Origin of the sequence: Rouxiella sp. WC2420 (assembly GCF_041200025.1) — a bacterium.
In the GTDB taxonomy this organism is placed as follows: Bacteria; Pseudomonadota; Gammaproteobacteria; order Enterobacterales; family Enterobacteriaceae; genus Rouxiella.
This window is the reverse complement of sequence record NZ_CP165628.1, coordinates 1897385-1955055: the sequence shown is the minus strand read 5'-3', so window position 1 is coordinate 1955055 and position 57671 is coordinate 1897385. Positions and strand designations below refer to the sequence as shown.

The following is a 57671-nucleotide window of genomic DNA, read 5'->3' as shown; positions in this document are numbered from 1 at the left end:
TTTTTAGACCTCACAGGCGTCAGCCATTGCAAAAACCTTGAAGAATTTGGCAGAGAAATCAGGGAAAAAGTCTACAAATGGACAGGGCTAACCATCGGCGTCGGCATTGGCCCAACCAAGACGCTGGCCAAGCTTGCCAATCACGCGGCTAAAAAATGGACTCTCACGCAGGGCGTGGTCGATATTTCATTGCTGGCACGCCAGCGTAAACTCATGGCGCTGGTTGACGTAAGTGAGGTTTGGGGCGTTGGCCGAAGGATCTCGAAAAGGCTAAATGGAATGGGAATTGAGACCGCGCTGGATCTCGCCGATGCGCCGACCGGACTTATCCGTAAGCATTTTAGCGTAGTGCTGGAAAGAACGGTGCGCGAGCTGCGCGGTGAGCCGTGCCTGGCCATGGAGGAATTTATTCCCACCAAACAGCAAATCATTTGTTCGCGATCGTTTGGTGACCGCGTCTCACAGTATGAATTAATGCGCGAAGCTATTTGCAGTCATGCCAACCGCGCGGCAGAAAAACTCCGCAAGGAGCATCAGTACTGCCGCCATATATCCGCGTTTGTCAAAACCAGCCCCTTCACAGCGGGCGAAATTTACTATGGCAATATGGCTTCCACTCGCGTTGAAACCCCAACGCAAGATACGCGAGATATTATCGCCGCTGCCACAAAATGCCTGGATGCCATTTGGCAGGAAGGTCATCGCTTCCAAAAATGTGGCGTTATGCTGGGGGATTTTTACAGTCAGGGTATCTCCCAACCTGGCCTGTTTGATGAGCATCCACCGCGCGCAAAAAGCGAACAGTTGATGGCAGCATTGGATGATATCCATCACAGAGGCATAGGCCGAGTGTGGTTCGCCGGCCAAGGGATTGCCAAAAGCTGGGAGATGAAGCGGGAGATGCTCTCCCCCGCCTATACCACGCGATTTAGTGATTTGATGCAGGTAAAACTGAAATAAGGCCGTGCGGTCATATAATCGGGACATAGTATTGGCAGTTAATGCCGTGATTCTTGATGCTCGACATCATAGGAGTATAGATTTCGATATCTTCGCCTTTGCGACGAATCAGCTTATTTTTTGATAGATATACCGAGTAAATCTTGTAAAGAAAATCCTGCATTCCATCCATGGCACCATCATACTGAAATTTCACATATTTTCCTTTTTCAATGGTAATCAACTCTCCATTGTCAGCAGGCATATTTGCATCTGATGGAACCGTGGCCATCGTATACTGAAACGCATATTCCCGCTTTGAATTGCTTGCAGATATATAGTCAACCAGGCCGATAAGTGAGGCAGGTTTATCCACCAAATGGGGGAAATGGTCATCCCAACTCTTCATTCTGGAGTTGAAATTGAAGTATTCATTATCCCCTACCTCGCTACGAATCTCTTTCTTCTTGCCCACTAGCTGCATTTTTTCAAGTGTCACAATATTAGCTTCGAGTGAAGGCTCGCTGTTATATTTTATCGGCGCACAAAACTGCCTGGTTTCTAATATTTCAGACTTCCTGAAAGCCCTGGGAGTAACGCCAAACTGGTTTTTAAACGCTCGACAAAAGTGCGGCTGAGAGTCAAATCCGTACTCCAGAGCGATATCATAAATATCCCTTTTGGTGATTTTCAAAATAGTAGCGCACTCGGAAAGCCTGCGCCCTCGGGTGTAATCACCTAGAGTGATGCCGGTATGGTCTTTAAAGATTCGCTGAAGATGCCATTTTGAATATCCCGCTTTGCTGGCGACATAGTCGACGGAAAGCGGAAGGTGTAAGTTCTCTTCAATCCAGTCTAAAAGGCTTTTAATGACACTTTCTTGCATTATACGATTCATCGTTTACTTCCATCATTATAAGATTTATTTTTTTGGCCTGACTTACTTTTTACCAAAGTATTTTTTTATATTAGAAATCAGGCCAAAAATAGTCATTGAATATTTTTCACCTTGGTATTCTTTAATCACAGAAACTGTTCCAAGGTAGGGATTAATTCCTCCCTTTTCTACGTAGGTTGAATTAGCATCATTTTTCAGGATGTTAGGATTATTGATACCTTTGCTTTTATCGATTGCCACTATCTGACTCTTTAGATAAGCATGAATCTCCTTTAAAAGAGCATCATCGAGACCTGCTTCTAAATTAAATGCGAAGGGAACTCGTGGTGAAACTGACAGTACTGGGGTCATTTTCTTTTCGTTTATATTGCAAATTATCAATGAGTTATCCTCATAATAGGGATTTTCCAGATAGCATTTGAACGCAGCCAGTCCTTTGCTGCCATTTTCAGAAAGCAGATTAAGGGTTCTGTTTTTACAGCTCGCCGCCCCTTTCTTCTGTAACGCCAAGCCTAACCCCGGCAATGAGGTCAACACGCCTTCCTCTTTCAAAGCATTGGTTAAACGCTGCACCGTCGAGCGCGGTAGCGAAACCTGTTTGGCAATCTGACCCAGCGTTAACGGGTAAGCCGTTGCCTCCAAAAGGTGGATTATTTGCATGGCACGACTTATTGACTGCACAGACGTCCCTGCACTGTCGTCAGTAAGCGAGCTCTCGTTCATAGGCATAAATTATAACCAACCTCTCTGCTTAATTAGCACTAATTGTGATCTTAAGATTCAAAGTTTGTATCACAATGCGGTTAACATTATCATACTGTGGTTGATTAATTCTTTCACAATTGATGCCAGAATTAACAACATAATGATTTATAAAGATTTATTGGAGGCGGCAGTGCATGAGCTAGTTTTTATGGATCTACTATGGAGCCCGTTTACGCGCATGGTTCTCATCGCCATAGTGGCATCATTAATATTGAACAATGTTATTGCCAGGTTGCTTCCTGCTTTTATGAAAAAGCTTGAACCTCTTGTTGGGCTCAGTGCTTTTATATTGGTTATCCTGATTCAAATGACTACGGTATTCGGTAAATGAAAAAAACAATTAACATTCTTATAACACTCATCCTGATTGTTTTCATTGTTTGTGCGGCGACATATATATGGAACAAATATATGTATACCCCTTGGACACGTGATGCCAGAGTTCGTGCAGATGTTATTAATATCGCACCGGACGTCTCAGGCTGGCTCACAGAGCTCAATGCACACAACACTTCACAGGTAAGCAAGGGCCAGGTCCTGTTTACCGTTGATAAGGCACGCTATCAGGTGGCCTACGATCAGGCTGTTGCACAGGAAGCTCAGGCAAAAGTTGCCTGGCAACGCGCTCAAAACATTGCCGATCGCCGTGCGCGTTTGCAAACTGCGGTGAGTAAAGAAGACATTGATAACTCTCGTCTGGATGCGGCATCGGCACTGGCCACGTATCAGGAAACCCAGGCTGAAACGCAGTCTGCGCTGATTGACTTGCAACGCACCACTTACCTATCTCCCGATGACGGAAAGATCACTAACCTGGATGTTTCTAAAGGCGATTACGTCAACAAGGGTGTGACCAAACTGGCGTTAACGGTTAAAGGAAGTTACTACCTGACCGGTTATTTCGAAGAAACCAAGCTGCCAGAAATTCATATTGGTGACAGCGTGGATATTTGGATGATGGCGGGTACTCGTCATCTTACCGGACACGTGACTTCAATCGATGCAGGTATTTCCAACACGAATATTACGGCGGGAAATCAAATGCTACCCGATGTCGAGGCAGGCTATAGCTGGATTAGATTAGCGCAACGTATCCCGGTAAATATCAAGATTGATAATATTCCAGCGGATATGAATATCTCATCCGGTATGTCTGCAAGTGTGCGGGTTGTTAATGCGGACGATAAAGCTAGAACTTCCGGGATGCATTCAATTCTGGCTGATATTGGCGCGGTTCTAGATTAAAACAAGTTTTTCCGGAGTATAAAATGGGACCAGCATCGGACTCTTTTCTGTTAACGAACAAATTTGCCGTGCGTACGGGGATAAAGTTAAGTATCTCCGTATGGGGTGGTTTGATTATCGCGCTCTTAATGAATTTTGAGCACCCTGTGTGGGTCACGATCACCGGAATTATTTCATTCTTTGGTCTTGATCACGCACAGGTTTTAAAGAAATGTATGGCTCAATGCGTAGCAACCATCCTTGGGGGGCTGATTGGCCTCATAATGATGTCTTTCACGCTGCAAAGTCCGTTACTGACTGTGATGTGTGTAGCAATACTTGTTTTTATCTTTTCAGGGATCGGTTATAACACGCGTGATATGAATTTGTCGTTCTGCTGCGCCTTCACCTGTGTAACTATTTGTATTATGGTGATGGTCCCGGTAATTTTGGGGCCGACACCTTATACGCTGATGGAGATATTTCTCGACCGTGTGGGGACTATCATTTTCGGTATTTTCTGGGTAGCCTTTGTTAGTATTTGCTTCTGGCCAATGTATTCAGCTGATATGCTGAAAGGAAGTACAAAACAGCTTATTGATCTACTGTCAGAGGAAATTGATCCAGAGAAAGATCATAAACAATCATTACTGAAAATCACCTCTTTGATAGCGCAAATCGACGATACTGCCAAACACAGTACATTTGAGGGCAATACCTCACGGAATGCCGCACGAATTGCGCGAAAAATAAATGAGATGGCGTTTACAGTCTTTGGTGACAGCGTATTTTTGCTGGAAAATAATGATAAGGTCTCGGGTGATCTGAAAGCTTGTTTCCAGGATTTCCTCTCTTTGCTAAAACTCAAGCATCACGCGTTACATGCCATTGACAAAGAGCATAGCGAATTAATGCTAATGGGCAACGTATTGAGAGAAAAAATAGACCATCTCGCAAATGGGTCCCTGACTCCAATAGAGTTTGTTTTTGTCGATAAACTGCATTCTTGTGTCAAAAGTTTTTGTACGATGAAAGAGTTACAAAATAAATTATTCCACGATCGGAAGTTTTATAACTCCACAATAAAGGTTAAAAAGACTTTTGATTTTAATAATTTCTTGCGCAACGGAACACGTACTGCCACATATTTTGTTATCGCCTATTTCATGTGGTACATTACATCATGGACTTATAGCTTTTTAATATGCGTAGTTCCTATCGTGTTTAGTATTATGTTCAGCAGACTGCCTCATGCGGATATTTTAATCGCCAAGGTTGTCAAAGGAATGCTATTGTCCGTTCCTGTAGGTGTAGTGGTTTATATAATTACCGCTCAGATGCCATCAGCCATTGAGCTATATATAATTATTGCTGGCATACCACTATTTTTTGGTTTAATGGGACTTTCAAGCCTATCTTCCTTTGCTGCTTCGGCAGGTTTTAATATTGGATATTTAGTCACAGTTCTGCCAGAAAACAATTTTGATTATACGCTGGATATATCTTTCGCGGTTGTCCGTACATTGGCAATAGCCTTGGGTGTTTTAGTATTGCAGCGTTTGTTTGTATTAATTCCAATAAATACCCTATTTAACTCATTTGGATCGGGTAAAAAATTGTTCAATAGTGAAATGAATGATGCCCTGGAGATTGACAAAGGGGATCGTTTCAAGACCATCGAGAGAATCAATGCCAGAATAATTGATAAGCTGGCAACCTCCTCGATGCAAGAGGTTGATAAAACACGCAAAGAAGTTGTTTTAGAAGGTAACCGAGCTTTAGAAGTTAATAGGACGATTCGCGCCTTAAGTCGACAAGCTGCACTCATGGAGCTTCCGAATTCATTATTTAAGAATATTTCAGAGTGGAAGAAAGATGTTCTTGCTCAAAAAGACTTTAATGCCGAAGACACGACACAGTTGCATGCAATTGTTAAAGAAAACGCCCAGTCTTCAGAATTAACGTTAATGGCTGATAAAATTCTTTTTATTGAAAATGTTATTCCCGAGTACGACCGTATGATCCGACATAGTTTAAAACAATAATATTCACTCTCAATGACTGTTACACTTGGGACGTAATGTTTTACGTCCCTTTTTTTTTAATCTAAAATGCCGTTTTGTAAAACGCATTAAGTGAACATTATGTCTGGTGAAGATCATGTCTGGTGAAAACAGAGAGAGTGGAATTAAGGTCTTGCACAAGGCTGTTGACGTATTACGACAGTTAAGCAATACCCCTTCAGGTATGTCGCTCAGCGAACTGTCGCAAAGTGTCAATTTCCCTCGCTCTACTGTACAACGCATCGTGGCCACGCTCGAGTCTGAGTTACTTGTCGAACAGACGGGTAAAGGCGGTGGCTACCGAATGGGTCCTGGCTTGGGCCTTCTGCTGCAAAATACTCAATCCGATCTTGTTGCCAGCACGCGTCCCTTCTTGCGTAATTTATCCTCCGAAGTCAGGGAGTCCGTTTCGCTGGCCACACTATATGGCGATAAATTGCATGTTGCCGATTGTATTATCTATGAGCGGGATCTGCGAGTTTCATTCCCCGTTGGTCTTGAAGCCCCCTGCTATGCAACAGCGGCTGGGCAAGTACTAATGTCAACACTGCCAGATGAGTTAATCGAGAAATACATACCGGAGAATATAATTGTTGCTCGCGGCTCAAAGGTCACCCGTGATTCTCTTATCCAACAAATAAAAAAAATTAGAGAGACCGGTATTGGCATTGACGAACAAGATCACATTGAAGGAGTGTGTACTTTTTCAGCAGCACTTAAGACTAATTTTGGAAAATTCTCCATTACCATACTCTCACCGGCCATCAGGGCTAAGTATGATCAAGACTTTTACATTGAGAAATTAACCGCCGCCAAAATTGATATTGAAGATCGGCTTAATTTCTTCTCTTAAGATTTTGAGTAATTATTGATAATTCTGTCGGCGTCTACATTAGGCCTCTGCCTGTTGTAGGCTGTCAACGCGGGACAGCATCCATCATTGCAAGACTCAATGCGGTTTAACCGCGATCCTAATGGAATTCCTTGATTGCAAAGGGTTGTAACAGCAATGTCAGGCCAAAAAAAGCCCCGCTCACTTACCGTGGCGGGGCTTTTTAGACAAATTTCTAATCGATGATTAACGATTAATCATCTGGTCACGTTCTGGACCGACAGAAACCATGCTGACGCGAACGCCCATCAGTTCTTCGATACGCTCAACGTAACGCTGTGCGGCAACCGGGAGGCTCTCGAAAGTACGGCAACCGGTGATATCTTCCTGCCACGATTCCATCTTCTCGTAAACCGGTGCCAGAGCAGCAGTCTGAGGCCAGATTGGGTTCTCGGTATGCTCACCGGCGTAGGCGACACAGATTTTCAGGTCAGCCAGGCCAGACAGACAGTCAATTTTAGTCAGGGCGATTTCAGTCGCAGCCTGCAATTCAACGCCGTTGCGAGTTGCAACCGCATCGAAGTACCCCATGTCACGCGGACGACCGGTGGTAGCACCGAACTCGTTGGCGTTTTCACGGAAGTTGTCCTGCTCTTCCATTGCGGTTACCAGCGTGCCGGTACCTACAGAAGAACTAAACGCTTTGGCTACAGCAATGACGCGCTCGGGGCGCAAAGCTGGCAAACCACTGCCGATACCGGCGTAAGCGGCGGTCACGTTGGACGAGGTAGTCCAAGGATATTCACCGTAAACCAGGTCACGACCTGCGCCAAGCTGCGCTTCGAACAGCAGGTTAGCATCTTGTTTCTGCAACGCTTTCAGTGGCTCGGTCACGTTACAGATGAATTCGCGCCAAGGTGCCGTTACGTCCAGCAGCCATGCAGTCATTTCAGCAGCGGTCTGGTTGAAGTCAAAGCTTGGGTAAAGCGCTTTCAGCTGTGGCAGTTTCCAGTCAAGCATGAACTGGATACGTTCCTGCAATACTTCAGGCTGGTTCAACCAACCAATCAGGATGCCTTTTTTCATAACGCGGTCGCCGTAGGCCGGCGCGATGCCTTGACGGGTAGAGCCGTAGGCTGCATCGCCAAGGCGTTGTTCTTCAAGAGTATCTTCCAATGCGTGCAGCGGCAGGCACAGAGTTGCACGGTCAGAGATGCACAGTTTGACATCAACGCCAGCGGCTTTAACTTCTGCGATTTCCTGAGTCAACGCGGCAGGGCTAATAACCATGCCAGGGCCGAGAACGGCTATACAGCCTTTGTTGAAAATGCCGCTCGGCAATTGGTGTAGTTTAAAGGTACCGAAGTCGTTAACAACGGTGTGACCCGCGTTGTTACCGCCCTGAAAACGGACGCTTGCTGCGGCATCTGCTGCCAGTAAATCTACGATGCGGCCTTTGCCTTCATCGCCCCAGTTTGCACCTACAACCACAATCGACGGCATATTCAACTCTCCTCATTGGTTAAGGAGCTATGCTACGGCGGTAGTTTAAATATGAGAAATTAATTATAATTATCATCTCAATAAGGATTCCATATAGATTCGTCATTACGAGTGTTCAATTTCAAACGTTGAAAATGACGAATAAATTCGAGAGAAATTCTAATAGATGCTAGATATCAACTGGTTAAAAACCTTCGTCACGCTGGCAGAGCTGCAACATTTTGGCAAAGCCGCGGCGGCGCTGCACATGACGCAGCCAAACGTTAGCCTGCAGATCAAGCAGCTCGAGCAAACTACGCGAGTAAAACTGATTGAACGTAACCCATTTCGGCTGACACAGGCCGGTTTTCGCCTGCTGGAAACCAGTCAACGCACCTTAATGGAGTTGCAGGTTTGCCAGGCCGATTTAAACGCCATTAATGACCAGAGCCGAGGCACCCTGACTATCGCCGCCAGCGATATTATTTCGCGTCTGCTGCTTATCAAGCCTTTCCAGCTATTTAAGAAAGAGTTTCCCGGCATCGATTTCACCCTGGTTAATACCACTTCATCGCAGGCGTCCGAACTGGTAAAAAATGCCAAGGCCGACCTGGGTTTTGTGATCGAACAAAAGGAGAGCCAACCGCTGTACTTCACAGAGTTACAGCAAATCAAATGGTGTGCACTGGGCAATAATTTACAGGCCTGGCAGCAGCAATCCGAGGAAACTGTCCATGCCGATCAACCCACGCTGATCCTGCTTGGCCACGATACCCGCACCCGTGATTTGCTGGATCAGGCGTTGCCGCTGTTAAATTTACCTCGTTATAGAGTAATGGAAGTCGGCAGCGTGGACGCGCAAATCGACTGGGCGGAGGCCGGTTTTGGCGTCGCCATCGTCCCCGAGTTTTCCCTGCGTACCAAGAAACACCTCACCACCAAGATTACCCCGTTGCCCGAATTCCCCGCCACGCGGCTGGGTTATATCTTGCGTCAGAACCAAATTCTTTCAAAAGCAGTCAAGCAGCTTATGCAATGGGTGAATGAGGAAATCGTCAACTCTCAGCAGTAAGTGACAATGTCACTAAAATGTTGCTTTATTTAGCACAAATTGAACCCTCACAGGCGAAAAACTTACTTGCAAGTAAGTTTACTACTAAGTAAGATTTTCCAAAGAATGAGCGGGCGATCACACTTTTGATCGCAGCTCAATAAACAGCTAATTATTATTTGAGGGTAAAATTATGTCGTCCAAATGGCCACTTCTGGCATTGGCACTGAGTGCATTCGGGATCGGTACCACCGAATTCGCACCAATGGGCCTGTTGCCAACAATTGCACAGGGTGTTGGAGTGTCGATTCCTACCGCTGGGTTGTTAATTAGCGCCTATGCGATCGGCGTGATGGTCGGTGCCCCGCTGATGACGATAGTGCTCGGTCGCTTTCGTCGTAAAACCGGCCTGCTGGTACTGATGGCCATCTTCATTATCGGCAACCTGTTGTCTGCTATCGCCCCTAACTACACCATGCTGCTGCTGTCTCGTCTGGTTACCAGCTTCTCCCACGGGGCGTTCTTCGGATTTGGCGCGCTGGTAGCAATGAGCCTGGTTCCTGCCCACAAGCGCGGCAGTGCTGTTTCACTGGTGTTTATGGGTTTGACCATTGCCAATATCGGCGGCGTCCCTGTGGCGACCTGGATTGGTCAGACTATCGGCTGGCGCACCACTTTTGCCCTCACAGCCGTTTTGGGCGCTCTCGCCCTGATAGCCCTCGCCCTCACGCTGCCCAAGGGTGAAACTGGCAAAATGCCTCAAGTTAAGAAAGAACTCTCAGTGCTAGTGCGCCCGGTGGTTTTACGTTCGATGGCAACCACCGTGCTCGGTGCCGGTGCGATGTTTACGGTCTACACCTACATCTCACCTATTCTCCAGCAGCTGACTCATGCTTCAGGCGATTTTGTTACCCTGATGCTGATGCTGATTGGCGTTGGTTTTACCCTCGGCAATTTGATCAGCGGCAAGCTGGTTGACCGCTCGGTCAATGGCACTTTAATATTGTTTTTCAGCCTGTTGACTGTCTCGATGTTTGCTTTGCCTTTCTCTGCGACAAGTCACATCGGCGCCGCAGTCTCTATGGTACTGTGGGGCATGATGTCATTTGGACTCATTGGACCACTGCAGATGCGCGTCATGGATGCAGCGCACGAAGCTCCCGGTATGGCTTCATCGGTTAACATCGGGGCATTCAACCTCGGTAACGCATTGGGTGCAGCGCTGGGCGGCGGAGTAATAAGCTCTGGCCTGAACTATGCCTGGATCCCTGCTGCAGGGGCCGTACTCGCACTGTTGGGACTGGTTATGGTAGTTGCCAGCCGCAGTGCCAACCGTGAACTTGCCGCTGAAAGCGCCTAGTTCACGAGATAGCCTTTTTTAATAAATAGTCATAAAGGAATTGTGAAAGTCGTTATGCGTAACAAAACGTCTTCCCCTTCTAACACAGCGGTGCCCGAAAACGGCGCCGCGCTTAGCAAAGGTGAACGCACCCACGCCAATCTTCGTCGCCACGCGGCGGCGGAATTTGCCCGTCTGGGTTATCACAACACTAAAGTCAGCGATATCGTCAAGGCGACTGGCGTGTCACAGCCCACCTTTTACTGCTATTTCGAAAGCAAAGAGATGGCTTACGATGATTTGATGATTGAATTTCGCTCGCGTCTCGAAGCGTTAACGCTGACCTTTTTAATTGAAGGTGACGCCCATGCCGAGCAGGTTTTTAACCGCGTTGCGCTGAGTTTCCAGATGCTGCTTGATTTTCTTGCCGAAGATCCTGACCTTACTCAGATTGGCTTCTTCCAGCCGCCGGGCTGCACCGAAACCAAAGCCGGGCTGGCACAGTGGATAAGCCAGAACATCGCCAAAGAACAACGCAACGGACTGTATCGACAGGACATCAGCGCGGTACAGATGGGGCAATGTTTTGTCGGTATGCTGGATCAAATGGCGCGCTTGCCGGGCGATGCGCACACGCGTAAAGAACTCAGTATCGGCTGTGCCAGACTGCTGTGTGAGGACATTCGCACCGGCTGCCAAAAATCCTGATTTTCCCGCCGCTACGGCCGCCAGTCGCTACAGTGAGTGCGGGGAAGTTGTTCGAAGAAATCCGCGTAACTCGCCCCCTGCACTTCGCTCAACACCTCTTCCAGCGCCTCAAGCGGGCGTTCAGACCAGTCAACACGCACATCAATGTCAGCATAGTCTCGGTCATTCCACACTTTGAGTGCCGCAGATCTCAACCCTCGCCGATCCCCGCCCTGCTTCGCCCCGGCCTGCATCGCTGCCAGCATACGTTGGGGAAAAGGCAATGCCTGATGCAGCACAAAGCTCTCTATCAAGCTGTCCAGTGTTTCCGGTCCGCCAAGAAAATTACCAGCCACAGCCAGATTGTCGTGAATGCGGCTGCCGACCCATTCCTGACAGTGAATGCCGTTACAATGGGCTGTATTTCCTGATTTATCCACTATAATCAATTGCCTCCGTTGACGTTCCGGGTCATCGGCCTGCAGTTTGTCAAGCGTTTGCCGAGCATTAAATCCGCGTTTCAGCAGTGCCAACCCCTGAATGCCGTAAAGCGGGTTGGTCATAGCCTGAGTAGCAATGGCCCCGGTGTGGCTGTGACCGTGAATCACCAAGGCCCCAACGGCAGGGCCTGCGGTCGCGGTAATTGCCCCGAACATACCGGTTTTGGGGTCGCGAGCGACGAGTGAAAAAGTCATCATGGCGCTCCTGTTTTCAAAACTGTGATGACAGTGGATTCAAATTGAAAGCTAATTTATACGCATAAATTATTGCAATCAGATCAATTTATACCCATAAATATAAAAGAACAACTTTTGACCACCGCCTATATCATTGGAGAGGTTGATATGAAAACTGCGCTACAAAAAGGATTTTTCCTGCTGTGGATAGGTGCCTGTAGTCTCACGGCGCCGTCCCTGACTTTTGCTGCTTCCCCGGCCAACGTGCTGCTAATTGGACAAGTTGCCGAACCTCAATCGCTGGACCCGCAGGTGGCAACGGCGGCCAATGACTCGCGCATTTTGGTCAATATTTATGACGGGCTGGTGCGCAACGGGCCCGGCAAGCTGGACATTGAGCCTTCACTGGCCGAACGCTGGGAAATCAGTCCAGATGGGCTGACTTATACCTTCCACCTGCGCCCAAACGTTAAATTCCAGGACGGCAGCGCGGTAGATGCCAACGCGGTAAAATTCACCTTTGAGCGCATGCTCGACAAGCAAAATCCTTATTATTCAACCGGTCCCTTTCCGTTGTCGTTCTTCTTTTCTTCTATCGACCATATAACGACACCCGACGCCGCAACAATTGTCTTTAGTCTTAAAGAGCCGTTTGCCCCTTTCCTGTCTAACCTTGCAACGCCAACCGGACTCATCGTTTCTCCCGAGGCGGTCAAGAAATACGGCAAAGATTTTGGCCATCATCCGGTGGGCAGCGGCGCATTCAGCTTTGTTGAATGGCAGTCAAACCAGCGCGTGGTGTTAAACGCCAACGCCCACTACTGGGAAGGCAAGCCCGAGCTGCAAACGCTGGTTTTCCGACCTATCACCGATGGCAATACCCGAGTGGCAGAAATGCTGTCTGGCGGTATTGATACCATGGTCGAAGTTCCGCCAGACAGCGTAAAACTGTTTGCCAATAACCCTAAATTCCAGCTGCATCAGGCCACCGGCCCGCACGTCTGGTACGTGATGCTCAATACTCAGGTTCCCCCATTCAACGACGTGCGCGTTCGTCAGGCGGTGAATTACGCGATTAACAAACAGTCGATGGTCACAAATATCCTGCAAGGCTCGGCGGCGGTGGCGGATGGCCCGATCCCTTCTGCCTTTGGCTGGGCGCATGACGATGCGGTGAAACCTTACCCTTATGACCCGCAAAAGGCGCGGGAATTGCTTAAAGCTGCCGGAGCCGAGGGAGCCAAACTGACGTTTTACGTAACGGAAGGAGGATCCGGCATGCTGGATCCAATCCCGATGGCCACCGCGATTCAGGCAGATCTCAAGGCGGTCGGGCTGAACGTCGCGATTCAGACTTATGAATGGAATACCTATCTGTCAAAAGTGAACGCGGGTCTGAACAAACAGACCAATATGGCGGAAATGGCGTGGATGACCAACGACCCGGATACCCTGCCGTTCCTGACTTTACGAACTCAGGCGTGGCCAGATAAAGGTGGCTTCAACTCAGGTTATTACAGCAATCCCAAAGTTGATGCTCTGCTCGACAAGGCCAGAGAAAGCACCTCGCAGGATGAGCGCGGCAAACTGTACAAACAGGTTCAGGCGCTGGTGCATCAGGATGCGCCGTGGATTTTCGTTGCCAACTGGAAACAGGACGCCGTGACCTCTTCCCGAGTGGAAAACTTCTCGCTACAGCCAAACTTTACCCTGCTGCTTAATCACGTCAGCAAACAGTAAGCGGGCGCGGTATTTGCCGCGCCAATAACGGAGAGACTTTATGTGGAGCTACGTTATCAAACGCCTGTTGGCCACGGTGCCGATATTTATCGGCCTGTCGCTGATTGTGTTTTTCATTATGTCGATGATCCCGGGTGATCCGGCCCAGGCGCTGCTGGGAGCCTGGGCGACGCCAGAAAACGTCGCGCGCATCAATCAGGAATTAGGGCTTGACAAACCGCTGTGGCAGCAATACCTGATTTGGGTCAACAACATGCTGCACGGCGATTTTGGGCGCTCCTACGTGCTGAACCGCCCGGTAATCGATGAAGTGATGCAGCGGTTTTCCGCTACGCTGATCCTCGGCGGCAGCGCGCTGTTGTTAAGCACCGCGCTCGGCATATTGGCCGGCATTTTCTCGGCGGTCAGGCAATTTGGCTGGGGCGATCGATTAATTACCCTGCTGGTACTGGTCGGCATTTCGTTGCCTTCATTCTGGATTGGCCTGTTGATGATCATGCTGTTTGCCGTGCAGCTTCAGTGGTTTCCGGCATCTGGCATGGTTGAAGCCTGGGGTGGAGGCGGTTGGACCGACATCTTGCACCATTTGGTGATGCCCGCGATTACCCTGTCGATTGTTGCCACCGGCGTAATTGCCCGCCTGACCCGCACCGCCATGCTTGAGGTGCTGCGTCAGGACTTTATCCGCACCGCGCGAGCCAAGGGGCTGAGCGAGCGCAAAGTCATTTATCGTCACGCCTTTCGCATGGCGCTGGTGTCGGTTATACCAGTGGTGGGTATTCAGGCCGGTTTCGTGCTCGGCGGCACGGTATATATCGAGACCGTTTTTCAGTGGCCGGGGCTGGGCGCAATGCTGGTCAAAGCGGTTTCGACCCGCGATATTATGCTGGTTCAGGGCGGCGTGCTGGTTGCTGCCGCGGCTTATGTGCTGATCAATCTTTTCACCGACGTCATGCAGGCGTTGCTCGATCCGAGGCTGAAATCATGACCGACACGCGCAATAGTTCCCCCGCTCGCCATCGCCCCTCGACAGTCGCGCTGCTGTTAAACAATCGTCTGGCGGCAGGCGGCCTGCTGGTACTGCTGATGATTATTGTCGCCGCGCTGCTTGCCCCGTGGCTGCCGCTGGCCAATCCGGACGCGACCGATTTGCTGCAACGCCTGCAGCCGCCGCTCACTGCGGGTCACTGGCTCGGCACTGACGCTCTGGGGCGCGATTTGTTATCGCGCCTGCTGTGGGGCACTCGTGTTTCATTGGTGGTCGGTATCAGCGCCACCGTGCTTGCCGCGCTGCTGGGAACGCTGATTGGCTTAATTGCGGGCTATGCGGGCGGCCGCACCGACAGTCTGCTGATGCGCTTTATCGATATGTTGATGGCCTTTCCTTATATTTTGCTGGCGCTGGCGATTGTCGCCGTGCTTGGCCCCGGCCTGCTTAACGCGCTTTACGCCATCGCTATCGTCAATATTCCGTTTTTTGCCCGCAACATTCGTGGATTAACTCTCGGTTTACGCCAGCGTGATTTTATTCAGGCAGCGCGGCTTTCCGGCAAAAATCACTGGCAGGTGCTGTTTACCGAATTACTGCCCAACGTGTTACCGATTATTGTCGTCACCATGTCAACCACCCTCGGCTGGATGATCCTCGAAACCGCGGGTTTATCGTTTTTAGGCCTTGGCACTCAACCGCCGAATGCCGATTTAGGTTCGATGCTGGGTCAGGGCCGCGAGCAGATGTTCAGCGCGCCGCACGTTACGCTGGTGCCGGGGGTGATGATTTTTCTACTGGTGATTAGCGTCAACTTGCTGGGCGATGGCGTGCGGGATCTGCTGGATCCGCGCTTAAAATCGGGCGTTTTGCAGCGTGCGAAAGCCATCACCGAGGTTGAGCGCCCGTCGATCCCCGCACCACGCTTTCCTGAAGCTTTATTGGAAATCGTCGATTTAAAGGTCAATTTTGGTCGTGGCCCTCACGCCTCGGCCGCGGTCAAAGGCATCAGTTTTCAGGTAGCAAAAGGCGAATGTCTTGGATTGATCGGTGAAAGCGGATCGGGCAAAAGTGTGACCGCGCTGTCAATCATGGGGCTGGTCGCCTCGCCGCCCGCAGTGATTGTCGGCGGTGCGGCTTACGTTTGCGGCGAAGAAATGCTGTCTCTGCCATCACAAAAATTGCAACAGCGGCGTGGCGCTCGCGTGGCCTATATTTTTCAAGACCCGCTAACCACGCTGCACCCGCAGTTCAGCATTGGTTATCAGCTCAGCGAAGCCATTATTGCCCATCAACCGCTGAATAAGCAGCAGGCCAAAGTACAGGCGATTGCTCTGCTCGATAGCGTGGGGATTAACGAAGCCGAACAGCGCTATGCGGCTTATCCACATCAGCTTTCGGGGGGACAGCGTCAGCGTGTCGGTATAGCTATGGCGCTGGCCAACGATCCGCAAATTATTATTGCCGATGAACCCACTACCGCGCTGGATGTCACGGTGCAGGCGCGAGTCCTTGAACTGCTACAGCAACTGCGGCGCGAACGCGGACTCACGCTGCTGTTTATTACTCACGATTTTGGCGTAGTCAGCCAGATTTGCGATCGGGTGGCGGTGATGCAGCACGGAGAAATCGTTGAAACCGGCGAAACGAGTCGCGTATTGAACCATCCTCAGCATCCCTACACCCAGCGGCTGATCGCCTGCGTGCCACATTTGGGTCAGGGCCGTGAGTTTCTTGGGCGTGTAAAATCGCTGTATTCTTCCCGGCAGGAGCAAGCATGAATCAGGTAATTGAAACCAGCAATCTGGTTAAAACCTTTGGTCGCGACAAGCGCTGGTTTTCTCGCGCCGAGCATCAGGTTCAGGCGGTGAAAAACGTCTCATTTAGCCTGCAACAGGGTGAAACGCTGGCGATCGTCGGTGAAAGCGGCTCGGGGAAAAGTACGCTGGCGAGGATGCTGGTCGGGCTCGAACATCCCACCTCCGGCTCGCTTAAATTGATGGGTCAGGATGCGGCACAGTGGCGCAAACGAGGGGCCAGAGCCTTTGGCAAAACCATCCAGTATGTGTTTCAGGACCCGGTTGCCTCACTCAATCCGCGCAAGACTATTGCCGAAACGCTGGCGGTGCCATTGGCACAGCTTTGCGGCTATTCCAGCCTCCAGCAGCGCGAGAAAATGCAGCAGTTAATGCAGGCCGTGAACATGCCACAGGATGCACTGGCCTGCTACCCCCACGAGTTTTCGGGAGGACAGGCTCAGAGGCTGGCGATTGCCCGATCGCTGGCTGCCGAAGCGAAAATTCTGGTGCTCGACGAACCAGTCAGCGCGTTAGATGTCTCAGTACAGGCACAAGTTTTATTACTTTTGGATCAACTAAAACAACAATTTGGCCTATCCTACATATTCATTAGTCACGACCTGGCTGTGGTGGAGTCAGTCGCAGACCGCGTGGCCGTGATGTATTTAGGAGAATGGGTCGAGTGTGCAGATAGCCAGACGCTTTTTGCTCAGGCATCCCATCCTTACACTCAAAGCCTGCTGGCCAGTGCGCCAAGACTGGTTGCCGTAACGGAATAATCTTTACCGACAATCCCTTGTTAATGGAAAGGAACCTATGACCAACGAATCAATGTCGAAAGAAAGTGCCTCTGCCGCCGACCCAGCGCGACGAAAGCGCACCGATGAAATTGTCGATGAGATTAAAAAAACCATCATTAACGATAATCTGGTGCCCGGCGACCGACTGCCGCAGGAGAAAGACCTCACCACCCGTTTTGCAGCTGGCAAAGGCACTGTGCGAGAAGCGCTGAAATCCCTGGAGGTCCAAGGCCTCATTCGCACTCGTACCGGACCGGGCGGCGGCGCGTTTATCGAATCGATGAGCGAAACCCGTGCGATGAGCCTGCTATCGAACTATCTGTTTACCCGACAAATTTCCATCAGCGATATCTATGCCCTGCGTAAAGCCCTGGAGCCGGTGGTCGCAGTCAGCGCCATCGAAAACATCGACAAGGCAGGCTTTGACAAATTACACGAGCTGATCGGCATTTATGACCACGAACCGGCAGATGACCAGGAGCGCTGGGACCAGCGTATGGCCGAACTGGATTTTCATGGTGTGGTAGCCAGCTATTCCGATAACGTGCTGTTGGCGTTCATCTGCCATTTCCTGCAACGTCTGCTGAAAGACCTGGCAGTATGCAAAGATATTTACAAACGCCCAGAACCGGTACAACGCAGTGAAGGCATTGAGTTTCAATATCGATTGATTGATGCAATGCGCCGTAAAGATGCGCAGAAGGTCGAGCAGATTATGACAGAACATATGTGCCATGCGGAGAGGGCGATGGTGGCGTTGCAAGCCACCATCGACGATCGTTTTCTGGAAGAGTAACAACTACTTAAATAAATCGTCCAGCCGGTCATCGTCGATGCCGGCAGGTTCGAGGTGTGCGGTGACGTCGGCGGCGGTGAAAAGCTGCATAACAGCGGCCTCGGCTGCGTCGCCGATATCGTGGCCAACGTCTACCGACAGCATGCCATCTACCTCTAAATGAAATTCGACAAACACCCGATCGCCACCGTTGCGGGTGCGAATATCATGCACGCCCTTCACGCCTTCAACGCCCATGACTGCGGCTCTGACCCGTTTGCGGTCTTCAACATCCAACTCACGGTCCAGCAGTTGCTTTAACGCATCCGCCGCCATGCCCTTGGCGTTCCAAATCATGTAGAAAGAGATAAGCAGCGCGCCGGTGGAGTCGGAACGCGTCCAGCCAAAATAGTGTTCAAGCACCAGCGCCAGCAACACTGCAACATTCACCGCCACATCAGTCACGTAATGCGCGCGGTCGGCGGCAATCGCCGTCGAAGCCGTGCGTTTGACCACGTAAGTCTGCATCATCACCAGACCCACGGCGGCCAGTGAACTGCCAATAATCACCCAGATACCCAGCCCCAGCTGTGCCAAAGGCTGCGGATCCAGCAAACGCCCTACCGATTCAATGCCCAGCACCAGGCCCGCAGCTCCCAGCAACAGTGCCTGGACAAAGGCCGCTACCGCTTCTGCCTTGCCGTGCCCGTAGCGATGACCTTTATCAGCAGGACGACCGGCGTAGCGCACGCCTATCAGCGTCACCAGAGAAGCAAGCACGTCGACCAGGCCATCGGCCGCAGAGGTCAGCAATGCAATGGAACCGGTTGCAACCCAAGCCCAGACTTTGACTCCGACCAAAACCAAAGCCACGATCAGTGACACCATCGAAGCAATTCGAGTCAGACCTTTTAAACTTCGGTCATTGCCCGCAGAAGAAGTCTCTAAATTTGTCACACGGCTATCCTAAAAATTGAACAATTTTAAAAAAGAAATGAGTTCGCAATGCTGAAAGGAAGTAGAAATTAAACCCTAATAAAGGTAATTGAATTATGTGAAGGTTTTCGCAGCAGAGGGGGCTAGTTTGCCACTTTTTGCACTTGCCATAAAGATTTTTCCCTTTTCGCCAAAACAATCGATAAGCAATTGGCTAAAAGGTAAACGTACTGACTTAAATTTACTTGCTTTTACATCAAGATCTTCTAGGGTAAAGCGAGCTTCTTTTAAATACTTATCAAGGCATCCTGCGTGCCCACTCTTCGATGAGCAACACAACCAGCGATCATAACAATATGACTGATAACAAAAAAGAAACCACCCAGCACGCCAACGATGCAACGGACAGCAGCAAATCAGCGATTAACTCCTCACAGGTCAAATCTGGCGAAGGCCATAGTAGCCCTGATGAGAGCACTAACAATCAAAAACAGGACGACAACGACAAGGAAGGCCAAAAGGGCAAAGGCCCTGGTAAAAAACCGCTAATCATTTTGGGCATTGTGGTCGTGATAATCGTGATCGCCGCCTTGATTTTCTGGTTCCTGAATCGCAATCTTGAAACCACCGATGACGCCTTTACCGAGGCAAACACCGTGACCGTCGCGCCTAAAATTGCCGGTTATGTGGTTAATCTGGCGGTCAAGGACAACGAATTCGTGAAAAAAGGTCAGCTGGTTGTCCAGATTGACCCACGAGATGCTACCGCCCAGCGCGATCAGGCCACTGCACAGCTTGGTCTGGCCGTGTCACAGCTGCATCAGGCACAGGTTCAATACGATTTGGCCAAAGTGCAATATCCTGCACAGCTGGCTCAGGCTCAGGCGCAGGAAGCTCGTGCCGAAGCCAACCTGTTGAACGCAACTGCCGATTATCGTCGTCAGCACGGCGTTGATCCACGTGCCACCTCGCAACAAAATATCGATACCGCAACCGCACAGATGCGTTCTGCCAATGCCGATTTGGCCAATGCCAAGGCACAGGTTCTGGTTGCGGCGCAGGTACAGTTAAATATCCGCAATGCCGCCGCTAACGTCGAAGCCCGTCAGCAGCAGGTTGAGCAGGCTAAAGCACAGCTGGAAACCGCGAACCTTAACCTTTCCTATGCCGACGTTCGCGCGCCGTTTGACGGATTCGTCACTATGCGTAACGTTCAGCTGGGTACTCTGGTTCAAGCCGGATCTTCGCTGTTCTCGCTGGTTTCGCCGGATATCTGGATCACTGCCAACTTTAAAGAATCGCAGCTGGAACGCATGAATCCGGGCGATAAAGTGGACGTTAAAATCGATGCCTATCCGAATATCGAACTTCACGGCCATGTAGACAGCATCCAGCAAGGTACCGGCTCGCGTTTCTCGGCCTTCCCGGCTGAAAACGCCACGGGTAACTACGTAAAAATCGTTCAGCGCGTACCGGTTAAAATAGTGATCGACAGTGGTCTGGATCCGAAAAAACCCTTGCCGCTGGGCCTGTCTGTTGACCCGACGGTAACTGTTGAATGAGTGACGAACGGAGCAGTTGGGTCCCCAAAAATAATCAGTGGGCGGTGGCCATCGTGGTCACCATCGCGGTATTTATGGAGATCCTCGACACCACCATTGTGAACGTGGCATTGCCGCACATCGCGGGAACGCTGTCTTCAAGCTACGATGAGGCCACCTGGGTACTTACCTCGTACCTGGTCGCCAACGGTATTGTCTTGCCCATCTCGGCGTTCCTCAGCCGAACGTTTGGTCGCAAGAACTATTTCATGATTTGTATTCTGATGTTCACCGTTTGCTCCTTCCTGTGCGGAATTGCCACCGAGCTGTGGCAAATGATCCTGTTCCGTCTATTGCAGGGGTTTTTCGGCGGCGGCCTGCAGCCGGTACAGCAATCGGTACTGCTGGATTACTTCAAGAAAGAAGACCGCGGCAAGGCGTTTGGCCTGTCCTCTATCGCCATTATCGTCGCCCCGATCCTTGGGCCTACGCTGGGCGGTTTCATTACTGACAGCTACACCTGGCGCTGGGTATTCCTGATTAATATTCCCATTGGGATAGTGGCTCTGATTGCGATTTATCACCTGCTGGAAGATCCACCGTGGGAGCAGAAGTCCAAAGATAAATTGAGCATCGACTACATCGGTATCAGCCTGATTGCTTTGGGACTCGGCTGTTTGCAGGTCATGATGGACCGCGGAGAAGATGAAGACTGGTTCCATTCGAACTTTATCATCACCTTTGCCGCATTGGCGCTGGTGGGAATTGTCAGCGCGGTATTTTGGCTGCTTTATGCCAAGAAACCCGTGGTTGACCTACGCTGCCTGAAAGACCGCAACTTCGCAGTATCCAGCGTGTTGATGAGCGGCATGGCGCTGATTCTTTATGCCAGCTCGATACTGATCCCTCAGCTTGCCCAGCAGCAGCTTGGCTATACCGCGACCCTGTCCGGGTTAGTCATGACTCCGGGTGCCGTGGTGGTGGTGTTGAGTATTCCGCTGGTGCTGCTGATGATGCCGAAAATTCAGACTCGTTATCTGATTGCCTTCGGTTTTTCAATCATGGCGGCTTCATTCGTGTACTCAATGACATTGGTGCCGAACATTGATTTTGGCACGCTGGTTATGTATCGCAGCGCACAGTCATTGGGGCTAGGCTTCCTGTTTGTGCCATTGACAACGATAGCATTTATCACGCTGCCGCAGAGTCAGAACGCCGATGGCGCTGCACTATTTACTATGTTCCGTAATGTGTTCGGCTCGATTGGAATCTCGGCGGCGACGGCGAGTATCACCGAGCGAACGCAGGCCAACAGCGCACACATGGTGCATAACATGACGCCGCTGAATGAGCAGTTCAATCTTGCGGTGCAGAAAAGTGCGGTGGCAATACGTGATTTCACCAGCATTGTCGGCGATCCGACGTCGCTGGCGACCAGTCGCATGTATCAGGAGATGGTCTCGCAATCGAAGATCCTCGCCTACATCGACACGTTCAGCTACTGCGTCATGCTTGCCTGTATTTTGATCCCATTTTGTTTTCTGCTTTCGCCAGTCAAGAGCGAAGGCAGTGCCGGAGCCCATTAACTATGTCGGCCTACGTATCACGTTTTACTCTTTCAGTACTGACGCTGGCATTAGCCGGATGCTCGGTCGGACCTGATTATCAGGCCCCGCAGCCTAAAACACCGGCCGCGTTTAATGACATGAACCAACCTAAGAAGAATCCGACTGACTCTGTTGCTCTCGCGTCACAGCCGAATCCTCAATGGTGGAAATCGTTTAACGATCCGCAGCTTGATAGCCTGATTGACCGGGCCATTGCCGGCAATCTCACTCTGCAACAGGCGGTGTTGCGTATTGTTGGCGCGCGCGAACAGGTGACACAGGCGAAAGGTGCCTGGCTACCCAGCGTCAATGGTAGCGTTGGCATGACTCGCCAGCAGTTGGGCGCTAAAGGTGAACTGAAATCCACCGGCTTGCAGGACCAAATTGAAAACATTAGTCCACAAGCGGCCAGTGCGATCGATTCTGCCACCGGGCCGATTAATGTCTATCAGGGCAGTTTCGATGCCAGCTGGGAGCTTGACCTGTTTGGTGGCACTCGTCGTTCGGTAGAAATGGCCAATGCAGAAACCGAGTCTTCGATAGAAAGCCGCAACGATGCGCTGGTATCGCTCGAGGCAGAAGTGGCTCGCACCTATCTGCAACTGCGCGGTGCCCAGGTTATACTGGCGACCATCCAGACTCAGATAGACGTTGCCCAGCAAACGCTGAGTCTGACGCAGAGCCAGGCTCAACACGGACTTGCGCCGCAGACAGATGTCGAGAACTCGCGGGCACAGCTAGGTTCGTTGCGCGCTCAGTTGCCGCAGTATGAGGCACAGCAGCGACAGGCGATGAACGGTTTAGCCGTGTTGCTGGGGCAGATCCCCGGCTCGCTGGATAAAGAGCTGGTGCAGCCTAAACCGCTGCCTACTATTCCAGATGCCGTGGCCGTGGGTATTCCGTCGGAGCTGGCGCGTCGCCGTCCTGACGTGCGCAAGGCGGAGGCAGACCTGCATTCAGCAACCGCCAATATTGGCGTCTCCGTGGCGCAGCTGTTCCCAAGCCTTTCATTGACCGGCCAGTTTGGCATGCGTAACACCGATGCCGGCTATCTGACCAACTGGAGCAGTAATTTCTATTCCTTCGGGCCTACGGTTTCCATTCCCATCTTCCAGGGAGGACGTTTGGTGTCTGGCGTACACGTTTCCCGCGCCCAACAGGCCAATGCCGTGCTGAACTATCGCCAGACGGTACTGACTGCCTTGCAGGACGTAGACAACTCGCTGGTCAACTATCGCACCGATCAGGATCGGGTTAACGGCCTGGAAGATTCGGCCAACGCGCTGCAAAACAGCTTCGAACTGGCGACTGACGGTTACCGCAAAGGACTGACCTCGTTTATCACCGTGCTCGATACCCAGCGCCAGCTGGCACAGGCGCGCCAGCAGAGCGCGGTAGCCAAAGTGCAAACCAGCACCGATCTGGTTTCATTATATAAATCACTGGGCGGCGGTTGGGAGCCTTACCAGAACGTGAAGTTACCGACTTACAGCGTTTTTGGACCGGCTGAAACGGTCAAGAACCAGTAATTGTCAGGCAGGCCGGAGTTAATCTCCGGCCTTTTACTTTCAAACGATCGACTCAAACTCTGGCTATTCTCATGAACGACATGACTGCCCCATCCCAAAAACGCCCAGAATCGGTGATAAGCGCCGTTGCCTATAGTCATGGCAAGGTTTTGCAGCAAGTGACCATCGAAGACATCAGTGAAGTTATCAAAGAACCCGATACTTTTGTCTGGCTGGGACTGGTTCAACCCACCAATGAATATATGCGTGAGATCCAGCAGGAGTTTGGCCTGCACGATCTCGCCATCGAAGACGCGCTGACCGCGCACCAAAGACCTAAAATCGAGCAATACGGCGAATCGTTGTTTATCGTGGCGAAAACCGCGCAGCTGGTCGGTGATGTGATCAAATACGGCGAAACCCACCTGTTTGTCGGTAAAAACTTTTTGGTCACGGTTCGCCACGGGGCGTCTACGAGCTACGCACAGGTGCGCAAACATGCTGAAGAGTGCCCTGACTTGCTGGCGAAAGGTCCCGGCTACGCGCTTTACGCCATTTTGGACATGATTGTCGATAATTATCTGACTATTCTGCATGAGTACACTCAGCAGTTTCAGCAGATTGAACAACGGATGTTTAAATCCGAGTTTGATCAAAATGCCGTCCATGAAGTTTATCGCCTGCGCCGCGAGCTGCTGTCTTTACATAACGCAGCGATGCCGATGGGTGACATCTGCAACCAGCTGATTCAGCATCATGACGGCCTGGTGCCGAAAACGCTGCGTGCCTATTTACGCGACGTGCAGGATCACGCTCATCAGGTAGTCACTACCACTGACGATATGCGCGAGATGCTGGCCAACGCCATGCACGTAAATTTGGCGCTGGTTTCTGTCCATCAAAACGAAGTGGTGCAACGCCTGGCGGGCTGGGGAGCGATTCTGGCGATCCCGACGGTGATTTTCAGCCTCTATGGCATGAACTTTAAAGATATGCCCGAACTGAACGATGTGTGGGGGTATCCGGTAACGCTTGGGATAACTATCGTGGGCTGTGTGGCGTTATACGTGAAATTGAAAAAGTCGGGTTGGCTATAAGTCTTTCCCCGCTGTTAACGCGGGGAAAGTATCAAGTCTGCAGAAAGATTAGCTGTTTGGCTCCTCTTCCTGAGTTGCCGCCACCAGATTTCTATCCTGCTTGGCCAAAATCATAGTCTGAGTACGGCCGAGCGAGACGCCTGCTACGCGCAGCTTTTTAAGGATTTCGTACAGCAAGTCGCTCTTGGTTTTACTGACAACGCGAGGGCTGCTGACGTAACCGGTGACACTCAACACAATGCCGTCCGGCCCTAATTGACTAAACGTTACCGACGGCGGTGGCGAGTCTTGAATCGACTCGTGCGACTGATAAGCTTCAAGCAGAATATTACGCACCGCTTCTGGATCGATATCCAACGGGAAAGTCAGCGCGATAGTTGCCACACCCTGCGCGTTACCCATGGTGGCGTTACGCACGTTTTGCGAAATGAACTGCGAGTTTGGCACGATAACCGTCGAGCGGTCGCCCAGTTGCAGCTCGGTTGCTCTGACGTTGATGCGGCGAATATCCCCTTCTACTCCACCAATACTGACTAAATCGCCCACTTTTACCGGGCGCTCGGTAAGCAGGATCAGCCCCGAGATAAAGTTCTTCACTATCTCCTGCAAACCAAAACCGATACCCACCGACAATGCACTGACAATCCACGCCAGCCGGTTCCATTCAATCCCCAGCACCGAAAGCGTAACCAGGATAACCAACACCAGACCCACGTTGGCAAACAGGGTCACCAGTGAGGCGCGCATGCCGGTATCCATATTGGTTTTCGGCAGGAAATCAACGTCCAGCCAGCGCTTGGCAGAACGCAACACATAGAAACCGACGATCAGGAAGATGAGCGCATTGACCATGTGACCAGGGATAATGTTCAGGTGTTCGAGCCCCTTCCCTCCCCAGACATCGACTAATTTACTGAAAATCTCCAGCGGCGTGGTGGTGCCGAAATTACCGCCCAGCAGCAAGGTGATCGCAATCAGCAGCAGCATGGTTTTAGCCACCGCCGAAACCAGTGTTGCGGCCAGCGAAAGATGACGATCGCTGACGCTCAGTGAATGTTTAAGCAGTTTTCCGGTGGTAGTCGATGGGGAAAACAGACTTTCGCTGAGGTCGATGGCCAGATGCATCAGGATATACAGGCAAGCAATGACCGTACCAATCCACAGCAGTTCATAGGTCAGGAATCGTGCCAGCGGCACATAACCAATCACCAGAGCGATAAATATCGCCAACGCCACCAGGCTAGTCGCCAGATGCAGGAGGCCCGCGAGGGTAGAACGCGCTTCCGGTTGCTCACCTTTTGCCAGCAGCTTGCGACGCAGACGGTTGACGCGCATTGGCGCAAAACCGGCACTGAATGCCACCAGCAAAGCCGAAAGCCCGTTACCAAACAAGGTTACCGCGACGCTGGTACCGACCACACTATTAGTTTGTTCGATAAAGCCAAAAATCAGGATAAAAGCAGACAGCATTTTCGGAAAGCTATCCAGCGTTTTCGCCACCGGATCGGCAATGCCCGGCAAGCGCCAGCTAGGGTGCGCCAGTGATAGCAGCGCACGGCCAAGGCCAACGATCAGCGCGGAGAAAATAGACAGCTTGACGATTAGGTCGCCAGTCTCATGCACCCAGTCGCTGACGTCTGGCATGCGAGTAAAGGCCAGTGAGAAAAGCTTAGCCGCGCCGCCGAGGGCCATAATACTGATCATCGCCGTAGCAAAGGCAAAGAAGCTGCGACGCAGGCGACCAACCGGTAGCCAGCGCGGCGTTAGCCAGGCCAACGGGCCATCAAGCACCCGACCGCCAAACACGCCCAGCAGCAGCGCACTGATCAACAGCAGTCCGGTGCCAATGCGCCATTCAGGCTGCCACGCGAGGTGCCAGGCATCTTTAATCTGCTGCCTGAACTCACCAAAACGCTCTTGATCGTCATCAGACGGAGAGGTTAAAGCAGACCAGAATGTCGGGCCAAAAATACTTCCGGTATTCAGCGCCAGCTGGGTTTTCAGCAGGTCGCGGCGCAACCCGACAATTTGCGCAGACAGGTTGTTGGCGCTGGCTTTAATACTTCCCGCCTGCTGGATCTGGTTATCCAGTGTGGCTTTGTTGGCATTAAAATCTTTTCGCTGCTTAATCACCTGAGGCGTTTCAGGCAATGCTCCCGCAGCAGGCGCAGGGCCTAGTACATCGAGCTTGGCCTGAACCTGCGCACGCAGTGGCTGTAATGCCGTTCCTAATGTGTCGGCATCGGCGGCCAATTTTATTGCATCATCGTTAAGACCATCAAGTAACTTGCTGGTCTTAACGTTAGAGACTTGTTGCTTGATAGTATCGAGCCGCTTTTGTAGCGACGCCAATGCAGCAGGCGCATCGATTGGCTGGCTGTCCGCGGTTGCTTGCTCCTGATCCGGCGAAGAATCAGCAGCGGCGCTCGCCAGCAGTGGGGAAAACATCAACGCCAATAACAGAGCAACGTAGAACGGTGCCCGGAAAATCTTTTGCATAAAGTGGATTACCCAAAGTTTCATGTGTCGAAAATGCGTCTTATTTTTCTGGAAAGAAAGCATGACTAACTAAAGTAAATCTTAAACTGTTACTGGGTGCGATGCTATGTAAGGTAAGTCTTAAAAAACGAAATCACATTAAAAAATAATAACAGGAGGGTTTTCGCTCCCGTTCTCGCTCAATTCACTACGTCGATCAGTTAATGGCTGCCACGGCATCGCGGGAAGCCTGATCTCTGTCTTTACCGGTTAACTCATGCAGGTGTCCATCGCGCATCTCGAGCAGGCGGTCGGCATGCTGAAAATAATGATCGTCATGACTAATAGCCAGTACCGTCTTTCCCAATGCCGAAAGGCGCGGCAACAGATCGCGATAAAATACGCGACGAAACTGCGGATCCTGATCGGCCGCCCATTCATCGAGCAGCAGGAAATCTCGACCTTCGGCAGCCGCCAACAGGAGCGCCACGCGTTTTTGTTGCCCCTGCGAGAGTTGCAAATTGGCAATCCTGTTATTTTCGATTTTAAGCTTTTCAGACATTTTGAGCTGCTGCAGCCATTCATCAACTAACCTGCTATCAGGCGCCTGACCGTCAGGACCGATCATCTGGCCAAACAGGTGGAAATCGGTAAATACCGCTGAAAAGAGTTGGCGATAATTTTCGCGACTGCTGACATCTACAGCTACTCCATCAAGCAGGATTTGCCCTGATTTAGGTGTGAAAAGCCCGGTAAGTAACAGCGCCAGTGTCGATTTACCGCTGCCATTGCCACCAATCAGAAAAATCATTTCACCGCGTTTAATGGTCAAGTTAACTGGCCCAATGCCGAATCCCTGCCCTTCATAGGCAAAACACAGGTCACGAAGTTCAAGCTGCTGCCATTTGCGATTCGGCATCGGGAGAGAAAAATCGGCCTGATATTCAGCCAGGCGCAGCGTTTTCAGCTTTCTGAATGCCACTTGAGCGCTGAGTAAAGTAGGCAGAGCCCCCACGGCCTGTAGCAGCGGCGTGCGAAGAAACAGCAGCGTAAGCGAGAAGGTCGCGGCGACAGCGTTATCTGACCATCCCAGCGAATTTGCCATGTAAAACACCATGCCGATCGCACCGAGCATCATGATATTTGACCAGTTAACCGCACTTAAATGGAAAGTGTCTGCGCCAATGACGTGCTTGCGATATTCCGCTGCATTACGCTGATAGTCATCTTGATAAATTTGCTTCGCGCGCTGACGATTCAGAGCCAGCTCTTTTCGCCCCTGAATCACCGTCTCGTAATCCTTTTGCAGCCGGTCTTCAGCTTCACGAACATGATTAAGGTGATTATAGACGCGCGCCACCAGTTTAAAACTGACAAAGATAGTGATGACTAGCCACACCACAGTCACTGCCAGCATTTTAGGTGCCAGCCAGCCAAGATACGCTGCGCAGCCGAGAGTAAGAATAATACCCTGCAGTAATTCAGGTAGGCGAACAAAGGCTAAAGTAATATTGCGAATATCGCTGCTCAGGCTCGCGAGCAGCTGCGCATTACCAATTTGCTCAATGCGTTCAATATCAGTATCCATAATTCGTTTAATAAACTGCCCGCGCAGTTGATAAACAAAATGGTGACCGAGCGTCGTTAATGCCAACTGAGAACCCAGCGTGACGGCCATTAACAATAATAAGAATCCGAGAAACTGGGGAAGCACCGCCATAGAAGCATGAGAAGTTTCAATCAGCTTGATGTTAATGAAGGCAATCAGGCCAATACCTAGCGCAGCGCTGGCCAGACTTAATACAATTACGCCAATAAACGGCCAGCGATATTGTTTGAAAACGACGCGTAAAAGCTCCATGGGGATTTTCTCGATTTATTTGAACTGGACGCAGTTTAATGGCCGCGATAATGAGATCAAGACTAATTCTCACTTTCATTAAGTGGCTGGCGAGTAAAAAAGCTGACAGAGGTGTGAACATCGTCCTAAACTTCTGTAATGAACAAAGAAAATGAACTCAGAAGAAGTAAACGCAATGCGCTGTTGCTGCTGTTAATTGCCGCAGCACTGTTTGTTGTCACCCTATTCTTGCCGCAAAACCTATGGATCAACGGCGTCAAAGCCATCAGTGAAGCGGCGATGGTTGGGGCACTGGCTGACTGGTTTGCGGTAGTCGCGTTATTTAAGCGTGTACCTATTCCCTTTGTCGCGGCGCATACCGCTATTATCCCAAAAAACAAAAATAAGATTGCCGATAATCTGGCCATCTTCGTGCAGGAAAAGTTTCTCGATCCAGGCTCGCTGGTTCGCCTTATACGCCAGCACGATCCGGCGCAGTTTATTGGTAAATGGCTGACCTCGGAGGATAATACAAAACAGTTCGGCAGTTATCTGCTCAGCTTTATGCGAAACTTTCTGGATATCACTGACGATAAGCGTATTCAGCAATGGGTTAAAGATGCTCTGTATGCCGCAATTGATAAGGTTGACCTGACTAAATCTGTCGCCGCTTTGCTTGAAAGCCTGACCAAAGATGGCCGCCATCAGGCATTACTGGATCAGGCTATGCAAAAGTTGATTGTTTTGCTCGACCAGCCTGCTAGCCGTCAATTTATCGCGACTCAGATTATTCGCTGGGTCAAACGCGAGCATCCAATTAAATCGAAAATGCTGCCGACAGAATGGTTAGGTGAAAACGGTGCGTCGATGGTATCGAATGCAGTTAATTCTTTACTGGACGATATAGGCAGCGATCGCGGTCATGCTTTCCGCCAAAGTTTTGACCGCATACTGGAGAAGTTTATAGCCCGTCTGCAAAATGATCCGCAAATGGCCTTCCGAGCCGAAGAAATTAAAAGCTATCTGAAAAACGATCCCAAACTCAGCCAATATATTGTCGAGCTGTGGAGCGATCTGCGTAACTGGATCAAGCAGGATCTGGATAGTGAAGATTCAAGGCTGCACGCACGCGTTGCCGAGGCGGGATTGTGGCTAGGTAATTCGCTAAGTAAAGATCCGGCGCTGCGCAGTTCGTTGAATCAGCAAATGGAAGTGCTGGCAGAAAAAATGGCCCCCGACTTTGCTCAATTCCTGACTCGCCATATTAGCGATACGGTAAAGAGTTGGGATGAAAAGGACATGTCGCGGCAGATAGAGTTAAATATCGGCAAAGATCTACAGTTTATCCGTATCAACGGTACGCTGGTGGGTGCAGGCATTGGACTGATACTTTATCTGATTTCACAGCTTCCTTTGGCGTTGCCTCTGCTGTGGCAAGCACTGCAAAAATAATGTTCAAGTTGTTCAGATAGTCGCCCGGCAATAGCGGGCGACTTGCGAGTAAAATTACTTCACTGTTTTACTAAACGCATCTACCGCTAAAATCGCGTTAGCCACGTCTTCTGCCGAAAGATTAGGATTCAGGTTCCCTAACGTATCCCCCTCACCGCCCGCCAATGCCCCGACCTTGACCAGATTTTCGTAGCTTTCTTTTTCGAGATGCATTTCTTTCAAGGTAGTCGGCATATTAATCGAGCGATAGAAGCGAACGTATTTGGCAATTTCTTCATCAGGGCGCTGCTCAAGAACCATTTGCGTCAAGGTGCCATAGGCAACTTTTTCCCCGTGGGTGAGATGGTGTACGTCACCTTTTATAGCCGTAAAACCGTTATGGATGGCGTGTGCGCCTGCGAGTCCGGCATTTTCAAAGCCGAGTCCTGAAAGCAGAGTATTCGCCTCGACCACGGCTTCGACCGCTGGCGTTACCAATTTCTGTTCAACGGCAGTATAGGCACTGTAGCCGTAGGTCAGCAGGGTTTTTTCACAGGCTTCAGCAATAGCGATACCCGCAATGGTAGGCGAACCCCCTACCATGGAAGATGAGTGCGAGCGCAGCACGGCCTGAGCTTCAACGAAAGTTGCCAAACCGTCGGCGATCCCGGAAGCAAATAACCTCACAGGAGCCTGGGCGCAGACTTGGGTATCTACCAGCACTAAATCGGGGTTTTTATCGTAGAAGCGGTAAGTGTCAAAAATGCCGTCGTCGGTGTAAATCACTGAAAGTGCGCTGCAAGGAGCATCGGTTGAAGCCGCAGTTGGCACGATAGCAACGTTTTGTTTTAGCTCATCGGCTATCGCCTTGGCGGTATCGAGAGTTTTGCCACCGCCGATCCCGACCACCACTTTGGTACCTTCTTTGCGCGCCAGTTCTATCAATCGATTAATTTCATTGGTTGAGGCTTCGCCTTTGAACTGCTGATAATGAAAATCAACGTTGGCCTTGTCCAGCGAGGCTTTGACACGGCTACCAACAATACTCCAGACCATTTCATCGGCAATCAACAGAGATTTACCGCCTAACGCAGGTAAATAATCGCCAAGATCGTCGAGCACACCACGGCCTTGAACATACTTACGCGGAGACGAGAAGATAAATTTACTCATAATTAACACCTCAGTAGTGGAATTTTTATGATAGGTAAATCGGTCTTGCTAAATATCCTGCCTTTAAGCTTAGTCCCGCATGGTATTAAACTCATTACACTTTTTTAGATATCGCATTTTTAATCAATGCAGTTATTTCATTTGTATCAACAGTTTGTAATAGCAACCTCTCTCAACTAATTAACTTAATACTTGGATCAACATTTCCAGATCAATATTAACAATATATTAACTATCTCCTGGTTTTATTCATTTATTTGCCCACTGATTCCTTACTATTTATTTAAATAGCTAAAGTTTGCTTAATTTCAGCTATCAAATCTATCAATGAAAACGCTTTTACCTTATAAGCATAATCCGTGAAAATAAGCCCATTGACCGCTAGATAGTAAGTTGCATAAGTAAGCACGTTGTAAGCTATCTTTTACTTAGATGATTATTAAGGATTTTTATGTATAACTTTCAACGCTATCACTCCAAAGAACTCGCCTTGGCTTATATGAGCAGCAAAGCACATGATTTCACGCCACAGGAATTCATGGAACAGCTCAAGAAAACCGAGCAGTCTTTTGAGAACTTGCTCAAGCTGGGTCACGATGTAAAAAACGGATTAATGGCAAAAGCTTTTTAATTTATGCAGGGGGAGGTTTTGGCTGGACTGAGCCGAATTCAGTTTTGTGCAGTTCATGCGCTTCGCTTACTGGGCGCTGGCCCAGACCAGCCATGGGTTAGTTTAGATTTGGAATCTAAAGGCAACTTTTAAGGTCTAAATCATTGTGCTGCGCAGGGCTTAAGTTCAACTTCATGCGCTTCGCTTACTGGGCGCTGGCCCAGACCAGCCATGGGTTAGTTTAGATTTGGAATCTAAAGGCAACTTTTAAGGTCTAAATCTTTGTGCTGCGCACGGCTTAAGTTCAACTTCATGCGCTTCGCTTACTGGGCGCTGGCCCAGACCAGCCAGAAGGCGCATAAACGCGCGCCCTCTGGACTCCCGCGTTTTATCCCTCGCGACTAGATTAGTGCAAAAAAAGGAGATCGTTTCAGTGACCCCCACGCGTGGCGTTGGCCACGGCCCTTCGGGCTTCCTTCACTCAGTCGGGAGCCAAAAACGTCTCCCTTCCCCTCGCTCTGCGTAGGCCTGAGGCCGCCAATAGTAGCTAACAAGAAAAACCGGCAACTCCACAGCAGTCAAAAACCGATCACTCATACAAAATTTTTTTAAGTTTGTTTTGTGATGTTCTCAATTTTTACATGCGTTCTTTAACTTAGATAAATAAGAGTATTGATTACTTAGTGAGGAAAAGTCTTTTGCTTGAAGAGAAATCTTTTGACCTAACTTTAAGTTGCCGGTTTTTATTTAGATGTCGAGATTGGCGGCATCAGGGCGGCGCTGAACGGAGGAGAGAAAGACGTTTTTGGCTTTCGAACGAAGTGAAGGAACCGCGTAGCGGCGTGACCAACGCCATACACGAATGCCATTGAAACAAACTCATCGACTGGTGCCGTACATGTAAACAACACCAAAAGGCACGGGATTCCAAAGGGTATTTGCCTTGGAATACCCTTTGGGCGTGTCTGGGTCGCAACCCAGTAAGCGAAGCGCATGAATTTGAATTTGAATTTGAATTTGAATTTGAATTTGAATTTGAATTTGAATTTGAATTTGAATTCAAGAAGTTAAATTTGAGAATTTGAGAATTTGAGAATTTGAGAATTTGAACTTAAGCCATGCGCAGCATCAAAAGCAAGTTGCCGGTTTTTATTTAGATGCCCAAATTGGCGGCATCAGGGCGGCGCTGAACGGAGGAGAGAAAGACGTTTTGGCTTTCGAACGAAGTGAAGGAACCGCGTAGCGGCGTGACCAACGCCATACACGAATGCCACTGAAACAAACTCATCGACTGGTGCCGTACATGTAAACAACACTAAAAGGCACGGGATTCCAAAGGGTATTTGCCTTGGAATACCCTTTGGGCGTGTCTGGGTCGCAACCCAGTAAGCAAAGCGCATGAATTTGAATTTGAATTTGAATTTGAATTTGAATTTGAATTTGAATTTGAATTCAAGAAGTTAAATTTGAGAATTTGAGAATTTGAGAATTTGAACTTAAGCCATGCGCAGCATCAAAAGCAAGTTGCCGGTTTTTATTAAGATGCCCAAATTGGCGGCATCAGGGCGGCGCTGAACGGAGGAGAGAAAGACGTTTTTGGCTTTCGAACGAAGTGAAGGAACCGCGTAGCGGCGCGACCAACGCCATACACGAATGCCACTGAAACAAACTCATCGACTGGTGCCGTACATGTAAACAACACCAAAAGGCACGGGATTCCAAAGGGTATTTGCCTTGGAATACCCTTTGGGCGTGTCTGGGTCGCAACCCAGTAAGCGAAGCGCATGAATTTGAATTTGAATTTGAATTTGAATTCAAATTTAAGAACTTGAACTTAAAAAAGAAAATTTGAAATTAAAAAATAAAATCGACCATAAGATTTCTCCCATGGCCGATTTTAACGTCTTTAAAGAACCCGAAACTTTCCAGTTTCAAACTCAATTATGACATTTGACGGTCGTCTACGTACTTACGCTTGTCCGGCGCTGGCGGGAAATACTGGTAAAGCCAAGTTTCGCTCAGCGCATGATCGTGCGAACGCAGGAACATACGCAACTCTACCGGCTCAACCGAGTCGCTGGTTGGTGTCCAGTCAAACAAAATACGATAGCCATCAAACGGTTGAACGTAAAGAATTTCGATGCTGCTGACCTTGCCAGAAGACACGTTAATTACCGGCTCGATGCCCTTGTCAGCGTAGGCCTTCAGTTCGCCGCCAACAAAGTCGATAGCAAAGCGGCGCGCCCACACAGTTGGATAATGTTCGCCCGGCGCCCACCCTTCCGGGAAGCCGCCCATACCAGTGCGAGTTGCCAGCACTTTTGCCATTGGGCTGCGGACCGGCGGTTCATTGCTCCAATACAGACGATAGCTAAAGTCTAGTGAATCCCCGGCCTTGATCGGTTTTTCCGGCTGCCAGAAGCAAACAACATTATCCAGTGTTTCCCCGGTCGTCGGGATCTCCATCAGGTTAACCGAACCTTTGCCCCAGTTGCCTTTCGGCTCAACCCACAGGCTCGGACGTTTGTTATACCAACCGATCACATCCTGATAATCATTAAAGTCATGATCCAGCTGTAACAGGCCGAAACCTTTTGGATTTTCATCCGCAAAAGAGTTGAATTGCAGCTTTTGAGGATTGTTTAACGGTCGGCAGATCCATTCACCGTTCCCGCGCCACATCGCCAGACGATCGGAATCGTGAATTTGCGGGTGAATAGTGTCACAGCGGCCGCGCTCGTTGGTGCCACAGCTGAACATGGTGGTCATCGGTGAAATGCCGAGCTGCTTAACGTCCTTGCGGGCATGCAGGTGTTTATCGATTTCCATTACCACGCGAGTCGGCTCGCAATGGATAGTGAATTTATAGGCACCGGTCACGCTTGGGCCATCCAGTAGGGCATAAACCACAAAGGTCGTCGAATCAGCTTTCGGAGTTTCAAACCAGAAGGAAACGAAATCAGGAAACTCTTCAGGTTGGTTGGTGAAGGTATCGACTGCGACGCCACGAGCTGACAAACCGTATTGGTAGGTGTCATCGACAGCGCGGAAATAGCTGGCACCGAGGAAAGAGACCACGTCACGCGAAGTCAGTTCAGGCGCTTTATTGACTTTAAAACCAGCGAAGCCAAGGTTGGATTTACCTTCCAGCTGTTTGGTGTCCACTCCGGCATCGTGATAGTTAAACAATTCAGGGCGGAAATGAATCTCACGCGCCTGGTGTTTATCACCGTCGAGAGCAAACATTTTAACTCGGCGCTTAAAGCCCATCCCAACGTGGAACAGCTCTACGTCAAGCTGGCGGTTAGGAATATCGTGCCATAAAGAATGGGTATGATCGTATTGAATGCTGTTGTAAGCCTGAGGCGTAAGGTTCGCCAAGGTGGCAGGCAAAGGCTCAGGTGCGCCGCCATAAGGCTGTTTCGCCAGTGACGCGGCCATTTTCTGCAAAACGGAGAAGTCGAAGGAGGACGCACCGCCGTCGGCCACACTCCCCTGCGCAGCCTCAGCCGAACCGGTGAACAGTGATGCCATGGCAGGCACACCACAATAGGCGGCAAACGCCATTGAAGCTTTAATAAATGCTCTACGTTCCATGCCGGAAGGGTTTCCTTTGGCTCAGCAAGTGTATGAACCCGACCGCGCCCTGCGATGTGAGAAACTCAAACATTTAAGGAAGCATGCAGTCGGTGTTAAAAATTACGACCACAAGGCTAACTTAAAATTCACATTACGAGTACCACAAATTGAATGCATTCAGCTAAAAAAGTACTTGCAACATCGCCGCGCCCGGGCTTGTCAGAACAAGATTTGGCGGGGGCTGCGGATAAAATCGGCATCTGTCAAAAACCGGTAAACAAGCGGCGAATTAATGGCCGGATTCATTGAATTTTAAGAGCATTCTGCTAATAGCTGCTTTATCTAATTTGATGCTGATCCACGCAATACGGTCGGAATCTGTAAGCTTTTATTGCCTTCCATTTTACAGCCAACATGAAAATAAGTCGTTTTTACTTCCGGCTTAAATCCATTAGCGTAGATTCTAGTCATCCTGACCGCTAATCCTAACTTTATCAGGACGTTATTTATGCATCCCCTATTGCAACATGACTTAGAACATTTACCTGAAATACTTAGACAGGCTTGTGATACTGCATTAACGCATTTGAACGCATTACCGATGCTGCCGGCTTGCGCGCCCTCAGTTTACCAACAGCTCAAAGCCGGTGACGAGATACTGTCAGAGCAAGGCGTCGGCGCACAGCGAGCGGTTGAACAATTTTGGCAAGACTACTCGGCCGGGCTTTCTGCCAGCGCCGGTCCGCGATATTTTGCATTCGTCACAGGTGGGGCTACGCCTGCCGCCCTGGCTGCCGACTGGTTAGTCAGTACTATCGATCAGAATACTCAACTCACCTTTGATTCTGTGTCGTCGGCGATTGAACTGGCGACCATCGGACAACTCAGGCAGTTGCTGGGCTTACCGGATAATCAATGTGGCTCATTCGTCAGTGGCGCGACGATGGCCAACTTTGTGAGCATGGCCATCGCCCGCCAGTGGTTGGGGCAACAGCGTGGCGTAGACGTCGCACAGCAGGGTTTGCATGCTTTGGGGCCAATCAGGGTTATCTCTGCGGCGGCCCACTCCAGCAGCATCAAAGCATTAAGTATGCTGGGTATTGGCCGCGATGCGTTGGTCAGCGTGGCAACTTTACCTGGAAGTGAAGCTATCGACCCCAAAGCGCTCGAGCAGGCTCTGCTGGCTGCTACCGACTTGCCTACGCTGGTACTGGCCAGTGCAGGAACGGTCAATACTGTGGCTTTCGACAACCTGCCCGCTTTACTGGAGTTGCGCGAACGATTTGGCTTCTGGCTACACGTCGATGCGGCCTTTGGCGGTATCGCCGCCGCTTCTCCTCGCTACGCCCCGCTTCTAAATGGCTGGCAGCAGGCTGATTCCATCACCATTGATGCTCATAAATGGCTGAATGTGCCTTATGACAGCGCGGTTCAATTCACCCTTGAAAAACATTTAGCTTTGCAGGTGCAGGTTTTCCAAAATCATTCTGCTTATCTTGAACCTCCCAGTGTCAGGCCAGACAACTACTTGCACTTGACGCCAGAGAACTCCCGGCGCTTTCGCGCGCTGCCGGTGTGGATGGCGCTGAAGGCGTATGGTCGAAGTGGGATCGCAGAAATCGTTGAGCGTAATGTTGAATTGGCTTACAAATTGGCCGATAAACTTGAGCAGGCGGCCGGATTTACCCTGCTTGCGCCGGTATTACTGAACGTGGTGTGTTTTGCTCTCGACAGCGCGGATGATACGCCAAACGAGCGCGCGAAACGGGATCAATTCCTTAAGAAGCTCGATCAGGCTGGCGTTGTTCGCTGTACGGCCACCTCCTTAAATGATAAGCCCGGCATTCGCGCAGCGTTGGTCAACTGGATGACAGAAGAAAAAGACATCGAAAAAGCTTTTGAGTCTATGGCTCACTGCCGCCAAGAGCTCTAAATGCGCGGTTCTCAGCGGTGTTAACTAACATTAACACCGTTGAGAGAGAACAGATGATCTGTGAATAATTTTTATTAACTAAACTAACAGATAGCGCTGTAACTAACTTTTAACAACTATTTTAAGTTTGTTTAATTTTGGTTTAAATTCCTATGTGTATGCAATCGTTAATGTTCAGTAACGATATAGTCCCCCCCGGTATCTTCCCGTCATTTTAAATTCCATAAGCTAAATTTATATGATCTCGGTTAACTGGTTTACTAAAAAAATTCCCTTTGTATTTCGTCCATTTTAAGAGCAAAAAGGATACGCAAGACGGGCTTATATTTACTCGTCTTAAGACATTCATCCCTCTAACCTAAAATCAAATGCAGTACATGGATGTCCATAAGGAACTAAACTATGCAGACAATAATCCTCGATTTATGTCGCTTCACTCGTTTGGGTTTAATTCATTCGCTGGATGTGAACGGCGTCAACACTAGAGATATCAGCTACCCCAACGACCTGGATGAACTTAAAATTAGCTGTGAGCAACTGCAGCCTGGATTTGTTTTTATCAACGAAACCTGTCTCTCACCGCAGTCACAAAATTGCAGTAAAATACGCAGTCTTATCGGCGAACACCCCGAATGTTTGTTTGTTATTTTTATGTCTAGCACCAGGAACCACTTTGAGGAATACGTTTTTGTGCGTAAGAATGTGATTATTACCTCCAAGTCGATCAAAACGACCTCTCTCAACCAGCTGTTAAGCCATCATATTTGCCAACACAATCTGGCAGGTTCTGGAAGCAGTCTGTTTGATGATTCGCCGGTGGTGCTTAGCCGTAGTGAGTCAAACATGCTTAAAATGTGGATGTCAGGGGAAGGCACTATTCAAATCTCTGATAAATTGCGCATTAAGGTTAAAACAGTGTCGTCTTACAAGGGCAGCATCAAAAGAAAAATCAAAACTCAGAACAAACACATTATTTATCATGTTGTACGATTGAGTGATTCATTGACCGAGGGAATATATGTCAGTTGAGTGTTTTTAACGGCTCCCACTGTAGGGATTAATACACCAGTGGGAGCTTTCGCCCGTTAAGCACAAGTTATTGCCGCACTCTTAGAGAGCCTCTCTTGGCTCCACGAAAGTCCCATCCTTACTCTGTGTCTCATTAAAGAACCAGATACCGGCTGGATACTCCTCCAGCGCCACCAGATACATTACCCCTTCATAGAATGCCTCAACGGCCAGAACCTTGCCTTCACGGCGTGGGCCGCCGTCAGTTTTAACTGTAACCAGATCGTCAACCTTCATGTCTTTACATCCTGATGAGCGTTTACAGCGTCTGCTGGGGCTTTATTGTATTTTATTCTAGTACACGAGGGTCAAAAGATGACGAAGAGCAAAAATTGGCGAGGAATAAATTAAAAACGAGAAATTACAGGCAATAAAAAACCCGCCTTAGCGGGTTTTAGTAATCTTCTTTACACGCTGTAAACAGCGAATAAGAGAGATTAGATAGCGGTAACGTTAGCCGCTGACGGACCTTTAGCACCGTTCTCGATAGAGAACTGTACGTTCTGGCCTTCAGCCAGGGTCTTGAAACCTTGATCCTGGATTGCAGAGAAATGTACGAATACATCTTTGCTGCCGTCTGCAGGAGTGATGAAGCCAAAGCCTTTAGACTCGTTGAACCACTTAACTTGACCTTTCATCAAATTTGACATGCGAATTACCTTTTAAATATAAATTTTGCCACCATGGGCATGTTATAGCCGGATTTCAGTCGTTACTTATGGAGGCACTAAGAAGGAAATTCGTCAGATCAGTGTTATCAAGGATAACGCATTAAATTTGAACCACTTTACTCAGGATGTCGTGCATAAATAGGTCTGTACCACAGGCCGAGAGCTATTTACTCATGACTGCTCACTAATAGCAACTCTTTTTGACAGTAACTGGTAGCAATCACCCTAAATCGTCGAACTAACCAGCACTTAGCTTGATAAATCACCAGTTATGTCCCTGTTTTCAAATAAGTTGCTGTAAAAAGTGTTATGAAAAAATGAAATTAAAAAACGCTGAATGCTTTTCTCTGTCTTAAAAAGGTGAGAAAAGCATTCAGCGTCAGGAAGTTGCTACACAAAACCTATTCCATTATCTCCGACACCGCGTGTCGCACATAGGCGGTTATCTGTTCCAGATCTTCAGCCTTTGCGCTGTCGCCACCGATTGAGCGTACCCGATTTTCAAGATGTCCGATGTCCTGCTCGACCTTGTGAGCAATTTGCACTTTTACGATGGTATCAACAGAAGAAATAAACGCCCTCATTACCGCCTTGAGCGCATAGATTTCTGAGAACGAATCATATGCCAGCTTCTCGGCGGGTGGCTTCTGTGGGGTCTGCTGTTCACGCGGTGGCAGGTTTTTCAGACTGTCAACATGTTCAATAATCAGATCGATATCTCTGATTAGTTCATCAAAATTCTTGGCCACTGATTTTCCTTCGCTCGGCGAAAGCAGAAGAATACCACTGAGACAACAAGGCGAGAAGTCGGCAACGCGGGGAAAGCTGAAATTTAACAGCAAAGCGCCTGTCAAATGCGTCAGACAGGCGCTTGAAATCTCAAAAATGTTTAACCTGTTAGGGTTATGCCTTTTTGAGAGACTCCATATCGATAACGAAACGGTACTTAACGTCGCTGTTCAGCATACGAGTGTAGGCTTCGTTGATCTCATCCATCTTGATCATCTCTACGTCACAACCAATGTTGTGCTCGGCACAGAAATCGAGCATTTCCTGAGTCTCAGCAATACCGCCAATCAGTGAACCCACCAGGCTTTTGCGACCCATGATAAGTTTACCGGCATGAACCGCAGGCTCTACTGGCTCAATCAGGCCAACCAGGATGTGCACACCATCACGCTTGAGGGTATCAAGGTATGGGTTCAGGTCGTGCTGATGTGGAACGGTGTCGAGGATAAAGTCAAAGTGGCCTTTTACTTCTGCCATTTGTTTTTCATCAGTGGACAGCACCACGTGGTTAGCTCCCAGGCGACGTGCTTCTTGCTCTTTGCCCGCTGAACGCGTGAAGAGAGTCACGTCTGCGCCCATCGCATGAGCAAATTTCAGGCCCATGTGACCCAAACCACCTAAACCAACGATAGCAACTTTGTGGCCCGCTTTAACGCCCCAATGCTTCAAAGGAGAGTAGGTCGTGATACCCGCACACAGCAGAGGTGCCGCTGCTTTGAAATCCAGAGCTTCTGGTACGCGCAGAACAAAGTTCTCGGATACTACGATCTGCTCGGAATAACCGCCGTAGGTCATCATATGGTCATGACGGTCCGGGGTGTTGTAAGTCATGGTTGCGCCTTCAAGGCAATACTGCTCGAGATCGGCTTCGCAGTTTTCGCAATGCTGACAGGAGTCAACCATACACCCCACACCGACGGAATCGCCGACTTTGAATTGAGTGACTTTAGAGCCTACGTGCGTCACGTGGCCAATAATTTCGTGGCCAGGAACCAGCGGATAAACGCTCTGATGCCATTCGTTACGTGCCTGATGGATGTCTGAGTGACAAACGCCGCAGTATTTAATGTCGATAACAACATCATTATCGCGTGGGTCGCGGCGGACAAAGTTATGGGGTGCCAGCGGAGTCTCTGCGGACTGGGCGGCAAAACCTCGGACGTTAAGAGTCATCTGTTTTTCTCCTGAGGGGTAAACGAAAGTATTACGGGCAGCGCTCACCAGAACGCCACCGAGGTAAAGTATGCAGGGAAATAAAGGAATATCGTTATAACGATCCTCGCGAGTACTTGCCTAAACCTGTTTTTTTCAGGATTTATGGTTAAGTGCTATGCAACGAGCAGACTCGACCATGGCACCAGACATTATAGGCAACGCTCGGCGAGTGGGGATTAAATCAGCCTTGCGGCTTTCAATTCACTTTTCAAATAAGCGTAGTAAATCGGCGCCGCCACTACGCCCGGCAGACCGAAAGCCGATTCGAAAATCAGCATCGCCAGCAATACTTCCCAGGACTTGGCATTGATGCTGGTGCCGACAATTCGCGCGTTAAGAAAATATTCAACTTTGTGAATAATAATCAAGTAAGCCAGTACGATAGCGCCAACCCATAGTGATAATGAAAGCCCCACGATGCAAATCACCGTGTTGGAAATAAGGTTACCCACTACCGGCAGCAGGCCACAGACAAAGGTAAAGACCACCAGCGTTTTTGACAGCGGCAGGTGGATGCCAAACAGCGGCAGCACGCCAAACAGGAACACCGCAGACAGCACAGTATTAATCAGTGATATCTGAAACTGTGCGAACACCACGTTGCGAAATGACTGGCTGAGCAAACGCATGCGCTGTACCAAATCATTTTTCAGCGGCGCGTGTTGATCCTCTCCCCCACTGTGTTGGAGTGAAATAATCGCCCCGAGGATCATCCCCACTAGCATGGTTAAAAATGTGTGAGCCGCATTTTTACCCGCCGTTTGCAGCATAGTCACGTTTTCGCGCATCCATTGAATAAACTCGCGCTGCAGTTCCTCAAGATTGGCTGGCAGATAGTGCAGCATCACCGGTGACAGCCGACTCTGCGCGTCACTTAACAGTTGGCTAACCTTGTTATTAAATACTTCAGGGTTGCGCACATCGTGCAGCAGATAGGTCACAATCCCCATCACTGCCAATATGAGCAGGCTGACCACAATGGTGCTGATAAGCGCCACTACCAACCAGCGGGCACGATCGCCGCGAATAATTTTTTGAAAATAAGGCGTCAGCCCATTAACCAGTTCATAAACGATAAAACCGGAAATAAGACATCCCAAAAGATGGAGCGGCAGAACCAGGATAAGCCCCCCCATAATAATCAACAGGCTCAACCAGCGGATATGATGCGGTCTCATTATTTGCATTGCTGCGTCCTTACTTTGATAAAACGCGGGTTTGTTTCCCGCCCTTAACAACATCATAGCACCGAAGTTTCAATGGCATAGATCCGCTGTTTTTTTGACAAGGAAATTTCATTCCCTATCATTACCCTGGTAACGTGAACCAACAGGCCAACTAATGACCGAACTTATTCGTGAAAAACTTTCGCTTCCTCCCGGCCACAGTAAATTGTTGCTGCATTCCTGCTGCGCGCCCTGTTCTGGAGAGGTCATGGAGGCCATTCAAGCTTCCGGCATCGAATACGCCATTTTTTTCTACAATCCCAATATTCACCCGCAGAAAGAATATCTGCTGCGCAAAGAAGAAAATATTCGCTTTGCCGAACAGCACAATATTCCCTTTATTGATGCAGATTACGACACCGATAATTGGTTCGAACGAGCACGCGGGATGGAAAAAGAGCCAGAGCGCGGTATCCGCTGCACGATGTGCTTTGATATGCGCTTCGAACGCACCGCACTCTATGCCTTTGAGCACGGTTACACCGCTATTTCCAGCTCGCTGGGTATTTCGCGCTGGAAAGACATGAAGCAGATCAATGGTTGCGGAGAGCGCTCTGCTGCGCCTTATCCCGGCATGGTGTATTGGGATTACAACTGGCGGAAAAAAGGCGGTGCGGCGCGCATGGTCGAAATCAGTAAACGTGAGCACTTTTACCAGCAAGAATATTGCGGTTGCGTTTATTCACTGCGTGATACCAACCTGCACCGCAAGGAGCAAGGCCGTCCGCTGATTAAGCTCGGCGTTAAGTATTATGGCGATGAAGACGACGAATAATCGTCAATAATGCCCTACTTTCAACCCGGTTTCTGGCCGGGTTATTCCCCTATCTTATGATCCCCTCCTCAATATCATTAATTCGTATGAGTTTTACTTGGTTGAAACTTGCTTAAGTCGTTGCTGCTTGTTACTTTCCGGACTTACTGTTTTATATGCTTTTTTTATTAAAAAATTTAATAAAAAATATATTCCAATAAATCAAATCGATATGAAATAAAACAGTTCAAACACCTTATTCATTTTGCAATGAACATTCAGAAACAGGGGGATATAAAATGTGGGTTCTTATTGGCATACCAATCGTGGTAATTGGTTTTGCGCTGCGGTTTAATCCGCTATTAGTCGTGACCATCGCCGGGATCTCAACCGGTTTAGCGGGCGGCATGCACACCGTTGAAATCGTCAGCGCCTTTGGTAAAGCTTTTATCGATAACCGTTACATGGGGCTTGTCTGGCTCACATTACCGGTAATCGCCATTCTGGAGCGCAGCGGCCTGCGTGAACAGGCCAAACATCTGATTTCCAAAATCCACGCCGCCACTACAGGTCGCGTGTTGATGATGTATTTCTTTATCCGCCAGATGACCGCCGCACTAGGTCTCACCTCACTTGGTGGTCACGCGCAGATGGTTCGCCCGCTAATTGCCCCAATGGCCGAAGCGGCCGCCGTCACCAAATACGGTGATTTGCCTAACGACGTGCGCCAAAAAATTCGCGCCAATGCTGCGGCGGTAGACAACGTTGCTGTTTTCTTCGGCGAGGATATTTTTATCGCCGTGCAGTCAATTTTGCTGATTAAAGGTTTCCTCGACCAAAATGGCGTGTTTGTCGAACCGCTGCACCTTTCTGTTTGGGCGATCCCCACTGCCATCGCAGCATTGATTATTCACTTTATTCGCCTTTGGTTGCTCGACCGTTCACTCGCCAAACGCTTTGATGCGCAGCAAGGGAGCGTCGGTAAATGATTACTTTAAACACTGTTTACTTTATTGCCGGTTTGCTGTTTGCAGCTTTTGCTATTTTTAATCTGCGCGACAATACCAATCCTAAACGCTACGTGAATGCGCTGTTCTGGGGCGTTTACGCAGTCAGTTTTCTGATAGGCACCGAATTACCGCATTTTGTAACCGGCTGTATGGCGATCCTGCTGGCAGTAATCGCCGGAACAGGCCAGTTGGGCAAAGGGAAGACCGATGCTGACCAACCTGAGGTCGCGGTCAGGCGTGAAGCCAACGCCAAACGTTTCGGCAACAAATTATTTATTCCAGCCCTGCTTATCCCAGTCCTGACGCTCGTTGGCACACTGACGCTGAAGTATACCCCGCTGGTAGAAGCTAAAAATGTCACGCTTATTTCGCTGGTGCTGGCGACTATCGTGGCATTTGTCGTCGCCTTGCTGATGCTGCGTGATTCGCCGTTAAAAGCGATTAAAGCCGGTGGGCAAATCATGGATACCGTCGGTTGGGCGGCTATTCTGCCGCAGATGCTGGCGGCGCTGGGTGGACTGTTTGCGCTGGCGGGCGTTGGCGGTGTCGTCGCCAATCTGGTTAAAGACGTTATCCCGATGGGTTCACCTTTGGCTATTGTGATAGCCTACACCTTTGGTATGGCACTATTTACCATGATTATGGGTAACGGTTTTGCAGCGTTCCCGGTGATGACGGCGGGTATCGGTTTGCCGCTCATCGTGCATCAATTAGGTGGCAATCCGGCGATTATGGGCGCAATCGGCATGCTGTCTGGTTTCTGCGGTACGCTGCTGACGCCGATGGCCGCCAACTTCAATATTGTCCCGGCCGCTCTGCTGGAATTGCAAGACAAACATGGGGTTATCAAGGCTCAGGCACTGACTGGTATTTTGCTGCTGCTGGTCAATACCGCGTTTATGTATTTCTTTGTCTTCCGCTTTTGATAACCGAACATTCATGGGGACTATAATTTGACTGAGCAAACCAACCTGCAACCGACGCCAGAGATGGCGTCGCGTTTTGCCTCATTGGCTTTAAAACATCTCACCCGCGAATATCCCAACAAACTGACTCACGCCATGGCGAGTTCGGCCGATATTCAGGGGCCGCGTGCGCTACATCCGATTTTTTACGGCAGTTACGACTGGCACTCTTGCGTGCACGGCTATTGGCTGCTGCTGCGTTTGCTCGATAGCTATCCCGATCTGCCGGAAGCGAGCAAAATCATTGCCGTCGTTGAAGCACATTTTACTGTGGAAAACGTCGCGGGCGAAATGCACTATTTGCAGCAAAAACAGCACAGCGGTTTCGAACGCCCTTACGGCTGGGCGTGGTTTCTGGCGTTGAGCCAACAGCTGGCAGGTATGTCACTGCCACAGGCTAAAGGCTGGGCAAAAACGCTGGCACCAATGACCGAATTTTTTGTAAAAAGCTTCTGTGAGTTTTTGCCCAAAGCGACTTACCCGTTGCGAGTGGGTAGCCATTTTAACACCGCGTTTGCGCTAACATTGGCACTCGATTATGCCCGCAGCGCCTCGCGAAAAAAGCTGGCTGGAATGATTGAAGAAACGGCTTTGCGCTGGCATCTGGAAGACGTCAACTGTCAGGCGTGGGAGCCCGATGGTGATGAGTTTTTATCGCCATCGTTGATGGAGGCAGAGCTGATGCGGCGGGTGCTGGCCCCGCAGGCTTTTATCACCTGGTTTGGTAGATTTTTACCGCATCTGGCGCAGGGCAAACCCGAGACACTGTTTACTCCGGCCACGGTTACCGACCGCAGCGACGGTAAGATAGGTCATCTGGATGGTTTAAATCTCAGTCGCGCCTGGTGTCAGCGGTCGCTGGCGGCAGCGTTACCGGCAGGTGATCCACGTATTGCTTTGCTCAATGCCTCGGCCAGTCAACATCTTGCCAGCGCGCTGGATCATCTTGATAGTGATTATGCCGGAGAACACTGGCTGGCGACCTTTGCTCTGTTGGCATTAGAAGCGTAAGTTTTGCCTCTCTCTGCGACAGCTTACTTTCGCAGAGAGACTTTCAGGCTAACGTATGACACCACGCTTAGACCGAGCAAAGAAATGTTCAAAGCATTGTAATAAAGGATACTCGCGCTGCAACTCGACGATTTCTTCGCGCACGGTTTCCAGAGCCTCACCACAATAATACATACGATGATAAAGGTTGAGAATAATTTGCCGCAAAGGGGCCTGGTCAACCAGCCGTGCCAGAGCCTGCTCATTAATGCCAATCGGTCGGCAGCGGTTACCTTCTACGCAGAAGAAGGGCGGAATATCCTGTACCACACATGACAGGGCCAAAATCTTCGCAGCAGTGCCGATTATGCAAAACTGATGCACCGCCGCCTGCTGTTCAAGCTGAACGTAATCATCAATTTCTACGTGACCTGCCAGAACGGCTCCCAGGCCAAAATGCGTAAAGTTGCCAACGGCACAGTCGTGGCCGAGGTGAATCTGTTCCATAAAAACGTTGTCGTCACCGATTTTCGTAACACCGGTTCCCTGCACGGTTCCGCGATGAAAAGTCGCATTTCCACCAATACGATTACGATGACCAATCTCAAGACGGGTCGCCTCGCCCGCGTATTTTAAATCCTGATTAATCTCACCGAGTGAGCAATAGCTATCAATGATGTTTTCGCGACCAATGCGGGTATGGCCATTAATCACGGCATGAGAAAGGATAACCGTCCCCTCGCCTATCTCGACATTTGACTGGATATAGCAAAAAGGGCCGACACGAACATTGGCCCCGATGATGGCACCTTTTTCAATAATACTGTTTCTTGCGATAACAGCCGAAGAATGGATCAAGTCACAGAACCTTAGTGAAAAACGGGCATATCAATGCAAGCAGGATAGATAAAAAGGTGTTACAACCCAGCATTATTTAATTTATTTATTTTTTGAACTTTTTGTGCTTTGAGTTTAATAAAACAACCGCCAATGTGACTGTCAGGCTCTCTCTGTTGTTTAACTTCACAATCTTAAAAAAATTTACCTTTGGGAACAAAAACACTGTGTACTCGGCTACCAATACTGATGCTAAAATTAAAAAATTAAGGCTTTCTTCAGATTGAGAGGCCATGATATGTCGCTTTATATTGCCTTGAGGGGTCTGTAAGGGATCTCCATTTGTTTCTTTCTTGTGGCACACGTTGCCAATTCGTGTTTTTTGGAGCCTACATTGCGCAACTTTATCCCTAAAATCAGCTACTTTTGGCTGACATTATTGATTAGTTTGTACTTTACTTTTATCGTTAACTTCCCGGTTCTTCTGCACTTCTACAACATATTACATGCCCTGTCGGCTTATAAAATCGGATTCGCGCTCTCTATTCCCGTCGTTCTTTTTGCTGCGTTGAACTTCGTATTCACGCCATTTACCTTCAAGCCGATTTTCAAAATTTTCTTTATCTTTCTATTGCTTACCAGTGGACTGGCGTCTTATTCAGAATTGACCTTCCACGTGGTGTTTGACCGTGGAATGATTGAAAACATTTTCGAAACTCAGCAAAGCGAAGCGTCCTCATATTTAAACTTTTCGGTGATCTCCTGGTTTGTCATTACCGGTGTATTACCGGCCATATTACTGTTCCTGGTGCCTATCAAATATAACCAGACGATAATAAAACGCCTGGGCGTTCGCATTGCTTCGATGATTGTTTCGTTGGCAATTATTGCCGGTGTCGCGAGCCAGTATTATCAAGATTACGCCTCGGTTGGCCGTAACAATCGGACACTAAACGTCGAAATCCTGCCAACTAACTACCTCTACAGCACCGGGCAATACCTGTATCACAAGTATCTGGTCAAGCCGCTGAAATATGAGAAAGTCGGCACCGACGCCAAACTGGTGCAAAAACCGGGTCAGAAACCGACGCTAATGTTCCTGGTGATAGGTGAAACCGGCCGTGCTCAAAACCAGTCTTATGATGGTTACGATCGCCCAACCAACAGCTTCATGCAGAAAACGCCTGATGTAGTATTCTTTAATCACGTTAGCTCATGTGGCACCGCAACCGCGGTTTCCGTGCCTTGTATGTTCTCGGATATGAAACGTGTCGATTTCGATAATGACCGAGCCCATAGCAGCGACAGTTTCCTGGATATTCTGCAACGTGCTGGCGTGTCGGTTTACTGGAAAGACAACGACGAAGGCTGTAAAGGCGTGTGCGATCGCGTGCCAAATGTCACCATTCCCACCACTAAAGACGGCAAATATTGCGATGGTGAAACCTGCTATGACGCCGCCTTGCTGGAAGGTTTAGACGCTAAAATCATCGATGATGGCAAAAATAAACTCATTGGCCTGCACCTGATTGGCAGTCACGGCCCGGCTTACTACCGCCGTTATCCGGATAATTTCCGTTTCTTCACACCAGACTGTGAGCGCAGCGACATTCAGAACTGTACTCACGAACAGCTGGTTAATACTTACGATAACACTGTGCGTTACACCGATTACGTGCTGACCCAAGTGATTGCCAAGGCCAGGCAGTATCAGGACAAATATAACGTCGCGATGATTTATTTGTCCGATCACGGTGAATCTCTGGGTGAAGACGGCCTGTATCTGCACGGCACGCCGTACCGCGTAGCACCTCCACAGCAAACTCATGTTCCCATGATGTTCTGGCTATCGCCGCAATACACTGCTGCGCAGGGCCTTTCGCTGAGTTGTTTACAAGAGCAGGCCGCGAAAAACGACTACTCACAGGATAATCTGTTCCATACCGTGCTTGACGCAATGGACGTGAAAACTTCGGTGATCGACCCCACGCTTGATATCTTTAAAACCTGTAAAGCGGCGCAATAAAAGGCCCTAATCTTTGCGGCGCTCAAGCTCTGCGACCAGAGCATTGAGCGTCGGATCGTAGCTGTGCTGTTCACTGTTATATGTCAGATAAAGTGCAGTTTTTCTTACTGCACGCTCCCCTAACGGCAGACGCACCAACTCTCCGCTATTAATACGCTGTTGCACCACATGCAACGGAACCCAGCCATACCCCACGCCATGAACAATCGCTTCGATAGCGGTTTCTATAGTGGTAAAACTCCAGTTAACCGTCTGAGAGGCCTTACGTTTTTCATCACGCTGTGAATCGCGATCCACCAGCGTGATCAAAGGGTAATGCGCTAATTCAGTGTGGGTCAGCGTGCCTGGTTTTAACAGCAAAGGATGCTCGCGGGCCGCAACGGGCACAAAATCAACGTCCATCAGCCAGCGGCTGTTAAGCGCATTCTCGGCGGGCTGAGTCGTGATATACAAATCAGCGGCGCGTTCCTGCAATTGCCGGTCGGTTTCATTACGCAAGATTTCAGTGAGCTGAAGCCGAGTATCTGGAAACTGTTGCTGAAAAACCTGAAGTGACAAAAAAAGATTCTCTTTCGGAAACACCGCATCTACAACCAGGCTAATTTGCGTTTTAGCTCCCTGCCGAAGCCCCACGGCTCTCGCCTCGAGCTGGGCAAAAGCAGTAATTAGCGGTTGAGCCTGTGAGAGTAATGCCCGCCCCTGTTCCGTCAGCTCGGCTTTTCGACCAACGATCTGCAATAACGGCAATCCCAGCCGCTGTTGCAAACTGGCGAGGGCATAACTTACCGAAGACTGACTGCGGTAAAGCACGTCTGCAGCCTGAGCATAGCTTCCTTCATTGACGACCGTCTGTAATACGACCCATTGTTCCAGCGTGGTGTAGGGTAATTCCATAATCCAATCCATCTAGTTATTAGATTGTTATTATCATATATCAGCGTTATTCAATCGAATTTGCAAGGAGTAATGTAGGGATATCGCACCCGCTACCGGTTTGTACATCCTCAAGGAGCTAAAGATGAGCAGTTTTGATAAATCAGATTTAAGCGAGTTTATCGGCAAACATGTAGTCTATACCTATGATAACGGCTGGAATTACGAGATATACGTCAAAAATGCCGAGACTATAGACTACCGCATCCACAGCGGCATAGTTGGCAACCGCTGGGTCAAAGGCCAGCAGGCGTATATTGTTCGCGTTGCCCGGCAGGTATTTAAAATTTCATGGACCGAACCGACCGGGACTGATGTCAGCTTGATTGTTAATTTAGGCGATAACGTGTTTCACGGCACAATTTTCTTCCCTCGCTGGGTAATGAATAATCCAGAAAAAACCGTCTGCTTCCAGAATGAACATATTCCGCAGATGAAAGCCTATCGCGATGCCGGACCGGCCTATCCCACTGAGGTGATTGACGAGTTCGCCACCATTACATTCGTGCGCGACTGTGGTGCGAATAATGAAGAGGTGATTAACTGCGCCGCCAGCGAGTTACCGAAAAATTTTCCTGAAAATTTGCGCTAATTTCCTAAACATCGCAATTCCTTCCAATACAAGAATGACCTGACATGATTAATTAGGTGCCTTAATAACCATTGAGGCCCTTTTTTATGCTGCCGTTTTCCAATGGCTTTCTGCTAAGCCTTTCTTTATGTCTTGATATTGGCCTTGCCAACATTGCGATGATCACTCTGGCTATGCAGCGCGGTTATTTACACGGGTTCTGGCTCGGGATCGGCACTTGCGTAGGAGATCTCATCTACGCCCTGCTCGCACTGGCTGGCATGGCGGTGTTATTGCAATTTGCAGCCGTGCGCTGGGTGCTGTGGATTGGCGGCGGGGCCATGCTGGTGTGGTTTGCGGTTAAAATGATTATTGCTGCCGTGCGTCAGGCAATTGAACTCAACGTCAACGAAGCACATCAGCCTCGATCATTGCTGCGCGAGTTTACCCGTGGGCTGCTGCTGGCCATGTCCTCGCCAACGGCAATTTTGTGGTTCGCGACCGTAGGAGGGGCTTTGATTTCTCGCATGGGCCATCAAAACGCCAAGGCATCATCACAGTTTTTGGGTGGGTTTTTTATTGCTGGCGTGTTCTGGACCTGCGTGCTCTGCCTGGTCGGCAGCTTTGGCGGCAAGCTGCTTGGCCACCGCTTGCTTAAGTATTCCTATATCGCTTCGGCAATAATTTTTAGCTACTTTGCCCTCTACGTCATTGTTTCAGGGTATCGAGAATTTATTGCAACCTGATACAGCGACAAAAGAGCCAACCTGAGAAGAGTAATGTTGAGGCGTTGTGCCCATCATTTTCCTGAAAGAGTTAATAAAATGACTTTGATCGTAGAAACCTAATGCGTTGGCCGCATCTATTGGATGGACATTGTTTCTCAAAAGATGTCGCGCACGGAGCAAGCGAAGCTGCATATGATACTGCAGAGGCGGCATGCCCATATATTGCGTGAAACGACGCACAAAGTGATATTTACTCAGCCCGGAAATTCCCGCTAAAACCTCTAACTTAGGTCTTATGTTGAGATGCTCGCGTAAATATTCAACTGCTCTTTTAATAGCTTGCTCCTCGTCACCTTCAGGCATGATTGGCGAATCAATCAGCTCGCCACACAGCCTGATAAGCTCCTGTTCCTGGGCGTCGCTATCGCTATGACGAGCAGAAACCGCATAGCGACCTATCGCATTAAACAGAATCGAGTTATCGAATACGCCTTCATACAGTATCGGCGCGCCATGCTGACTTGACAGATTACCCTCTTCAGCCACGCTTTTAAGCAATGATTGAGAAAGATGCACGCTGATAAATTCAACACTTTCATTTCCAAAACGTGAGGATTGAATTGAACCAGGGTTGTATAAAGTAACCTGCCCCCTTTTCACCGTAGAAACTTTTCCAGAGAGCCAAATCTCTTCGGTACCACTCAGGTTAGCGCTGATGACATATTCATCATGAGTATGTTTCGGGAAACAGGATTGGCTCGCTTTAATACGCGAACATTCAATGCCGTTGCGGCTAAACCATTCTGAGGATTGGAGAGTCACTTTGCTTTCCTCAACTTGAAAGTGTTGCTACAAGGGGATCCCAACTTAGCAGATCCCCTAATGACGTGAATAATTAGCGCAAGACCTTAAACAGCGCCTGATTGAACTTCTCTGGCTCCTCCATTTGCGGAGCATGGCCTAGTCCTTTGAATTCAATCAGTTTAGCGTGCGGGATTAATTTCGCGGCCTGCTTGCCCAGCACATTGTAGTGGCCCAAACGCGCTTTAACCGCCGGAGAGGCGATATCGCTGCCGATTGCCGTCGTGTCTGACGTACCAATCATTAACGTGGTCGGCACGCGCAAGTTTTTCAACTCATAGAACACTGGCTGGGTGAATATCATGTCGTAGATAAGCGCCGAGTTCCAGGCCACCAGCTTGTGTCCTGGACCTTCATTCAGACCTGCCAGCATGTCAACCCAGCGATCGTATTCCGGCTTCCATTTACCCACATAATAAGTTTTCAACTCGTAATCGTGAATACTTTTTGCTGAAAGTTTAAGCTCGCGATCGTACCACTGGTCAACGGTACGGTAAGGCGCGCCTTTGGCTTTCCAGTCTTCCAGACCGATTGGATTAACTAGCACCAGTTTTGAAACCTGTTGTGGAAACATCAGCGCGTAGCGCGTTGCCAGCATTCCACCGGTAGAATGCCCGACAATTACCGCTTTATTAATCTTCAAGCTTTTCAGCAAATCGTTGGTATTAGTGGCCAATTGCTGGAAAGTGTACTGATAATGCTCAGGTTTAGTCGAGGAGCAAAAACCAACCTGGTCTGGAGCCACCACACGATAACCCTGCCCCAGCAGAGCTTTGATGGTGCCACCCCAGGTTGCACCACAGAAGTTTTTACCGTGCATCAACACCACGGTCTGACCGTTTTTCCTCCCCAGCGGCTGAACATCCATATACCCCATTTGCAGCGGAGTACCTTGAGAGTTGAAGGAAAAATGCTGCAACGGGTAAGGATAATCAAAGCCTTGCAACTGCGGACCGTAGCTTGGTGCGTCAGCCGCAACCGCAGCACCAGAAGTCATAGCAACAGCAAGTAGAGAAACGGAGAGTAATTTTTTTACTGAAAAGAGCATCTGATAATCCCTGATAAATTGCCAGGATACGGCATTAAGTGGAAATAATAATGGGTTTGTTTTCAGGATTGAATCAGAAAGAGTGACATATTATATATTCATCAATCCACAGCCTTTTAGATAAAGGAAATTTTTAAAATTCCTCACGACAGCAACATTAACGTGAGCTACGTTTGATAAGATGAACGCTCAAGTGGCATAAGCTGCGGTTGCTGGTACCATTCTTCGGGTTTTGGACATGCGTTAATTATAACCGACTGAATGTTCACACTTTGCGAGCAAAAAGATGATCAAATGGCCATGGAAAAATAACCAACTAAAAATCGATAAAAGCGAGGTCTGGCAACAGGCTCTTGAGATCCCGCTGCTATCGGATTTAAATCACCATGAACAGCAGCGACTTATTCGCGTTGCCGGTCAACTTTTACAGCAAAAAAGACTGCTCCAGCTGCAAGACGTCTCACTTGATGAAATGATGCAAGCCAGGATTGCCCTGCTGTTTGCCTTACCGGTGATGGAGTTGGGCGCGGAATGGCTCGATGGATTTCATGAAATCTTGCTCTACCCGACCCCCTTTATTGTTGTTACTCCATGGCAGGATGAAAACGGCATTGTTCATTCCGGCAGCCAGGTGCAGTCGGGGCAAAGCTGGGATCAGGGGCCGATTGTGCTGAACTGGATTGACGTGCAAGACTCCTTCGATAAGTCCGGCTTCAATCTAATTATCCACGAGGCTGCTCACAAACTTGATATCCGCAATGGCGGTGAGGCAACCGGGATACCGCCAATTCCTCTGCGAGAGGTTGTCTGCTGGGAGCACGACCTGTTTGCAGCAATGGAAAATCTGCAAGACGAAATCGATATGGTGGGCGAAGAGGCCGCCAGCATGGACGCCTATGCCGCCACTGACCCCGCCGAATGCTTTGCCGTGTTATCGGAATATTTTTTTAGCGCACCGGAGCTACTTTCGCAACGCTTCCCACTGGTTTACGGCCATTTCAGCCGATTTTACAAACAGGACCCGCTGATGCGACAAGCTCGCGGCAAGCTTGCTGACTGCTGATTTTTCAGCAGCGAGGGCTGAAAAAGGCGTTATTTCACCAATATCGTTCAGTAGATGAGCAGTCGAACGCCAAGGCGTAATTTCGCGTTGACACGCTATCTCTCTCTGGATATGATGCGCCCCGTTCACACGATTCCTCTGTAGTTCAGTCGGTAGAACGGCGGACTGTTAATCCGTATGTCACTGGTTCGAGTCCAGTCAGAGGAGCCAAATTTAGAGAAGCCCACACAAGGAAACTTGTGTGGGCTTTTTGCTTTTCGAGCTATACCCTTACTGCACGCGCCTTCGTCGGTTATTCACTCTTCTCGGCCTATCCTCAATTATCCCTTTGCATCGGGATAAATTGGTGGTCAGATTTGGGGTCATGTTGGTTCGATGACGGAGTGACCCCCAAATGTCTATTAATGCCACAAAAATCCGCAACTTAAAACCATCTGACAAACCCTTCAAAGTTTACGATTCCCAAGGTCTGTATCTTTTAGTCAATCCAGGCGGTTCACGTCTCTGGTATCTCAAATATCGCATCAATAATAAAGAATCTCGCCTTGGCTTAGGTCCCTATCCACTCATCTCTCTCACTAATGCTCGTCAAAAGCGTAACGACATTCGCAGGCAGTTGGCGCAGAACATTAACCCTCTCCAACAACGTATCGACGAAAAAGCGGTTAGCTATCCGGAAAAGGTCTTTAAGACCGTGGCGCTAAGCTGGCATCACAGTTTGACCGGTCAGGGGCTTAGTCAGGCGCACAGGAAAAGTGACATTGTTGTCACCGAGAGAATAACAAGATTTGGTTTGACCGATTTTTGTGTTAATTGCTTTCTCAAAATCGCCTTTTTCACCACATTCCGCCAGAACCAGAAGCAGTCTGTTTAACCAATTGATAGAATTGAATTATTTTAGCTGTTCGTCATATCGTTTATATCGATCAATAGAAAACATTTAATAGTTTTAATTTATCAAATAACAACAATCGATTGTTATAAGCAATTTAATAACCGATCAATAAATCATTATCAATCGTCATAAACTATCGATGTTAATATATTGATCTTTTAAATCAATTGAATGCCGATGGCAGTGTGCAATGAACCACCACAGTATGTGTGTTTTAGGTAGATGTTTGAGAAGTTCAGAAATGAAGCAACACGCCAGAATAGATGTGCTGCCATGAGGAAAAAACAACAGTTATCTACCCAATTTCTGAGTCAGAAAAGTATTATTCAACTTCTCGTCCTTCTTGATAAGCTTTGCGGGATTCATTTAAACTCATTACATTGGCTCCTCCTGCATAGTTTGGATCTTCTGATTGAATGGGATCATCCTCCCAATTACAAACTGGGCATATTTCATAGCTTCTTTTTCTGAAAACTCATGCTTTTTACAGCAAGGACATAAATTAATAGCGCTAATCATTTTTTTCTCCCAATATTCCATCCTACTTTTAGGTTTAAACATCATTTTCGGAACACCATCTTTTGTTTTCACAGAAAAAGTATTTGTCGAAGGCTTCTTTTAATATCAGGGATACATATCTCTTGAAAAGAGTTATTAAGAAATAGTTTTTACCCAATAGCCTCTCTGATTTTATTTATTAAGTCATTTTTATTCCATCCTGCTTTATTTTGATATTCTGGTGTATCCCAGCACCCATTTGTGATGCGATTGATAACAAAATTACCATCTCTTTCAAATGCTGGATACCAACCAACATCAACAACATACCCTGATGTTAATGAAAGCTGTAATAAATCTTCATCTAAAATCATTATTTGTTCATCTATTCCTCGTGAAAAATCAATAGACGATAACTCATCAAAGATGTTGGAAAGATCAAGCTCAAAATCTGTTCCTAAAATAATATAATTCTTTTTCATTTCAATAGTTTCCTTGCTATGTCAGCATCAATTGGATGAGAGTGTATGGTGCCTTGCGACTCCTTTGTCACAACCCATGTTGTTTCTTTGCCCTTGTAAGCACCCTGAACAATGCCGAACTCTTTCACCTTCCAGTTTTGACCATTCGTAGTAGATGTTCCAGTATCCCACACATCATGATCAATACTTGTGATATCAACACCTTGCTTAAATTTTGCTGGCCCTGTTTTTGTGCTATCAATAATCTCTTTCCATGATTTATTCTTCGGAGGATGGTGCTTGTATCCATGTGCAAACGATGTTTTATTTTCATTCAGATAAATATAAATCGGCGGAATATTTGGCAACGGTAAGATAAGAATATAATCCGCAAAACCTTTCTCTTCCGGTGCCGGAGTGGTTGTAGCCTCAATACTGGTATCTTCCGGCAACGGATCAACAATTATTGGATTCGGTATTCTTACCGGGTTCTGGTTGCCTGTATTTGAAGGAACATTGACACCTGAACTGTCTGGCGTCCAGATGATGGTAATGCGTGGTTGTTCCTCGGTAGTGAAAGTATACGCCTTACGGGCATTATCCCACGCCATTTTGCGCACACGCACCATATCCTTACCCGGTGGTGTATGCCAGCCGTGAGGAATCGGATTACCTTTATCGTCTTGCTCCCACGTATAACGCACACGACTTGGCGCTTCACGCATCTGTTCGAGCCGCATCCGGTCAATAAAATCCTGTTCACCGTCATTCAGCTTACCGGGATACATTCCTACCAATAATGCAGCTAAGGGTGCTCCGGGACCACTGGCAGCAATTTCACCGATCCTTGTAGCCGTGGTTACCGCCCATGTGCCTGATGTAATGGCACTTCCACCCACCAGACCAAGGACACTGGCTCCTTCTACCGCCACCTGTGCATTGGCTGCACTCGCTGCTGTGGCTGTTGCCCGCTGGTATTTGACTTCCTTATGATTACCAAACCACCATTTGTACAGGGCGCTTCGTTTTTTCGGCTCAGGAATATCTTCTGCAGGTTTCTTTTTCTTGGCGGTCTGAGCGTGTTGGACCACTTCATTATCAGATGCAGGATCGGAAGAAGGGACAGCCTGATAAAATGCCATTGTGGCAAAATTGGTGTGGGGTTCACGTTCTTCCCCTGCATCGTTACAGCCATCACCACGAAGGCAGGATTTGGCAAATACCCGATTGCGGTCACGTTCCTCTGCCAGTTGTTTAGTTTTTTCTTCTT

Annotated in this window: 49 protein-coding genes, 1 tRNA gene and 2 pseudogenes (2 of these 52 running past the window's edge); 30 read left to right on the top strand and 22 right to left on the bottom strand. The window is 49.0% G+C overall.

Annotated elements, in window-relative coordinates; all coding sequences use genetic code 11:
* Positions 1 to 960, top strand: partial view of a translesion error-prone DNA polymerase V subunit UmuC gene (umuC, locus tag AB3G37_RS09065; protein ID WP_369790401.1) — the 3' portion only. It extends 309 nt beyond the left edge of the window; 960 of the gene's 1269 nt are visible here — the last part of the coding sequence; its start codon lies beyond the left edge, outside the window; it ends in the stop codon at positions 958 to 960.
* Positions 961 to 970: 10 nt separating this feature from the next.
* Here umuC and AB3G37_RS09060 read toward each other — a convergent pair whose 3' ends face one another.
* Together AB3G37_RS09060 and AB3G37_RS09055 are read right to left on the bottom strand one after the other, a co-directional pair.
* Positions 971 to 1837, bottom strand: a complete 867-nt coding sequence (locus tag AB3G37_RS09060) for a helix-turn-helix domain-containing protein (RefSeq protein ID WP_369790400.1) — start codon at positions 1835 to 1837, stop codon at positions 971 to 973.
* A 42-nt stretch (positions 1838 to 1879) separates the two neighbouring features.
* Complete coding sequence (locus AB3G37_RS09055; RefSeq protein ID WP_083836166.1) at positions 1880 to 2566, bottom strand: helix-turn-helix domain-containing protein; 687 nt, start codon at positions 2564 to 2566, stop codon at positions 1880 to 1882.
* Positions 2567 to 3013: 447 nt separating this feature from the next.
* On the opposite strand from AB3G37_RS09055, the gene AB3G37_RS09050 reads away from it, so the two are divergent.
* From AB3G37_RS09050 to AB3G37_RS09040, 3 genes are all read left to right on the top strand, one after another.
* Positions 3014 to 3847 carry an efflux RND transporter periplasmic adaptor subunit gene (locus tag AB3G37_RS09050; RefSeq protein WP_009635114.1) on the top strand — a complete coding sequence of 278 codons (834 nt, stop codon included), beginning with the start codon at positions 3014 to 3016 and terminating at the stop codon, positions 3845 to 3847.
* Between the two features lie 23 nt (positions 3848 to 3870).
* On the top strand, positions 3871 to 5871 hold the full coding sequence (locus AB3G37_RS09045) for an FUSC family protein (protein WP_369790399.1): 2001 nt from the start codon (positions 3871 to 3873) through the stop codon (positions 5869 to 5871).
* Positions 5872 to 5986: 115 nt separating this feature from the next.
* Positions 5987 to 6742, top strand: a complete 756-nt coding sequence (locus AB3G37_RS09040) for an IclR family transcriptional regulator (protein ID WP_009635116.1) — start codon at positions 5987 to 5989, stop codon at positions 6740 to 6742.
* Positions 6743 to 6967: 225 nt separating this feature from the next.
* Here AB3G37_RS09040 and AB3G37_RS09035 read toward each other — a convergent pair whose 3' ends face one another.
* Positions 6968 to 8224, bottom strand: coding sequence for an adenylosuccinate synthase (locus AB3G37_RS09035; protein WP_369790398.1), 1257 nt, complete (start codon positions 8222 to 8224; stop codon positions 6968 to 6970).
* A gap of 166 nt (positions 8225 to 8390) precedes the next feature.
* Here AB3G37_RS09035 and AB3G37_RS09030 point away from each other — a divergent pair, with 166 nt between their 5' ends.
* The 3 genes from AB3G37_RS09030 to AB3G37_RS09020 all read left to right on the top strand — a co-directional run bounded on the left by AB3G37_RS09030 (position 8391) and on the right by AB3G37_RS09020 (position 11301).
* Complete coding sequence (locus AB3G37_RS09030; RefSeq protein ID WP_009635118.1) at positions 8391 to 9275, top strand: LysR family transcriptional regulator; 885 nt, start codon at positions 8391 to 8393, stop codon at positions 9273 to 9275.
* Positions 9276 to 9447: 172 nt separating this feature from the next.
* Positions 9448 to 10614, top strand: a complete 1167-nt coding sequence (locus AB3G37_RS09025; RefSeq protein WP_369790397.1) for an MFS transporter — start codon at positions 9448 to 9450, stop codon at positions 10612 to 10614.
* Between the two features lie 54 nt (positions 10615 to 10668).
* Complete coding sequence (locus AB3G37_RS09020; protein ID WP_369790396.1) at positions 10669 to 11301, top strand: TetR/AcrR family transcriptional regulator; 633 nt, start codon at positions 10669 to 10671, stop codon at positions 11299 to 11301.
* An 11-nt stretch (positions 11302 to 11312) separates the two neighbouring features.
* Here the strand turns inward: AB3G37_RS09020 and AB3G37_RS09015 are convergent, their stop codons facing one another.
* Positions 11313 to 11978, bottom strand: coding sequence for a DUF1028 domain-containing protein (locus tag AB3G37_RS09015; RefSeq protein ID WP_369790395.1), 666 nt, complete (start codon positions 11976 to 11978; stop codon positions 11313 to 11315).
* A 147-nt stretch (positions 11979 to 12125) separates the two neighbouring features.
* Here AB3G37_RS09015 and AB3G37_RS09010 point away from each other — a divergent pair, with 147 nt between their 5' ends.
* Genes AB3G37_RS09010 through AB3G37_RS08990 form a run of 5 tightly spaced genes read left to right on the top strand, consistent with a single transcriptional unit; the run spans position 12126 to position 18080 of the window.
* The gene (locus AB3G37_RS09010) at positions 12126 to 13697 is read left to right on the top strand and encodes an ABC transporter substrate-binding protein (protein ID WP_369790394.1); all 1572 of its coding nucleotides are present in this window, start codon (positions 12126 to 12128) and stop codon (positions 13695 to 13697) included.
* Positions 13698 to 13737: 40 nt separating this feature from the next.
* Entirely contained in the window at positions 13738 to 14685 is a 948-nt protein-coding gene (locus AB3G37_RS09005) for an ABC transporter permease (RefSeq protein ID WP_369790393.1), read from the top strand.
* Positions 14682 to 16466, top strand: a complete 1785-nt coding sequence (locus tag AB3G37_RS09000) for a dipeptide/oligopeptide/nickel ABC transporter permease/ATP-binding protein (protein WP_369790392.1) — start codon at positions 14682 to 14684, stop codon at positions 16464 to 16466. Before AB3G37_RS09005 ends, AB3G37_RS09000 begins: the two co-directional genes overlap by 4 nt.
* The gene (locus AB3G37_RS08995) at positions 16463 to 17263 is read left to right on the top strand and encodes an ATP-binding cassette domain-containing protein (protein WP_369790391.1); all 801 of its coding nucleotides are present in this window, start codon (positions 16463 to 16465) and stop codon (positions 17261 to 17263) included. The genes AB3G37_RS09000 and AB3G37_RS08995 overlap by 4 nt, the downstream gene beginning before the upstream one ends.
* A 37-nt stretch (positions 17264 to 17300) precedes the next feature.
* Positions 17301 to 18080, top strand: coding sequence for a FadR/GntR family transcriptional regulator (locus AB3G37_RS08990; protein WP_369790390.1), 780 nt, complete (start codon positions 17301 to 17303; stop codon positions 18078 to 18080).
* Between the two features lie 3 nt (positions 18081 to 18083).
* Here AB3G37_RS08990 and AB3G37_RS08985 read toward each other — a convergent pair whose 3' ends face one another.
* A complete protein-coding gene (locus AB3G37_RS08985) occupies positions 18084 to 19016 on the bottom strand; it encodes a cation diffusion facilitator family transporter (protein WP_009635127.1) in 933 nt (310 codons plus the stop codon).
* 305 nt (positions 19017 to 19321) lie between these two features.
* Between AB3G37_RS08985 and AB3G37_RS08980 the strand changes: the two genes are divergently transcribed.
* The 4 genes from AB3G37_RS08980 (at position 19322) to corA (ending at position 24748) form a co-directional block, all read left to right on the top strand.
* Complete coding sequence (locus AB3G37_RS08980) at positions 19322 to 20557, top strand: HlyD family secretion protein (protein ID WP_009635128.1); 1236 nt, start codon at positions 19322 to 19324, stop codon at positions 20555 to 20557.
* Positions 20554 to 22122: a DHA2 family efflux MFS transporter permease subunit gene (locus AB3G37_RS08975; RefSeq protein WP_009635129.1), complete on the top strand. Its 1569-nt coding sequence runs from the start codon at positions 20554 to 20556 to the stop codon at positions 22120 to 22122. The genes AB3G37_RS08980 and AB3G37_RS08975 overlap by 4 nt, the downstream gene beginning before the upstream one ends.
* A 2-nt stretch (positions 22123 to 22124) precedes the next feature.
* Positions 22125 to 23672, top strand: a complete 1548-nt coding sequence (locus AB3G37_RS08970) for an efflux transporter outer membrane subunit (protein WP_369790389.1) — start codon at positions 22125 to 22127, stop codon at positions 23670 to 23672.
* A gap of 80 nt (positions 23673 to 23752) precedes the next feature.
* Entirely contained in the window at positions 23753 to 24748 is a 996-nt protein-coding gene (gene corA, locus AB3G37_RS08965; RefSeq protein ID WP_369790923.1) for a magnesium/cobalt transporter CorA, read from the top strand.
* A 48-nt stretch (positions 24749 to 24796) separates the two neighbouring features.
* Here corA and AB3G37_RS08960 read toward each other — a convergent pair whose 3' ends face one another.
* The gene (locus tag AB3G37_RS08960; protein WP_369790388.1) at positions 24797 to 27247 is read right to left on the bottom strand and encodes a DUF3772 domain-containing protein; all 2451 of its coding nucleotides are present in this window, start codon (positions 27245 to 27247) and stop codon (positions 24797 to 24799) included.
* 196 nt (positions 27248 to 27443) lie between these two features.
* The gene (locus tag AB3G37_RS08955; RefSeq protein ID WP_369790387.1) at positions 27444 to 29087 is read right to left on the bottom strand and encodes a multidrug ABC transporter permease/ATP-binding protein; all 1644 of its coding nucleotides are present in this window, start codon (positions 29085 to 29087) and stop codon (positions 27444 to 27446) included.
* A gap of 138 nt (positions 29088 to 29225) precedes the next feature.
* Here AB3G37_RS08955 and AB3G37_RS08950 point away from each other — a divergent pair, with 138 nt between their 5' ends.
* Positions 29226 to 30518 (top strand): DUF445 domain-containing protein, encoded by a 1293-nt coding sequence (locus AB3G37_RS08950; RefSeq protein WP_369790386.1) that lies wholly within the window; start codon positions 29226 to 29228, stop codon positions 30516 to 30518.
* Between the two features lie 54 nt (positions 30519 to 30572).
* Here the strand turns inward: AB3G37_RS08950 and AB3G37_RS08945 are convergent, their stop codons facing one another.
* A complete protein-coding gene (locus AB3G37_RS08945; protein WP_369790385.1) occupies positions 30573 to 31670 on the bottom strand; it encodes a glycerol dehydrogenase in 1098 nt (365 codons plus the stop codon).
* 451 nt (positions 31671 to 32121) lie between these two features.
* Between AB3G37_RS08945 and AB3G37_RS08940 the strand changes: the two genes are divergently transcribed.
* Positions 32122 to 32301, top strand: a complete 180-nt coding sequence (locus AB3G37_RS08940) for a hypothetical protein (protein WP_009635136.1) — start codon at positions 32122 to 32124, stop codon at positions 32299 to 32301.
* Positions 32302 to 33433: 1132 nt separating this feature from the next.
* Here AB3G37_RS08940 and AB3G37_RS08935 read toward each other — a convergent pair.
* Together AB3G37_RS08935 and AB3G37_RS08930 are read right to left on the bottom strand one after the other, a co-directional pair.
* Positions 33434 to 33568, bottom strand: coding sequence for a hypothetical protein (locus AB3G37_RS08935; RefSeq protein ID WP_369790384.1), 135 nt, complete (start codon positions 33566 to 33568; stop codon positions 33434 to 33436).
* Between the two features lie 653 nt (positions 33569 to 34221).
* A complete protein-coding gene (locus AB3G37_RS08930; RefSeq protein ID WP_009635137.1) occupies positions 34222 to 35877 on the bottom strand; it encodes a glucan biosynthesis protein D in 1656 nt (551 codons plus the stop codon).
* A gap of 490 nt (positions 35878 to 36367) precedes the next feature.
* Between AB3G37_RS08930 and AB3G37_RS08925 the strand changes: the two genes are divergently transcribed.
* On the top strand, positions 36368 to 37792 hold the full coding sequence (locus AB3G37_RS08925; RefSeq protein WP_369790383.1) for an aspartate aminotransferase family protein: 1425 nt from the start codon (positions 36368 to 36370) through the stop codon (positions 37790 to 37792).
* 402 nt (positions 37793 to 38194) lie between these two features.
* Positions 38195 to 38821 (top strand): transcriptional regulator RcsA, encoded by a 627-nt coding sequence (gene rcsA, locus AB3G37_RS08920; protein ID WP_009635139.1) that lies wholly within the window; start codon positions 38195 to 38197, stop codon positions 38819 to 38821.
* 81 nt (positions 38822 to 38902) lie between these two features.
* Here the strand turns inward: rcsA and dsrB are convergent, their stop codons facing one another.
* The 5 genes from dsrB to AB3G37_RS08895 form a co-directional block, all read right to left on the bottom strand.
* Complete coding sequence (dsrB, locus tag AB3G37_RS08915) at positions 38903 to 39097, bottom strand: protein DsrB (protein ID WP_369790382.1); 195 nt, start codon at positions 39095 to 39097, stop codon at positions 38903 to 38905.
* 200 nt (positions 39098 to 39297) lie between these two features.
* Positions 39298 to 39510 (bottom strand): transcription antiterminator/RNA stability regulator CspE, encoded by a 213-nt coding sequence (cspE, locus tag AB3G37_RS08910; RefSeq protein WP_009635141.1) that lies wholly within the window; start codon positions 39508 to 39510, stop codon positions 39298 to 39300.
* A 422-nt stretch (positions 39511 to 39932) separates the two neighbouring features.
* The gene (locus AB3G37_RS08905) at positions 39933 to 40280 is read right to left on the bottom strand and encodes a hypothetical protein (protein WP_009635142.1); all 348 of its coding nucleotides are present in this window, start codon (positions 40278 to 40280) and stop codon (positions 39933 to 39935) included.
* Between the two features lie 154 nt (positions 40281 to 40434).
* Positions 40435 to 41493, bottom strand: a complete 1059-nt coding sequence (locus tag AB3G37_RS08900) for an NAD(P)-dependent alcohol dehydrogenase (RefSeq protein WP_009635143.1) — start codon at positions 41491 to 41493, stop codon at positions 40435 to 40437.
* Positions 41494 to 41711: 218 nt separating this feature from the next.
* On the bottom strand, positions 41712 to 42722 hold the full coding sequence (locus AB3G37_RS08895) for an AI-2E family transporter (protein WP_009635144.1): 1011 nt from the start codon (positions 42720 to 42722) through the stop codon (positions 41712 to 41714).
* A gap of 154 nt (positions 42723 to 42876) precedes the next feature.
* Here AB3G37_RS08895 and AB3G37_RS08890 point away from each other — a divergent pair, with 154 nt between their 5' ends.
* The 4 genes from AB3G37_RS08890 to AB3G37_RS08875 all read left to right on the top strand — a co-directional run bounded on the left by AB3G37_RS08890 (position 42877) and on the right by AB3G37_RS08875 (position 46501).
* On the top strand, positions 42877 to 43536 hold the full coding sequence (locus AB3G37_RS08890) for an epoxyqueuosine reductase QueH (RefSeq protein ID WP_369790381.1): 660 nt from the start codon (positions 42877 to 42879) through the stop codon (positions 43534 to 43536).
* A 278-nt stretch (positions 43537 to 43814) separates the two neighbouring features.
* Entirely contained in the window at positions 43815 to 44504 is a 690-nt protein-coding gene (locus tag AB3G37_RS08885) for a DUF969 domain-containing protein (protein ID WP_009635146.1), read from the top strand.
* Positions 44501 to 45451, top strand: a complete 951-nt coding sequence (locus tag AB3G37_RS08880) for a DUF979 domain-containing protein (protein ID WP_009635147.1) — start codon at positions 44501 to 44503, stop codon at positions 45449 to 45451. The genes AB3G37_RS08885 and AB3G37_RS08880 overlap by 4 nt, the downstream gene beginning before the upstream one ends.
* A 27-nt stretch (positions 45452 to 45478) precedes the next feature.
* Complete coding sequence (locus AB3G37_RS08875) at positions 45479 to 46501, top strand: DUF2891 domain-containing protein (protein ID WP_369790380.1); 1023 nt, start codon at positions 45479 to 45481, stop codon at positions 46499 to 46501.
* Positions 46502 to 46549: 48 nt separating this feature from the next.
* Here AB3G37_RS08875 and lpxA read toward each other — a convergent pair whose 3' ends face one another.
* Entirely contained in the window at positions 46550 to 47338 is a 789-nt protein-coding gene (lpxA, locus tag AB3G37_RS08870) for an acyl-ACP--UDP-N-acetylglucosamine O-acyltransferase (protein WP_369790379.1), read from the bottom strand.
* 373 nt (positions 47339 to 47711) lie between these two features.
* Here lpxA and AB3G37_RS08865 point away from each other — a divergent pair, with 373 nt between their 5' ends.
* Entirely contained in the window at positions 47712 to 49343 is a 1632-nt protein-coding gene (locus AB3G37_RS08865; protein WP_369790378.1) for a phosphoethanolamine transferase, read from the top strand.
* Between the two features lie 6 nt (positions 49344 to 49349).
* On the opposite strand, the gene AB3G37_RS08860 is transcribed toward AB3G37_RS08865, so the two are convergent.
* Positions 49350 to 50237 carry a LysR family transcriptional regulator gene (locus AB3G37_RS08860; protein ID WP_369790377.1) on the bottom strand — a complete coding sequence of 296 codons (888 nt, stop codon included), beginning with the start codon at positions 50235 to 50237 and terminating at the stop codon, positions 49350 to 49352.
* 124 nt (positions 50238 to 50361) lie between these two features.
* Between AB3G37_RS08860 and AB3G37_RS08855 the strand changes: the two genes are divergently transcribed.
* Both AB3G37_RS08855 and AB3G37_RS08850 read left to right on the top strand, forming a co-directional pair.
* Complete coding sequence (locus AB3G37_RS08855; RefSeq protein WP_009635153.1) at positions 50362 to 50868, top strand: phenolic acid decarboxylase; 507 nt, start codon at positions 50362 to 50364, stop codon at positions 50866 to 50868.
* Between the two features lie 86 nt (positions 50869 to 50954).
* Complete coding sequence (locus AB3G37_RS08850) at positions 50955 to 51593, top strand: LysE family translocator (protein ID WP_369790376.1); 639 nt, start codon at positions 50955 to 50957, stop codon at positions 51591 to 51593.
* On the opposite strand, the gene AB3G37_RS08845 is transcribed toward AB3G37_RS08850, so the two are convergent.
* Positions 51564 to 52397 (bottom strand): AraC family transcriptional regulator, encoded by an 834-nt coding sequence (locus tag AB3G37_RS08845; protein WP_369790375.1) that lies wholly within the window; start codon positions 52395 to 52397, stop codon positions 51564 to 51566. The genes AB3G37_RS08850 and AB3G37_RS08845 overlap by 30 nt on opposite strands.
* Positions 52398 to 52470: 73 nt before the next feature.
* Complete coding sequence (locus AB3G37_RS08840) at positions 52471 to 53484, bottom strand: alpha/beta fold hydrolase (protein WP_369790374.1); 1014 nt, start codon at positions 53482 to 53484, stop codon at positions 52471 to 52473.
* Positions 53485 to 53770: 286 nt separating this feature from the next.
* On the opposite strand from AB3G37_RS08840, the gene mtfA reads away from it, so the two are divergent.
* The 3 genes and pseudogenes from mtfA to AB3G37_RS08825 all read left to right on the top strand — a co-directional run.
* Positions 53771 to 54547: a DgsA anti-repressor MtfA gene (gene mtfA / locus AB3G37_RS08835; RefSeq protein WP_369790373.1), complete on the top strand. Its 777-nt coding sequence runs from the start codon at positions 53771 to 53773 to the stop codon at positions 54545 to 54547.
* A gap of 134 nt (positions 54548 to 54681) precedes the next feature.
* Positions 54682 to 54757: transfer RNA gene (locus tag AB3G37_RS08830), tRNA-Asn, on the top strand.
* Between the two features lie 184 nt (positions 54758 to 54941).
* A pseudogene (locus AB3G37_RS08825) lies at positions 54942 to 55265 on the top strand (Arm DNA-binding domain-containing protein); the annotation flags it as partial.
* 499 nt (positions 55266 to 55764) lie between these two features.
* On the opposite strand, the pseudogene AB3G37_RS08820 reads toward AB3G37_RS08825, so the two are convergent.
* The 3 genes and pseudogenes from AB3G37_RS08820 to AB3G37_RS08810 all read right to left on the bottom strand — a co-directional run.
* Positions 55765 to 55961 (bottom strand): annotated as a pseudogene (locus AB3G37_RS08820) (CPCC family cysteine-rich protein).
* A gap of 149 nt (positions 55962 to 56110) precedes the next feature.
* Positions 56111 to 56422, bottom strand: a complete 312-nt coding sequence (locus AB3G37_RS08815; protein ID WP_009635201.1) for a hypothetical protein — start codon at positions 56420 to 56422, stop codon at positions 56111 to 56113.
* Positions 56419 to 57671, bottom strand: the 3' portion of a protein-coding gene (locus AB3G37_RS08810; RefSeq protein WP_369790372.1) for an S-type pyocin domain-containing protein. Its footprint extends 358 nt past the window's final position; only the last 1253 of its 1611 coding nucleotides appear in the window; its start codon lies off the right edge, out of view — the gene reads right to left on this strand; its stop codon occupies positions 56419 to 56421. Before AB3G37_RS08810 ends, AB3G37_RS08815 begins: the two co-directional genes overlap by 4 nt.

What these genes read in the sequence shown, in the direction of transcription:
- AB3G37_RS09060 (WP_369790400.1), bottom strand. Translation starts at nt 1,837, where the DNA reads ATGAATCGTATAATGCAAGAAAGTGTCATTAAAAGCCTTTTAGACTGG.
- AB3G37_RS09055 (WP_083836166.1), bottom strand. Translation starts at nt 2,566, where the DNA reads ATGCCTATGAACGAGAGCTCGCTTACTGACGACAGTGCAGGGACGTCT.
- AB3G37_RS09050 (WP_009635114.1), top strand. Translation starts at nt 3,014, where the DNA reads ATGTATACCCCTTGGACACGTGATGCCAGAGTTCGTGCAGATGTTATT.
- AB3G37_RS09045 (WP_369790399.1), top strand. Translation starts at nt 3,871, where the DNA reads ATGGGACCAGCATCGGACTCTTTTCTGTTAACGAACAAATTTGCCGTG.
- AB3G37_RS09040 (WP_009635116.1), top strand. Translation starts at nt 5,987, where the DNA reads ATGTCTGGTGAAAACAGAGAGAGTGGAATTAAGGTCTTGCACAAGGCT.
- AB3G37_RS09035 (WP_369790398.1), bottom strand. Translation starts at nt 8,224, where the DNA reads ATGCCGTCGATTGTGGTTGTAGGTGCAAACTGGGGCGATGAAGGCAAA.
- AB3G37_RS09030 (WP_009635118.1), top strand. Translation starts at nt 8,391, where the DNA reads ATGCTAGATATCAACTGGTTAAAAACCTTCGTCACGCTGGCAGAGCTG.
- AB3G37_RS09025 (WP_369790397.1), top strand. Translation starts at nt 9,448, where the DNA reads ATGTCGTCCAAATGGCCACTTCTGGCATTGGCACTGAGTGCATTCGGG.
- AB3G37_RS09020 (WP_369790396.1), top strand. Translation starts at nt 10,669, where the DNA reads ATGCGTAACAAAACGTCTTCCCCTTCTAACACAGCGGTGCCCGAAAAC.
- AB3G37_RS09015 (WP_369790395.1), bottom strand. Translation starts at nt 11,978, where the DNA reads ATGATGACTTTTTCACTCGTCGCTCGCGACCCCAAAACCGGTATGTTC.
- AB3G37_RS09010 (WP_369790394.1), top strand. Translation starts at nt 12,126, where the DNA reads ATGAAAACTGCGCTACAAAAAGGATTTTTCCTGCTGTGGATAGGTGCC.
- AB3G37_RS09005 (WP_369790393.1), top strand. Translation starts at nt 13,738, where the DNA reads ATGTGGAGCTACGTTATCAAACGCCTGTTGGCCACGGTGCCGATATTT.
- AB3G37_RS09000 (WP_369790392.1), top strand. Translation starts at nt 14,682, where the DNA reads ATGACCGACACGCGCAATAGTTCCCCCGCTCGCCATCGCCCCTCGACA.
- AB3G37_RS08995 (WP_369790391.1), top strand. Translation starts at nt 16,463, where the DNA reads ATGAATCAGGTAATTGAAACCAGCAATCTGGTTAAAACCTTTGGTCGC.
- AB3G37_RS08990 (WP_369790390.1), top strand. Translation starts at nt 17,301, where the DNA reads ATGACCAACGAATCAATGTCGAAAGAAAGTGCCTCTGCCGCCGACCCA.
- AB3G37_RS08980 (WP_009635128.1), top strand. Translation starts at nt 19,322, where the DNA reads ATGAGCAACACAACCAGCGATCATAACAATATGACTGATAACAAAAAA.
- AB3G37_RS08975 (WP_009635129.1), top strand. Translation starts at nt 20,554, where the DNA reads ATGAGTGACGAACGGAGCAGTTGGGTCCCCAAAAATAATCAGTGGGCG.
- AB3G37_RS08970 (WP_369790389.1), top strand. Translation starts at nt 22,125, where the DNA reads ATGTCGGCCTACGTATCACGTTTTACTCTTTCAGTACTGACGCTGGCA.
- corA (WP_369790923.1), top strand. Translation starts at nt 23,753, where the DNA reads ATGACTGCCCCATCCCAAAAACGCCCAGAATCGGTGATAAGCGCCGTT.
- AB3G37_RS08960 (WP_369790388.1), bottom strand. Translation starts at nt 27,247, where the DNA reads ATGCAAAAGATTTTCCGGGCACCGTTCTACGTTGCTCTGTTATTGGCG.
- AB3G37_RS08955 (WP_369790387.1), bottom strand. Translation starts at nt 29,087, where the DNA reads ATGGAGCTTTTACGCGTCGTTTTCAAACAATATCGCTGGCCGTTTATT.
- AB3G37_RS08950 (WP_369790386.1), top strand. Translation starts at nt 29,226, where the DNA reads ATGAACAAAGAAAATGAACTCAGAAGAAGTAAACGCAATGCGCTGTTG.
- AB3G37_RS08945 (WP_369790385.1), bottom strand. Translation starts at nt 31,670, where the DNA reads ATGAGTAAATTTATCTTCTCGTCTCCGCGTAAGTATGTTCAAGGCCGT.
- AB3G37_RS08940 (WP_009635136.1), top strand. Translation starts at nt 32,122, where the DNA reads ATGTATAACTTTCAACGCTATCACTCCAAAGAACTCGCCTTGGCTTAT.
- AB3G37_RS08935 (WP_369790384.1), bottom strand. Translation starts at nt 33,568, where the DNA reads ATGAGTTTGTTTCAGTGGCATTCGTGTATGGCGTTGGTCACGCCGCTA.
- AB3G37_RS08930 (WP_009635137.1), bottom strand. Translation starts at nt 35,877, where the DNA reads ATGGAACGTAGAGCATTTATTAAAGCTTCAATGGCGTTTGCCGCCTAT.
- AB3G37_RS08925 (WP_369790383.1), top strand. Translation starts at nt 36,368, where the DNA reads ATGCATCCCCTATTGCAACATGACTTAGAACATTTACCTGAAATACTT.
- rcsA (WP_009635139.1), top strand. Translation starts at nt 38,195, where the DNA reads ATGCAGACAATAATCCTCGATTTATGTCGCTTCACTCGTTTGGGTTTA.
- dsrB (WP_369790382.1), bottom strand. Translation starts at nt 39,097, where the DNA reads ATGAAGGTTGACGATCTGGTTACAGTTAAAACTGACGGCGGCCCACGC.
- cspE (WP_009635141.1), bottom strand. Translation starts at nt 39,510, where the DNA reads ATGTCAAATTTGATGAAAGGTCAAGTTAAGTGGTTCAACGAGTCTAAA.
- AB3G37_RS08900 (WP_009635143.1), bottom strand. Translation starts at nt 41,493, where the DNA reads ATGACTCTTAACGTCCGAGGTTTTGCCGCCCAGTCCGCAGAGACTCCG.
- AB3G37_RS08895 (WP_009635144.1), bottom strand. Translation starts at nt 42,722, where the DNA reads ATGCAAATAATGAGACCGCATCATATCCGCTGGTTGAGCCTGTTGATT.
- AB3G37_RS08890 (WP_369790381.1), top strand. Translation starts at nt 42,877, where the DNA reads ATGACCGAACTTATTCGTGAAAAACTTTCGCTTCCTCCCGGCCACAGT.
- AB3G37_RS08885 (WP_009635146.1), top strand. Translation starts at nt 43,815, where the DNA reads ATGTGGGTTCTTATTGGCATACCAATCGTGGTAATTGGTTTTGCGCTG.
- AB3G37_RS08880 (WP_009635147.1), top strand. Translation starts at nt 44,501, where the DNA reads ATGATTACTTTAAACACTGTTTACTTTATTGCCGGTTTGCTGTTTGCA.
- AB3G37_RS08860 (WP_369790377.1), bottom strand. Translation starts at nt 50,237, where the DNA reads ATGGAATTACCCTACACCACGCTGGAACAATGGGTCGTATTACAGACG.
- AB3G37_RS08855 (WP_009635153.1), top strand. Translation starts at nt 50,362, where the DNA reads ATGAGCAGTTTTGATAAATCAGATTTAAGCGAGTTTATCGGCAAACAT.
- AB3G37_RS08850 (WP_369790376.1), top strand. Translation starts at nt 50,955, where the DNA reads ATGCTGCCGTTTTCCAATGGCTTTCTGCTAAGCCTTTCTTTATGTCTT.
- AB3G37_RS08840 (WP_369790374.1), bottom strand. Translation starts at nt 53,484, where the DNA reads ATGCTCTTTTCAGTAAAAAAATTACTCTCCGTTTCTCTACTTGCTGTT.
- mtfA (WP_369790373.1), top strand. Translation starts at nt 53,771, where the DNA reads ATGATCAAATGGCCATGGAAAAATAACCAACTAAAAATCGATAAAAGC.
- AB3G37_RS08815 (WP_009635201.1), bottom strand. Translation starts at nt 56,422, where the DNA reads ATGAAAAAGAATTATATTATTTTAGGAACAGATTTTGAGCTTGATCTT.